Genomic DNA, 55,296 nt, shown 5'->3' with positions numbered 1-55,296 from the left:
GGGTGGGCTTCCTGCCGAGCGGTGTGACCGTGCCGCTGGCTGGTGGCTCGGCGGAGTCGGAGCTGGAGTACGTGCTCGAGCGTCCCTGAGCTGTGTCCCGAAGCTCTCCGCCGTGGTGGCGGGTCACCCGGTTCAAACGGGAAGTTCGTCGTGCGGCCAGCGGCTGCGGGCCTGTTCGCGGGAGCGGAGCAGAGCCAGAGTCGGCAGGCCCCGGTCCGCTCCCGAGGCCAGCAGCTCGGGCAGCCGGGGGAGGGGAGCCACGGCCGCCACGTCGTCCAGGACCAGGGTGAGTGGTGGGTCGAGCCGACCGGAGGATGACCGTTCGGCCATGCGCCGGCCGCGCTCGACCACGCTTGAGGCGAGTGCCGTCAGGAAGGGCATCGCACCCGGGTGGGTCCGGGGATCCTCGAGGGATTCCCCCACCGCATAAAGCGTGCCCCCTTCGCTCACGAAGGAATCCAAGGCGAGCGCATCAGTTCGGTTTGGAGTGCAGGCTTCCCGGATGTTGACCGTGAGGAGCGCGGACAGCGCACGACTCGTCAACTCCTGGGCGATGTCGCGGCGCTGGGGGTGCGAGGTGAGCGCGGACTCGAGCTCGCCCGCCGACCCGGGCGCCGCCTTGGGATTCGTACGGAGGGCGCGGACCGCTTCCTGCACCTGGGTGCCCTGGGACCAGCGGTGGACGTGGCGGACGGTGCGGCCGTCGACCGCGGCGGCGTGCAGATAGCTGCGCAGCAGGAGTTCCGCCGTGTCCGCCAGGATCTGGTCGATCTTGGCGGTGGGACGGACCGGCGCCAGGAGGGCGGCGGCCCGGGCGGCCGCCGTCGTCTGGTCCTCGCATCCCGAGGTGGGGGACCAGTGCAGACGGGCCGGGGTGTCGCAGAGATGGGCGGGGTCGTAGAGGAGGACCGGGCCCAGTTTCGCGCGGGAGTCCTTGGTGTCCTGCCACAGGGCGGGGTTCGAGGTGACCACCAGAGCGGGGCCCTCGGCGTCGCGGATCGCCTGGGCCGCCGCGGCCTGACGGCTCTCTCTCGGGGCCACGACGATGCGCTCCCGGCCGCCCACCCGTTCTGCGGCGACCGGGGCGGCGGAGGGCTCGGGACCCGGTGCCGGCGCCGGGGCGGGCGCGGGGTCCAGGGCCGGTGCCGTCACCTGTGCCGCCTGTGCGGGCTGCGGCACGTCCGGGAGCCGCTGGGCCTTGCCCTCGGTCTCCGGCTGGGGGAGCGGCTGGTGGGGCTGGAGGGACGGTTGGCCGGGCGCTGAGGTCGTTCTCTGGATCGGGACCTCGTGGTGGGCCGGAGCCGGACCCGAGACGGTCTCCGCGGGCGCCGGCTGGTGCCGTGCCGCAGCCCGGTCCGCGCGTCTGCGCCACCGGCCCGCTCTCCACCGGGCCACCGTGCCCATCACGAACACGGTCAGCACCAGCAGCACCATCAACTGGCCGATGAACAGCCCCCAGAACAGGCCGTACCCTGACAGCCCGCCGGGCGGGGAGTCCGGCCAGGCCCCGGGCATGTCGTGCGGCGCGCCGATGAGGTGGCGCATGGCCAGGGGTGTACGGGCGAAGGTGACGCCGGCCGGCCAGGCGCCCCGAGCGAACAGGCCCGCGAGGCCGGTGGCCGTCCACACCAGCACGGTCATGCCGAGGAGGAAGGCGAGGAGGCCGAGCAGCAGTCCGTCGGGGATGCCTCCCTGGCCGCCTGGGCGGCCCTGTCCCCGCTCGCGGTCGTCCGGTCGCACGCGCCTCCTCCTAGGCGACCGTCGACTCGGAGGAGCCGTCCAGGTCGGTGATGTGCTGTTCCATGAAGGCGGCCGCCCGTTCCTCCGCCTCCCGTTCGGCGGCGCGCAGGGCGTCGTCGTCGGCCAGGTCGCTGGACGACTCGGTCATGGCGCGGTCGGTGAAGACCAGCGGGCGTTCGGTCTCGGTGACCAGGTGTTTGACCACCTGGACGTTGCCGTTGACGTCCCACACCGCGATGCCGGGGGTCAGGGTGGGGATGATCTCCACCGCCCAGCGGGGCAGGCCGAGGACCCGTCCGGTCGCTCTGGCCTCGTCGGCCTTCTGGGCGTAGATCGTCCGGGTCGAGGCCATCTTGAGGATCGCGGCCGCCTCCTTGGCCGCCGCCCCGTCCACCACGTCGGACAGGTGGTGGACGACCGCGACGAAGGACAGGCCGAGCCGACGGCCGAACTTCAGCAGCCGCTGGAACAGCTGGGCCACGAAGGGGCTGTTGATGATGTGCCAGGCCTCCTCGACCAGGAAGATGCGCTTCTTCCGGTCGGGGCGGATCCAGGTGTGCTCCAGCCACACGCCGACGATCGCCATCAGGATCGGCATGGCGATGGAGTTGCGGTCGATGTGGGAGAGGTCGAAGACGATCAGTGGGGCGTCCAGGTCGATGCCGACCGTCGTGGGACCGTCGAACATGCCCCGGAGGTCACCGTCGACCAGCCGGTCCAGGACGAGCGCCACGTCCAGACCCCAGGCCCGTACGTCGTCTATGGCGACGTTCATCGCCTCCGCCGACTCCGGTTCGGGGTGGCGCAGCCGCTCGACGATGTCGGTGAGCACCGGCTGGCGTTCGACGATCGTCTCGTTGACGTAGGCGTGCGCGACCTTGAGCGCGAAGCCGGAGCGCTCGTCGAGGCCGTGGCCCATCGCCACCTCGATGATGGTCCGCAGCAGGGCGAGCTGCCCGGTGGTGGTGATCGACGGGTCCAGCGGGTTGAGCCGGATGCCGTGGTTCAGGGCGGCCGTCGGGTCCAGCCGGATCGGCGTTATCCCCAGCTCCTCGGCGATGAGGTTCCACTCGCCGACTCCGTCCTCGCCCTGGGCGTCGAGGACGACGACCTGGCGGTCGCGGAAGCGCAACTGGCGCAGCACGTACGTCTTCTCCAGCGCCGACTTTCCGTTGCCGGACTCGCCGAGGACGAGCCAGTGCGGTGCGGGGAGCTGCTGGCCGTAGAGCTGGAAGGGGTCGTAGATGTATCCCTTTCCGGAGTAGACCTCACGGCCGATGATGACGCCGGAGTCGCCGAGGCCGGGCGCGGCGGTCGGCAGGTAGACCGCCTGGGCCTGTCCCGTCGACGTGCGCACCGGCAGCCGGGTCGTCTCGACCTTCCCGAACAGGAAGGACGTGAAGGCGTCCGTGAGGGCGGTCAGCGGGTCCCGCATCAGAGCATCAGCCCCTACCGTCGGATTCCGGTGGCGAACGGAAGCGTGTTCACGAAGGCGCGGTGGTGCTCGCGGTCGCACCACTCCAGCTTCAGGTACGACTTTCCGGCCGAGGCCCGGATGGTCCGCTTGTCGCGGGCGAGGGACTCGGGGGAGCGCGCGGAGACGGTGATGTAGCCGACGAGGTTGACGCCGGCCGCGCCGCTGGCGAGGTCGTCGCCGCGCTGGTCGAGGCGCTGGTGGGCGGCCACGTCGCGCGGGTCCACGGTGCGGTTCATCTTGGCGGCGCGGCTGGCGTCGGCGACGTCGTTGGTCTTCTCCGTCAGCATCCGTTCGATGGCGACCTCGGTGGGTTCGAGGTCCATCGTCACGGCGACGGTGCGGATGACGTCCGGGGTGTGGACGAGCAGCGGGGCGAGGAAGTTGACGCCCACCGGGGTCAGCGGCCACTCCTTGATCCAGGCGGTGGCGTGGCACCAGGGCTCGCGGGTGGACGACTCGCGGGTCTTGGCCTGGAGGTAGGTCGGTTCCATGGCGTCCAGTTCGGCCGGCCAGGCGTTGCGCTGGGTCATCGCCTGGATGTGGTCGATCGGGTGGTCCGGGTCGTACATGGAGTGGATCAGCGAGGCCAGCCGCCCCTGACCGAGCGGCTGCCGTACGCGGATGTCGGCCTCCTGGAGCCGGGAGCAGATGTCGGTGAGCTCGCGGGCCATGACGACCGCGAGGCCGGCGTCCCGGTCGAGTTTGCGGCCGCCCTGGGGCCGGACGGCGCGGGCCATGGCCTGGGCCTCGGCGGCGAGGTCGCGCGTGTAGTGCATGCAGGCGACGAGATAGGCGCGGTGCTGCTCGCTGCTGGTGGACACCATCGACTGCAACTGGTCGTAGGAGCGCGCGAGCCAGCGCGGTGCCCGCTCGTCGCCGCGGACCGCGACGTCCTTGGCGTGGGCGTCGGGGTCGGCGGGCAGGGTGCGGGCGAGCATCTGCAGGCGGGTGACGAAGCCGTCGCCGTTGGCCACGTGCTTGAGCAGGGTGCCGAAGCGGTCGACGAGGGCCTCCTGGTCCTCGGAGTCACGCAGGCCGACGCCGGGTCCCTCGATCTCGATGCAGGCCGTGACCGTCTTGCGGTCGGCGTGCAGCAGGACGGCGATCTCGTCGGGGCCGAAGGGGGCGGCGAGCCAGCTGATGCGTCCGATGCCGGGCGGCGGGCCGATCTCGATCTCCCGCCCCTCCAGGCGCGTGCCGGCCTCGACGGCGCCGGAGCGGTAGGCGGCGCCCCGCTTGACCGTGCGCTTGTAGGTGCGGTTGATCTCGAACCACTTGTAGAACGTGCGGTGCCGGTAGGGCACGTAGACCGCGGCCAGTGCGAGCAGCGGGAAGCCGGTCAGCAGCACGATGCGCGCGGACAGCACGGGGACGAGGAGTCCGCACATCATGCCGAGGAACGCACCGGCGATGATCAGGGCGATCTCGCCCGACTCGCGGTTGCGGCCGACGATGGCGTTCGGCCGGGCGCGGCCGATGAGATATGTACGGCGGGGCGTGACCGTATGGGACACGTGGGACTCGGCCGTCAACGCCCTTCACCTCCCGGGCTCTTGCTGGTGCTGTTGCGGGTGCTGCTGGCGTGCGGGGTGTTCACCCGGCTGGGGGCACGGGGAGCGGGTGCGGCGGAGGGGACGGATCCGCCGCCACCGTCGGGGACGCGCGAGCTGTGCGCGGCGACGCCGCCGGAGGCGGGGTTGGCCTGGCGGGGGGTGGACGACTGGCCGCCGCCCGCACCGCCGTTGCTGTCGGCCCGGGTGCTGTGGGTCTTGATGCCCTGGGCGACCAGGCTGGCGGGGGAGCTGATGACCGCGGCGGCCTTGCCCTCGGCGCCCTGCATGATGCGGTTGTTGCGGCCGGCCGCGATCTCGTCGCCGAAGCCGGGGACGAAGCGGTAGATCATCGCGCTGGCGAAGATGGCGAGCAGGATGATGGCGAGGCCGGAGACGACCGCGGAGAAGGCGCCGGGGCCGTCGTCACCCGAGGACAGGGCGCCGGCCAGGCCCAGGACGATCACGATGACCGGCTTCACCAGGATGACGGCGATCATGATGCCGGCCCAGCGCCGGACGTGGCCCCAGAGGTTCTTGTCGACCAGGCCGGAGTAGACGACGGTGCCGAGGAGGGCGCCCACGTAGAGCAGGGCGGCGCGCAGGACGAGCTCCAGCCAGAGGACGCCGGCGGCGAGGATGGAGACGAGGGAGACGACGATCAGCATGATCGGGCCGCCGCCGATGCTGTCGCCCTTGTCGAGAGCGGCGGAGAAGGTGCCGAAGAAGGTGTCGGCCTGGTCGCCTGTGGCCCTGGCGAGGACGTCCGAGACGCCGTCGGCGGCCGAGACGACGGTGTAGAGGATCAGCGGGGTGAAGGCGGAGGCGAGCACGGTCAGCCAGAGGAAGCCGACGGCCTCGGAGATCGCGGTGGACAGGGGGACTCCGCGGACGGCCCGCTTGGCCACGGCCAGCAGCCACAGAAGGAGGGTCAGGATCGTCGACGCGGCGAACACCACGGCGTACTGCTGAAGGAACTTGGGGTTGGTGAAGTCGACGTTCGCGGTCTCCTTCACGGCCTTGCTGAGCTTGCCGATGGTCCAGGAGGCGGCGTCGGCACAGCCCTTGGCGAGGGAGGAGAGGGGGTCGAGGGCGGAGGTGGGGGCGGAGGGGTCGGTGGTCAGGCCCTTGGAGCCCGACCCGCTGCCCTTCTCGCAGTAGTCCTTGGCGGGTCCGCGGATCAGGCCGCAGGGGTCCTTGCCCCCCGTGGGAGAGGGGGTCGGGCTGGGCGCGGCGAAGGCCTGGGTGGCCAGGACGACCGCGTTGGCCTGGACGGCGGCCAGGGCGGCCGTGACGTTGAGGAAGCGGTGGTTAGCGCGCATACGTGAACCCTCCGTACTCCTCGACGGCCTTCGTCATGTCGTCGGCGGTGGAGGCCTTTTGGTCGCGGCCGACCGGAACGGGGCCGTCCTTCTGCTGGAAGTCGGTGATCTTCCAGTCGTTGCCGACCCACGTCAGCTGGTAGGTGGTGGTGTACCAGCTTTCCGACACGGGGTTGGTCGACGCTTCTCCGGAGAGACCGAAGAGCGACGTGTACCAGACCTCGACGCTCGCGGTGTTCCCGCTCAGTGAGGTGATCTTGGTCCCGACCGGGATGATCCGGGAGACGAACGTCTGGCCGGACGGCGCGGTGCCGTGCTTGTCCAGGCCGATGTTGCTGAGGAACTTCTCGTTCGAGTACGCGTTGTCCAACTCGCTGCGGCGGCGGGCCGCGACGCCGGGGGCGTACACCGTGTCGACGATCGCGTGCCGTTGGTCTGTGCTGAACATCTCGGCGGATCCCAGCGCCACCGAGTAGTTCGCCGCCGCGCTCTGGGCTCCCTGCGCGTCGTGCGCGTAACCGGTCGGGACCCCGCCCGTCTTGGTCCGCACCGGGCGCTCCCCCGAAGCCGCCGTCGGGGACGTTCTCGGTTGGTCGCGGGTGGCGTCCTGGGAGGCGGAACCGTCGCCTCCACGGTTCGCGAAGGCGATCGCGGCGATGAGGAGCACGACCACGCCGACCACCGTGACCAGGCTGCGCGAGGACGAGCGGCCCCCGCGCCGAGCGCCTCCGTACGGGTCGCCGGCCCGTTCGGGGAGCCGTGTGCGGGTCTGCCCGCTGCCTCCGTACCCGTCGTCGGTGCGCGCGGAATCGCCGAATCCGTGCTCGTCTCCGAGACTCATGCCCCGTACGCCCCCTCGACCTCGTACCGGAACGCGTGGAAGTACGACGGTAGCCGTGCTGGTTCCCGCGCGGGCGCGGTGTAATGACTCGACATCAGGGAAACGCAACCTCGGCCGGTGGGCACGGTGGGTGGGTGGGGGCGGCGGGGGCACCGGGCGCGCCCGGGGGCACCGGCCGACGACGCCGGTGGGGTGGCATGCGCACGCGCGCGCGGGTCATGCGCCGGTTACACGGCCATGCCGTACACGATGGTGAAGAGCGTGCCGAGCGAGCCGATGATGAACACCCCTGTCAGCCCCGCGATGATGAGGCCCTTGCCCTGTTCGGCACTGAACGTGTCGCGCAGGGCCGTGGCGCCGATGCGCTGCTTGGCGGCGCCCCAGACGGCGATGCCGAGGCAGAGCAGGATGGCCACCGCCATCACCACCTCGATCATCACCTTCGCCTCGTTGCCCAGGCTGCCGAAGGGCCCCCAGTCCGGAGCGATCCCGCCGATGATGGTGTTGATGTCTCCCTTGTCGGCCGCAAAGAGCATGTAAGTCACCGCCCCTGTTGGGTAGTTCCGCGTCCCCCTGCGGGCGTGCAGAGGTCAGGCCTCATTCTCGCCGACAATCACGCCCAGGCATGTCGACTTGGCGTCATTGGTTGGCGGGTTTCGTACGAATACCTTGCCACCGCCGCGTGCCGAGCGGCCGGACGGAGGTGGGGAGGTGAACGAACGCGAGTGTGGTCACTCTGTGTATCACGGCAGGTCACGCCGGGCAATGAAGGAGAACCGAAACCTGTCGTGTGGTTGAGTCGTTGACCCTTCTCCGGCTGGGCGCGGTTTCTGACGGCCGGTCGAGTGAGGGGTCGACCCGATGTTCTCACGCTTCGGAGTCAGGGGTGCGGCCCGGCCGGACGGCTGAGGAGGCGTCAGCGGGGCCGGAGGCCGTGCAGCAGGAGGTGGACGTGCTCGTCGAGGCCGGCGAGGGCCTCGTCGGGCGGCAGGCTCCCGTTGGCGACGAAGGCGGCGAGGCCGTGGATGCCGGCGGCCGCGGCGAGGGTGATGCGCTCGGGATCGCCCGCCACGATCTCGCCCCGCCGCTGGGCGTCCGCGATGAGCCGGGTGAAGGACCCCACGGACCGGTCGACGGCGGCGGCGAGCTGCTCGGAGACCTCGGGGTCGTGCTTGCGGGCGAACATCAGCTCCAGCAGTGCCGCGTTGTCGACGGCGAACCCGAGGTAGGCGCGCGCCAGCGCGGCGAGTCGCCGCTCCAGTGGCCGCGCGGGCTCGTCGGCGCTCTCCAGGGTCTGCGCCAGCCGTTCGAAACCGGTCAGCGCCAGGGCGTCGAGGAGGGCCTGCTTGTCCTTGAAGTGCCGACCCGGGGCGGCGTGGCTGACGCCGGTGTCTCGGGCCAGTTCGCGCAGGGAGAGGGCGGCGGCTCCCCGGTCACGCAGCGTGCGCTCGGCGCCCGTCAGCAGGGCGGCACGCAGGTCTCCGTGGTGGTAGGGGCGCTGGGATGGCATGGGTGTCATGGTAACCCGATGTAGTCGATGCCAGCATAGTTGTTGCCGTCATCATTGTTGTCATTGACAGCATTGTTGGCGTCGCCTACATTGCGGGTATGGCTGACACCACCTCCGCCGCGGGCGGCGCGCGCAGTCCGCGCAAGCACGACTGGAACACGACCGACCTTCCCGGCCTCTCCGGCCGTACCGCCGTGGTCACCGGCGCCAACAGCGGCATCGGCTTCGCGGCCGCCGACGCGCTGGCGCGGGCGGGCGCACACGTGGTCCTCGCCGTACGGGACCCGGAGCGGGGCCGGGCGGCCGCGAGCCGGATGCCCGGCAGCACCGAGGTCCGGCGCCTGGACCTGGCCGACCTGGCCTCCGTGCGGGACTTCGCCGCCTCCTGGACGGCCCCGCTGGACCTGCTGATCAACAACGCCGGCGTCATGATGCTCCCCAAGCAGCGGACGAAGGACGGCTTCGAGACGCAGTTCGGCACCAACCACCTGGGCCACTTCGCGCTGACGAACCTGCTTCTGCCCCGCGTCACCGGCCGCGTGGTCACGGTGTCCTCGAGCGCCCACCGCTGGGGCCGGGTCCGGATCGACTTCGACGACCTGAACCAGGACGTCGGCTACACCCCGCAACGCGCCTACGCCCAGTCGAAGCTGGCGAACCTGCTCTTCACCCTGGAGCTCCAGCGCCGGCTGACCGAGTCCGGCTCGCCCGTCCGCGCCGTGGCGGCCCACCCCGGCTGGGCGGCCACCAACCTGCAGAGCCACACCGCCAACCCGGTCGTGCGCGCGGTCATGCAGTTCGGCAACCGGTTCCTGGCCCAGGACGACCGGGCGGGCGCCCTGCCGACGCTCTACGCCGCGACCCAGGACCTGCCCGGGGCGAGCTATGTGGGCCCCAGCGGCCCGGCGGAGATGCGGGGCGCCCCCACGCTGGTGGGCCGCACGCCCGCCGCGAGCGACCCCGACACGGCCCGCCGGCTGTGGACGGTCTCGGAGGAGTTGACGGGGGTGGGCTTCCCCCTGACGGCCGGGGTGTGACGGAGGCGCGGACGGGGAATTCGGGGCTCAGCGGGTCGGTCGGGCCGCGACGGTCGCGGCCACGGCAGGCCCGGCCGTGACGTTTCCGATCGGGCGGCCTCACGCCGGTCGGGCTGGGTCCGGCCAGGGCGGGCTCCGGCGGGCCCGGCTGGTTCGGCCCCGACGAGACGGGCGGTTCCGGCTCGGACGGGGACCGGCGGGCTCGGCTCCGACGGGACCGGTGGGGTCAGGCTGCTGTGATCGGGCGTTCCGGGAAAAATCTCGGTGAAGTCGGGACGGGTTTCTCACCTTCCTGGGACAGAGTGGGGCCTGATGAAGCGCACCTCAGGTACCAAGAGCCCCGCCCATCACGCCCGCTCCCGTACCGGTCCCCGGCAGTACGCGCTGTTCGGCGCCCTGGTGCTGCTGGCCGCCACCTCGGCGTCCGTCGCCGCCGCCGACGACGGGCCCGGCCCGCTCGGGGTGACCGCCGTGGCCGAGACGACCACGCAGAGCGCGCGGGTCGGGGCGCTGTTCGCCGCCGGCAAGGCCGGCGACCTCGCCGGACACCACTACTGCACCGCGTCCGTCGTGCACAGTCCGCACCACAACCTGATCGTCACCGCGGCCCACTGCCTGGGCGGCGACAAGGACCTGGTGTTCGCGCCCGGCTACCGGGACGGTGGGGCGCCCTTCGGGGTCTGGCGGGTCAAGAGGCGCTTCCTGCCCGGCGGGTGGACCAGGGACCAGGACGAGGACAGCGACGTCGCCTTCGCCGTCCTCGGCGAGCAGGGCGGCAGGGGCGTCGAGGACACGGTCGGCGGCAACCGCTTCGTCACCGGCATGGCCACAGGCGCCACCGCGGTGACGCTCACCGGCTACCCCAACTCCCGTGAGACGCCGATCAGCTGCACCAACAAGCCGCGCGCCCACAGCAGCACCCAGCAGCGCATCGACTGCCCCGGGTTCACCGGCGGCACCAGCGGCAGCCCGTGGATCAACGGCGACCGCGAGGTCGTCGGCGTGCTCGGCGGACACGACCACGGCGGGACGACCGCGAACACCTCCTACAGCGTCGCCTTCGGTGCGGAGGCCGCGCACCTCTACGCGGACGCGGCGGGCGACCCGTGACGGGCGGGCGCCGGGGATCGTGACGTTCCCGGTCGGCGCGACCCCGTGGATCCGGCACCTCGGCCCGGCCAGGTTTGGCGTGTAAGCGTCTTGCACCGCACCCGGGTTGCCCGGGGCCGGCCGAAGGGCCGGCTGTGGCGCCGCCACGTGCCGTTTTCTCCGTGTGTGTGATCATCCCCGAAGCACGGGAGCCGCCTCTAGACTGACGTGGGCGGACTCCCGGGCCACGGAGGGCGGTTGACGGTGCGTAGGGCATGGATCGTGACGATCGCCGCCGTCGGCTCCACGTTCGCCTTCGTGACGCTGCTCGTCGTCGGGGTGTACGTCGTCGCCGGGAACATCGTCAACGGCGTGGCCGGCGGCACCGTGGGACTCGCGAAGGGATCCGTGCCCGCCGCCTACCAGCCCCTGGTGCAGAAATGGGGCAACCTCTGCCCTGCCATCAACCCCGCCCTGCTGGCCGCCCAGTTGTACCAGGAGAGCGGGTTCAACCCGAACGCCCGGAGCGCGGCCGCGGCCCAGGGCATAGCGCAGTTCATCCCCGGCACCTGGGCCACCCACGGCATCGACGGCGACGGCGACGGCGAGCGCAACGTGTGGAACCCGGCCGACGCGATCCCGTCGGCCGCCTCCTACGACTGCGAACTCGCCAGGTACGTGCGGACCGTGCCCGGGAACGCGACGCACAACATGCTCGCCGCGTACAACGCGGGTGCGGACGCGGTCATCAGGTACGGGGGAGTGCCGCCGTACTCGGAGACCCAGAACTACGTGAAGACCATCACGACGCTGGAGAAGAGCTTCGCCGCGCCCGTCACCCGGGTGGATCCGTCCGAGCAGGCCGCCGGGGCCATCTCCTACGCGCAGGGCAAGCTCGGCACGCCCTATCTGTGGGGCGGCAACGGCACCGCCGACCAGGGCGGGCGGTTCGACTGCTCGGGGCTGACCAAGGCCGCGTACGAGAATGTGGGGATCACGCTGCCTCGGGTCGCCAACGACCAGTACAACGCCGGGCCGCATCCCGAGCGGGACGAACTGCTCCCCGGCGACCTGGTGTTCTTCTCGGACGACCTGACCAATTCACGGGCCATCCGGCACGTGGGCATCTACGTCGGCGGCGGCTACATGATCGACGCGCCGCGGCCGGGGGCCGTGATCCGGTTCGACCCCATCGACACGCCGGACTACTTCGGGGCCACCCGGGTAACCGAGGATGGCGCGAAAGCGCTCCCCACCAAGGTGTGAAACCGAGCGTGAACCCACCCCCTGAGCTGCGATGACGAGTCTCTCTTCGATAACGTCTGCGTGATCATTCGGTGGAGTGTGGAACGTATCAATCGGGGTCGTGCGTTCCTGTTGACGTAGCCGAGCGGACGTCGTACGGAGCGCGTGTCCCACGCGCGGGCAGCGGAAGCGGATCTACGACCACGGGGGTGGGCAGGAGAGGCGCACACAGGGTGCGCCCGTCAGAACGCGACGAAGGGGCCGCAGCACCATGGCTGGACTCGCCGAATCCGGGTCGAACCCCGACGTCAACCTGCTCTACGACATCAATGGCCTGGCCAAGGACGCACCGCACTGGTTCGACCGGGTCATGGAGTACGTCGGCGAGTTCGGGCTGCTGTTCGCCATGGTGCTGCTGGTGCTGTGGTGCTGGTGGTCCGTGCGCCGCCGGGGCGGCGAGGACGCGGCGACGCAGATCGCCGCACTGGTGTGGGCGCCGCTCGCGGCCGGCCTCGCGGTCCTGGTGAACGTGCCCATCCGGGGCTTCGTGGAGCGCCCCCGGCCCTTCCTCGCCCATCGAGGCCTGGACGTGCTGGTCTCCGGCAAGACCGACTACTCGTTCGTGAGCGACCACGCCACGATCACCATGGCGATGGGCGTCGCGCTGTTCGTGGCCGACCGGCGCTTCGGGCTGGCCGGGATCGGGCTCGCGCTGCTCGAAGGGTTCTGCCGGGTCTACATGGGGGTGCACTACCCGACGGACGTCGTCGGAGGCTTCGCCCTCGGCACGGCGGTCGCGCTGCTGCTGTCGCCGCTCGCCATGGCCCTGCTGACGCCGGTGCTCAAGGCGGTCGAGGGGTCGGCGTGGGGCGGCCGGCTGGTGCGCGCGCGGCGGCGGTCCGACGGCGGCAGGGACCCCTTGGTCCAGGAGACCCGGGCCGACGAGCGCACCGGAGCCACCGGAGAGCGGGACCTGGCCGCCTAGCCTTCACGGCGGCCGCCTCCACGGCGGCCGCTCCCACCGGCGGCCACTTCCACCGAGCCCCCGTACGGGAGCCCGCCCCCTACAGCGCCTGCGGGAACGAGAAGAAGCGTTCCGGGTCGTACTGCCGCTTCACCTTCGTCAGGCGGGCCGCCGCGTCCCCGTAGTACGCCTTGCGCCAGTCGCGGAGCGTGGGGTCGGTGTAGTTCTGATAGGCCGCGCCGGACGCGTACGGCCGCATGGCGTCGTGGGCCGAGGTCAGCCAGGACTGGGCCGGGCCGCCGCTCGTGCCCGCCCGCCAGGAGGCGATGTACTGGGCCAGCATCCGGGAGCGGCGGTGCACGAAGGCCGTCGCCGTGGGGGAGACGCGGTTGACCGCCCCGCCGAGCGCGGTGAGCGCGACGCTGCCCGCCCCGCCCCGCACCGACCGCAGCTGCGCCAGCAGCGTGCCGATGCCGGCCGCCGACAGGGAGCGGTCGAAGAAGTCCGAGCGGGCCGCGTACGTCTCCCGGCCGAGCGCGCCCCGCGGGGAGCGGCCCGGGGTGGAGCCCGGCAGGTGGCACTGGGCCTCCGTCGGGAAGGACGAGCAGCCGGCGTAGGCCTCCATGGCCTCCTCGTACGAGTGACGCCTGAGCGAGACGCGGCTCGCGCGGGCGCCGATCGCGGCGGCCAGCCGGTCCACCGCGTTCTGCAGTTCGCCGTAGGTGCCCAGCGAGAACGCGGCCACGGACACCGTCGGAGTGCCGCCCGGCGTGTTCGCCAGGTGCAGCGAGGACCAGATCTCGTCCGGCTGGCCGGGACCCCATTCCTGCCACGCCCGCACCACCGCGGCCGCCCGTGCCCACGGCCAGGTCAGGTACGCCGACACGGCCTGCGGCGCCGGGTGGGTGCGGAACTCCAGTTCGGTCACCACGCCGAAGTTGCCGTTGCCGGCGCCGCGCAGCGCCCAGAAGAGGTCCTTGTTCTCGGTCGCGCTCGCGGTCAGCTGCCTGCCGTCGGCCGTGACCAGGGTCGCCCGGGTGAGGCTGTCGCAGGTCAGGCCGTAGGCCCGGGACACCACGCCGTGGCCGCCGCCGAGCACGAGGCCCGAGACGCCCACGGTGGGGCAGGAGCCGGCCGGTATGGTCACGCCCTTCGCGGCGAGCGCCCGGTAGACGTCGATCAGCTTGGCGCCGGCGCCGACCACCGCCGAGCCGCCGCTCGCGCGGATCCGGTTCAGCCGGGAGACGTCGAGGATCAGCCGGCCGTCGCCGGACGACCAGCCCGCGTAGGAGTGGCCGCCGTTGCGGATGGACACGGGGACGTGGTGGGCGCGGGCGTACGACAGGGCCGTGCGGATGTCGTCGGCGTGCGCCACGTACGCGACCGCCGCGGGGCGGAGGGTGTCGAAGCGGGTGTTGTAGAGCGAGCGGGCCGTCGTCCAGGAGGCGTCGCCGGGCCGGAGCAGGGTGCCGTCCAGCTCGCGGCCGAGGGCGACCCAGTCGGCGGCCGCGGCCGCGCCGGCCGTCCTCAGCGGTGTGCGCGAGGAGGCGGACCTCCCCGTGATGGTGCTCCGGCCCGTCCCGGCCGGCGCGCCCTGCGCGCCGCCGCTGCACGCGGCCGTGGCGATCGCCGCGGCCGCCGCGGCCCCGCCCCCGATGAACACACGCCGTTCCATGTCCCCGCGCCTCCCCCGGTCGACTTCCGTGGATCGAGACGGAAACGGGTACCCGGGGGTTCCACGGCCGCCGGAGACGGGTGGGAACAGGAGGCGTCGGGACCGGGACGTGCCCTCCCCGTAAGCATTCCGTGACCTCACCGCACCGACGGCAGGGGTTCACCCCGCGTTCACTTCCGGCCATCGGCGGCTTCACCTCTTCTGCCTAATTTCGGCCGTACGCGGTGCTGATGCGCATGTCTGCGCGTCGGCGTCACTCACACTTCGCACGCCGCCGATCAGGACGGCGGCTTCAGGAAGGAAATCCCTCAAGTGATGCTTCAGCGCAAGAACCGGCGGGCCCTCGCTCTCGGCGTCCTCGCCGTCTCCGGCGCCCTGGCCCTCACGGCGTGCGGCTCCGACAACAACAGCGGCGGCGGCAGCGGCAGCAAGTCCTCCGCCGCGGCGGCTCCGGGCAACATCAAGTGCGGCGACGCCCAGGGTCAGCTCCAGGCCTCCGGTTCCTCGGCGCAGAAGAACGCCATCGACGCCTGGAACACGCAGTACGGCCAGGCCTGCAAGGGCGTGCAGCTCAACTACAACCCGACCGGTTCGGGTGCGGGTATCACCGCCTTCCTGCAGGGCCAGACCGCGTTCGCCGGTTCGGACTCCCCGCTGAAGCCGGAGGAGATCGCCCAGTCGAAGAAGGTGTGCTCCGGCGGCCAGGCCATCGACCTGCCCATGGTCGGCGGCCCGATCGCGATCGGCTTCAACGTGCCGGGCGTGGACAGCCTGGTCCTGGACCCGTCCACCCTCGCCAAGATCTTCAACGGCAAGATCACCAACTGGAACGACGCGGCGATCAAGAAGCTGAACCCGAGCGCCAAGCTTCCCAACCTGAAGATCCAGGCGTTCCACCGCTCGGACGAGTCCGGCACCACGGACAACTTCACCAAGTACCTGATCGCCACCGCCAAGAGCGACTGGCCGTACTCGGGCGGCAAGGCCTGGCAGGCCAAGGGCGGCCAGTCCGCGCAGGGCTCCTCCGGCCTGGCGCAGCAGGTGAAGCAGACCGCGGGCGCGATCTCCTACTTCGAGCTCTCCTACGCCGCCGACGGCGTCAAGACCGTCGACCTGAAGACCGGCGCCGCCACCCCGGCCAAGGCCACCGTGGAGAACGCCACCAAGGCGATCGCCTCCGCCCAGGTCACCGGCACCGGCAAGGACCTCGCCCTGAAGCTCAACTACGAGCCCAAGGAGGACGGCGCCTACCCGCTGACCCTGGTCACCTACGAGATCGCCTGCGACAAGGGCAACAAGGCCGCGACCCTGCCGGCCGTCAAGTCCTTCCTCGCCTACACCGCGTCCGAGGACGGCCAGAAGATGCTGACCGACGCCTCCTACGCCCCGATCCCCGCCGAGATCATCTCCAAGGTCCGCACCACCATCGAGGGCCTGAGCTGATCCAGGAGTGCGGCCCGGTCCCCCGACCCTGAGTCGGGGCCGGGCCGCACCGTCCGGTGCACCGCCGCCAGGAGCCGAACGCCGAGAACGGCTCCGCAGACCGGAGAACCCGATGGACATATCCACACAGCAAACCGACGCAGCTCCCCCGACGCCCCGGCCGACCCCGGGCGCCCAGAAGCGCGCCGCCCGCGGCGCCACCCGACCCGGCGACCGGATCTTCCTCGGTCTCTCCCGCGGCTCGGGCATTCTGCTGCTGGTGATCATGGCCGCGATCGCGGTCTTCCTCACCTACCGTGCCTCCCTCGCCATCAGCAAGGACCACGGGAACTTCCTCACCACCTTCGAGTGGAACACCAACGTGCTGCCGCCCGAGTTCGGCATCGCGGTGCTCGCCTTCGGCACGGTCGTCTCCTCGATCGTCGCCATGGCCATCGCGGTCCCGATCGCCGTCGGTATCGCGCTCTTCCTCACGCACTACGCCCCGCGCCGGCTCAGCGGTCCGATCGCCTACGTGATCGACCTGCTGGCCGCCGTGCCGTCCATCGTCTACGGCCTGTGGGGCGCCCTCGTGCTGGTGCCGCACCTGAGCGGCCTGTACACCTGGCTCGACGACTACTTCGGCTGGACCGGCGTCCTGTCCTGGCAGGGCGGTGCCGCCCGCTCGCTGCTCACCGTCGGCATCCTGCTGGCGATCATGATCCTGCCGATCATCACCAACGTGAGCCGTGAGGTCTTCCGCCAGGTCCCGCGGATGCACGAGGAGGCCGCCCTGGCTCTCGGCGCCACGCGCTGGGAGGTCATCCGCATGTCGGTGCTGCCCTTCGGCCGCTCCGGCGTGATCTCCGCCTCGATGCTCGGCCTCGGCCGCGCCCTCGGCGAGACGATGGCCGTCGCGACCGTCCTCTCCCCGACCTTCGACATCAAGGCCAGCCTGCTCGACCCGGGCGGCGGCACGTTCGCCCAGAACATCGCGAGCAAGTTCAACGAGGCCACCGAGTTCGGCCAGGACGCGCTGATCGCCTCCGGCCTCGTCCTGTTCGTCATCACCCTGCTCGTCAACGGCGCGGCCCGCATGATCATCAACCGCCGCAAGGAGTACTCGGGGGCCAACGCATGACCACGCCAGCCGTCACCGACAAGCGCACCGGTTCCCTGCGCGGCGCGAGCCTGCCCAAGTGGTTCCCGGTGGCCGTCCTCGCGGGCTCCGTCGCCGTCGCCGTGGGCATCGGCCTGGGCACCGGCCTGCGGAGCAAGGCGCAGTGGGGCCTGATCGCGGCCGTGCTCGCGGTCCTCGCCACCTACGTCGTCGCGGCCCGCGTCGAGGGCCGCAGGCAGGCCCGGGACCGCATCGCGACCAGCCTCGTCTGGGGCTGCTTCCTCGTCGCCGTCGTCCCGCTGGCCTCCCTGGTCTGGGAGACCGCCAAGCGCGGCGTGAAGGTCCTCGACGGGTACTTCCTGAGCCACTCGATGGCCGGCGTCGCCGACACCCAGCCGGGCGGCGGCATCTACCACGCCCTGCTCGGCACCCTGGAGCAGGTCGCCCTGGCCACCCTGATCGCCGTGCCGATCGGTGTCCTCACCGCGATCTACCTGGTCGAGTACGGCCGCGGCAGGCTCGCGCGGGCCATCACCTTCTTCGTCGACGTCATGACCGGCATCCCGTCGATCGTCGCCGGCCTGTTCGTCCTCAGCTTCTGGATCCTGATCCTCAAGATGGGCTACTCCGGCTTCGCCGGTTCACTCGCCCTGTCGATCCTGATGATGCCCGTGGTGGTCCGCTCCACCGAGGAGATGCTCAAGCTCGTACCGAACGAGCTGCGCGAGGCCTCCCTCGCGCTGGGCGTCCCCAAGTGGCGCACCATCTTCAAGGTGGTGCTGCCGACCTCCATCGGCGGCATCGTCACGGGCGTGATGCTCGCGATCGCGCGCATCACCGGTGAGACCGCACCCGTTCTGCTGCTGGTCTGGGGAACGCAGTTCATCAACACCAACCCCTTCAAGGACCCGCAGGCCTCGCTGCCGCTGTACATCTACCAGCAGTACGCGAACAGCTCGGGATCCGGCGCGGCCTACGACCGTGCCTGGGCCGCGGCCCTCACCCTCATCGCCTTCGTGATGATCCTCAACCTGGTGGCCCGCGGCATCGCCCGCTGGAAGGCCCCGAAGACCGGTCGCTGACGCGGCCACTCAGCGACCGACGACTGGAAGTGAAGAAGTAGTCATGGCCAAGCGAATCGACGTCAGCGGACTCACCGCGTACTACGGCTCCCACAAGGCGATCGAGGACATCTCGATGACCGTCGAGCCGCGCTCGGTGACGGCGTTCATCGGCCCGTCCGGATGCGGCAAGTCGACGTTCCTGCGCACGCTCAACCGGATGCACGAGGTCACCCCCGGCGGCCGGGTCGAGGGCAAGGTGCTCCTCGACGACGAGGACCTGTACGGCACCGGGGTCGACCCGGTCTCCGTCCGCCGCGAGGTCGGCATGGTCTTCCAGCGCCCGAACCCCTTCCCCACCATGTCGATCTTCGACAACGTGGCGGCGGGCCTGCGGCTGAACGGCAACCACAGGAAGAGCGAGCTCAGCGACATCGTGGAGAAGTCGCTCAGGGGCGCGAACCTCTGGAACGAGGTGAAGGACCGCCTCAACAAGCCCGGCTCGGGCCTCTCCGGCGGTCAGCAGCAGCGGCTGTGCATCGCCCGCGCGATCGCGGTCGAGCCCAAGGTGCTGCTCATGGACGAGCCCTGCTCGGCCCTGGACCCGATCTCGACGCTCGCCATCGAGGACCTGATCGGTGAGCTGAAGGAACGGTTCACGATCGTCATCGTGACGCACAACATGCAGCAGGCGGCGCGCGTGTCTGACCGTACGGCCTTCTTCAACCTGGCCGCGGTCGGCCAGCCGGGCCGGCTGATCGAGATCGACGACACCGAGCGGATCTTCTCCAACCCGTCCGTGCAGGCCACGGAGGACTACATCTCGGGCCGCTTCGGCTGATCGGCGGCCCGCCCGAGACCCTCGCGGTGCTGCATGGCGGTGCCACCGCGAGGACGCAGAAGGGCCCGCCCCCGGCTCCCGGGGGCGGGCCCGCTGTCTTGCCCGGCGGTCCGGCCGCACGATCCCCGGGGGATCGTGCGGCCGGCCGGTGCCGTCCTACAGGATCGCCAGGTCGATCAGCCAGAAGGTGCAGGCGGCCACGATCGCCGCCGCCGGCATGGTGATGAACCAGCCCAGGACGATGTTCTTGGCGACGCCCCAGCGCACCGCGTTCACCCGCTTCGTCGCGCCGACACCCATGATCGCCGAGGTGATCACGTGCGTGGTCGAGATCGGCGCCTTGAACAGGAACGCCGTGGTGAACATGATCGACGCGCCCGTCGTCTCCGCCGCGAAGCCCTGCGGCGGGTCCAGCTCGATGATCTTGCGGCCGAGCGTCCGCATGATGCGCCAGCCGCCCGCGTAGGTGCCCAGCGACAGCATCATCGCGGAGACCAGCTTCACCCACACCGGGATCGGGTCGCCGTAGTCCTCGACGTCGGCGATGACCAGGGCCATCACCACGACGCCCATGGTCTTCTGGGCGTCCTGCAGGCCGTGGCCGAGCGCCATGCCGGCCGCCGACACCGTCTGCGCTATGCGGAAGCCGCGCTTGGCCTTGTGCGGGTTGGCCCGGCGGAAGATCCACATGATCGCGGTCATCACCAGGTAGCCGACGATCAGGCCGACGACCGGAGACAGGAACATGGGGGTGACGATCTTGTCCAGCACCCCGGACCAGTGGACCTGCGTACCGCCCGCGAGCGCCGCGCCCACCATGCCGCCGAACAGCGCGTGCGAGGAGGACGAGGGCAGCCCGAAGTACCAGGTGACCAGGTTCCAGACGATGGCGCCGAGCAGGGCCGCGAAGAGGATGCCCATGCCCTTGCCGCCGGTGGGCGTCGCGATCAGGCCTTCGCTGACCGTCTTGGCGACCCCGCTGCCGAGGAAGGCGCCGGCGAGGTTCATCACCGCCGCCATCGCCAGCGCCGCGCGCGGCGTGAGCGCACGCGTCGACACCGAGGTGGCGATGGCGTTCGCCGAGTCGTGGAAGCCGTTGGTATAGGCGAAGAAGAGCGCGACCAGGATGGTCAGAATGAGAGCGAAGGTGTCCATGGACGCCTCAGGACTCCTTGACCGCGATGGTCTCCACCGTGTTGGCCACGTGCTCGAAGGCGTCCGCCGCCTCCTCCAGCACGTCCACGATCTGCTTGAGCTTGAGCACCTCGATCGCGTCGTACTTGCCGTTGAACAGGTGCGCCAGCAGCTTGCGGTGGATCTGGTCCGCCTGGTTCTCCAGGCGGTTCACCTCGATCCAGTACTCGGTGAGGTTGTCCATGGTCCGCAGGTGCGGCATCGCCTCGGCGGTCAGCTCCGCCGCCCGCGCCAGGACCTCGATCTGCTGCTCGACGCCCTTGGGCAGTTCCTCGACGTTGTAGAGGACGACCAGGTCGACGGCCTCCTCCATGAAGTCCATGATGTCGTCGAGGGACGACGCGAGGGAGTAGATGTCCTCGCGGTCGAAGGGCGTGATGAAGGAGGAGTTCAGCTGGTGGAAGATCGCGTGCGTGGCGTCGTCACCGGCGTGTTCCGCTGCCCGCATACGCTCTGCGATCTCGGCCCGGGCGGAAGAATCCGCCCCGAGCAGTTCCATCAGGAGCTTCGAGCCCGTGACGATGTTGTCCGCGGAGGCGGCGAACATGTCGTAGAAGCTCGTCTCCCTGGGGGTCAGACGAAAGCGCACGTGGGGTCCTCAGGATGCTTCGGTTTCGGTCAGGATGATGCTAAGCGCATCATCCGGCCACGGCTAAGGGGCCGTCCTCCAGTGTCGCCCATCGGGCACGGTGCTCCGCACGGGGGCGGTACCGGGGGCCGGTCCGGCCTCCGCGCTCGGCTTCGGCCACAGGGCGTATACCCAGCAAAGTCCGCTAGGATATACCCTGTGGGGGTATATGTCGGGGATCGCGTGTCGGGATCGTTCTGAGAGGGAGGCCGCTATGACGACCACCGAGGCCGGGGCGGCGGTGCCCTCCGAGGGCGCGGGCGACGTGGTGACGGACCACGACCGCGGCGTGCACGGCTACCACCAGCAGAAGGACGAGCACCTCAAGCGGCTGCGCCGGATCGAGGGCCAGATCCGCGGCCTGCAGCGGATGGTCGACGAGGACGTCTACTGCATCGACATACTCACCCAGGTGTCCGCCTCCACCAAGGCCCTGCAGTCCTTCGCCCTGCAACTGCTGGAGGAGCACCTGCGCCACTGCGTCGCGGACGCGGCCCTCAAGGGCGGTACCGAGATCGACGCGAAGGTCGAGGAGGCGACGAAGGCGATCGGGCGGCTGCTGCGCACCTGAGCGCCGTACCGGCGTGTCCGCCCGGCGTGCGGGTGGCCGGTTCTCGTCGCTCGGGGCGGCGTGCGTGCCGAGCCGGGCGCGCGGGGCGTCCGCGCCGGGTCAGCCGCGCGGGGCGTCCGCGCGTTCCTCGGCCACCCTCAGCACCTCGTCGATGCTCTCCAGGCTGAGCCGTTCCTCGGCCGCCGAGGCGGCGATGATCAGCTCCCCGCACAGTTCGATCTCGGCGAGGGCCACGTGGTCCTGAACTGCCGTACCGCCGACCGGAGCCACGTGCGTCACCTCTTCTCTGCCGTCACCGACTTCCTAGGGTAGGGAGCGGCCTGCACGGCGCGCATGGCACGGACGGGCTAGTTCGCCGGTCATTTCTCGGCGATCCGCCCGGCGTAGATGTCTTCCGCCTTCGGCAGCCGTACGGTCACGGGGGTCCCGAAGGCGTAGAGCAGGGTCGTGGAGAAGACGGCGACCGTGCCCTCGTGCTGCCCGTTGACGAAGCTGAACCGGTGCCTGACCTTGCGGATGCGCCCCTGGTCGTCGAGGTAGACGTCGAACGGGACGGTGGCCGTGGCGAACCCTTTCGCCGCCGCCCGCAGGGCCGCCCCGCCGGACGCGCCGGCGCTCTTCGCGGCCAGGGCGAGATCGGCGGTGCCCCGGTAGTGCCGCACCTCGACGCCCGCCAGCTCGGTCCTCCCCACGTACGTCGCCGTGCGCGTCCCGCGCAGCACCTCGGCCGCGGCCAACGGGTCGGTGGCGCCACCGGTGACGAGATTGCCGTCGGACAGCGTGGCGGTCTCCACCCGCACCCACTTGTCGGCCGGTACGCCCGCGCCACGGTTCTTCATGAACAGCGCGCCCGGCGCGAGGAGTTCGGTGATCGGCCGGTGCGGGACGGTGCCGGCCGGGTCCTGCGGCAGCATCACCGTCAGCCGGCCGAGCTGCCCGCGGAAGTCGTAGGCACCCTCGCCGCGGATGGTCACCCGGGTCCCGCCGGTTGCCATCTCCATCGACGTACGGGCCTGGGAGCTGCCCGCCGCCAGCAGGGTGTCGGCGGCCTTGCGCAGGGTCCGCACCGGGTCGGCCGCGGCGCGCCCGTCCTGAGCGGCCGCGCCGCCGCCGGCGCAGCCCGTGGCGCACGCACAGACCATCAGTCCCGCCGCGAGCACCGCCCCGCTCGCCTGCCGCTGCTGTCGCTCCGCCATCGTCTGCCTACCCCCAGCCGGTACGTCCGTCACGGGACCCCCTGTCGTTCCGGTTAACGACGGGTAGGGAGCCCCGTCACGCGGCGGCGCCGTCCGTCGCACGGGGATAGGAGCCGTTCACCCGGTGTGGGTACGGTGGGGGCGTGGCGCAGCAGGAGGGGCTCGACCCTGACCGTGAGGATCAGGTTCACCGCACGACGACCGTCGAACAGGGCCGCTTCTGCGTGGCCCACTGCGTCTGCGGCTGGCGCGGTCCGGCCCGCCGGGCGCGCAGCCTGGCCCGCACGGACGCCCGGGGCCACGCGACGGAGCCCTGATCGGATCCCGGCCGCTTGAGCGGCGGACGGAGCCTGATCGGTCCGGGCCCCCCCGGGGGGCTGAGCCCCGATCCGGTCCGGCCCGTGGGTGGCGGTCGGAGGCCTGATCCGTTCACGTCCCCGCGGGGCCGCCGGTCAGGCGTGGCGGAGGGTGGCCAGCAGGTCGTCCACGAGGTCGCGGTCGCGGTACTGGGTCAGGCGGCTGCGGGCGGCGGCGGGGGAGAGCCAGAGCACGCGGTCCACCTCGTCGCTGGGGACGAAGCGGCCGCCCGTGGCCTCGGCCGCCCAGTAGCGGACCCGCTTGGGACGCCCGCCCGCCATGTACCGCACGGTGCGCAGCTCGGCGCCGGGCACGGCGGTGTGGCCCGTCTCCTCCTCGACCTCGCGCAGGGCCCCGGCGAGCGGGTCCTCGCCCCGTTTGAGCTTGCCCTTGGGCCACGACCAGTCGTCGTACTTGGGCCGGTGCACCAGGCACACCTCGAGCGCGCGGTCCACCGGGGAACGGCGCCACAGGACGCACCCGGACGCCAGGACGACGGTGTCCTTCGCGGGACTCACCGGTTGCTCACCGCCTCCTCAGGGAGCGCTGACCGTCTGCTTCTGCCAGGACTGCTGGAAGGCGAACCGCGCCGCCTCCACCTCGTGCCGCTGGTCGGCGTGGAGCACGCCGAGCGCGTACGCGGTGGTCGGCGCGATCCGGGGCGTGCGGGCCGCGGCGGCCGCGGCGGCCGCGGCCTCCGAGGCGTCACGGTGCCGGTCGAGCGCCTGGCCGGCCTCCGGCAGCCGTACGTCGACGGGCGCGCTGTCGCCGTGCAGCACCTCGCGGGCGTACCGGTGCAGGCGCAGCAGCAGGCGGACCTGGTGCCAGGGCGCGTCCTGCGGGTGGGGGGACGGGTCCGGGGACAGGCCGTGGATCAGCGCCTCCGCGTTGTACGGGCTGCCCGCGGTGAGCAGCGGCAGCGCGGCGACCGCGTCCGCCAGCCGCTCCCGCGCGGCGGCGGCGAGCGGGCGCAGGTCGGCGGTCGCCGCGCCGGGAACCAGCGGGACGTCGCTGGCGAGTACGGCCACCTTGTCGGCGACCGCGTGGAAGCGGGAGGAGCCGAGGGCCTGGAGGGCGGTGGAGTGTGCCCGGGTCCGGGCCAGGGTCAGCTGGCGGTCGAGCAGGGCGCCCGCCTTCGCCGCGCCGACGGTCAGGCTGCCGCGGTCCGGCACCGGGGCCGCGCCGCGGTGGCCGCCGGGCGCCTCCGCCGGGGTCGTAGAGCCGGGGACGGCACCGGCGCCCGCCCGGTCCTCCGCGCCGGACCGGGCCACGGCCGCGCCGAGCGCGCCCACCGGCTGGGCGGGCAGGGCCGCCGACCCCGACAGCCGGTGCAGGGCCAGCAACAGCCGCTCCAGACGGGCCTGGTAGGCGTGCTCACGGGCCAGGGTGCCAGACAGCCAGGCGAGTTCGGGCCGCATCTCCTCCGCCCAGCCCTCCTCCAGCAGGGGGCGGAAGGTGTGCAGGCTGCCGCTGATGCGGCGGGCCGAGCGGCGCAGGGCGCGCGCGGCGTCGACGGCCTCCGCGGAGCCGTTGCCCGCCGGGCCGTCGTCCGCCGTCCGCGCCTCCGCGCGGGACGGGGAGCCGCCGCCGGGGCCCGCCTGGCGGTGCAGGCGCAGCGCGCGGAGGAACTCCGTGGCCTGCGCCCGCAGATAGGCCGCGAGAGCGTCGGTGGGGACCGGCCCGGCGGTGGGGTCCGTCGGGTCAGGGTGTTGCATTGCCACGCCGGCGCCTCCGGGCGTCTATGAGCATCTCCTGGATATTCCGCAGGGGTTGTCCCTCGGCGTCGGTCGCGTGCCGGGTCCAGTCGCCGTCCGGGCCGAGGTGCCAGGAGGCGGTGGTGTCGGACATGCCGGTCTCGAGGAGCCGGTTGAGCGACGCCCGGTGTGCCGGGTCGACGACGCGGACCAGGGCCTCTATCCGGCGGTCGAGGTTGCGGTGCATCATGTCGGCGCTGCCGATCCACACCTCGGGCTCGCCGCCGTTGCCGAAGGCGAACACCCGGGAGTGCTCCAGGAAGCGGCCGAGGATGGAGCGGACGCGGATGTTCTCCGACAGTCCGGTGACCCCGGGGCGCACGGCGCAGATGCCGCGCACCCAGATGTCGACGGGCACCCCTGCCTGGGACGCGCCGTACAGCGCGTCGATGACGGCCTCGTCGACCATCGAGTTGACCTTGATGCGGATGAAGGCGGGACGCCCGGCACGGTGGTGCTGGATTTCCTTGTTGATCCGCGCGACCAGGCCGTCCCGCAGGGACTTGGGGGCGACCAGCAGCCGGCGGTAGGTCTCGCGGCGCGAGTAGCCCGAGAGCCGGTTGAACAGGTCGGACAGGTCGGCGCCCACCTGCGGGTCGGCGGTCAGCAGGCCGAGGTCCTCGTAGAGGCGGGCCGTCTTCGGGTGGTAGTTGCCGGTGCCGACATGGCTGTATCGGCGGAGGGTGTCGCCCTCCTGACGGACCACCAGGGACAGCTTGCAGTGCGTCTTCAGGCCGACCAGGCCGTACACGACGTGGCAGCCGGCCTCCTCCAGCTTGCGCGCCCACTTGATGTTGGCGTGCTCGTCGAAGCGGGCCTTGATCTCGACCAGGACGAGGACCTGCTTGCCGGACTCGGCCGCGTCGATGAGCGCGTCGACTATGGGGGAGTCGCCCGAGGTCCGGTACAGGGTCTGCTTGATCGCCAGCACGTCCGGGTCGCCGGCGGCCTGTTCCAGGAACGCCTGGACGGAGGTCGAGAAGGAGTCGTACGGGTGGTGCAGCAGTACGTCCCGGCTGCGCAGCGCGGCGAAGATGTCCGGCGCGGAGGCCGACTCGACCTCGGCGAGGTCGCGGTGGGTGCCGGCGACGAACTTCGGGTACTTCAGCTCGGGCCGGTCGAGGCTGTGGATGCGGAAGAGGCCGGTGAGGTCCAGGGGACCCGGCAGCGGGTACACCTCGGCCTCGCTGATCTTCAGCTCGCGCACCAGCAGGTCCAGGACCTCGCGGTGGATGGACTCCTCGACCTCCAGGCGCACCGGCGGCCCGAAGCGGCGCCGCATGAGCTCCTTCTCCAGCGCCTGGAGCAGGTTCTCCGCGTCGTCCTCCTCGACCTCCAGGTCCTCGTTGCGGGTGAGCCGGAAGGCGTGGTGCTCCAGCACCTCCATGCCCGGGAACAGCTCCTCCAGGTGCGCGGCGATGACGTCCTCGACGGGGACGTAGCGGCCCGGGGAGCTCTCCAGGAAGCGGGACAGCAGCGGCGGCACCTTGACGCGGGCGAAGTGGCGGTGGCCGGTGACCGGGTTCCGTACGACCACGGCCAGGTTCAGGGACAGGCCGGAGATGTACGGGAAGGGGTGCGCGGGGTCGACCGCCAGCGGGGTGAGCACCGGGAAGATCTGGTGCCGGAAGAGCGTGAAGAGGCGGGCCTGCTCCTTCTCGGTCAGCTCGCTCCAGCGGACCAGGTGGATGCCCTCCTCCGCGAGGGCGGGGGCGACGTCCTCGTGGTAGCAGGCGGCGTGCCGGGCCATGAGCTCGCGGGAGCGGGCCCAGATCATCTCCAGCACCTCGCGGGGCTGGAGGCCGGAGGCGGAGCGGGTGGCGACCCCGGTGGCGATCCGGCGCTTCAGGCCGGCCACCCGGACCATGAAGAACTCGTCCAGGTTGCTGGCGAAGATCGCGAGGAAGTTGGCCCGCTCCAGGAGGGGCGTGTTCGGGTCCTCGGCGAGTTCGAGGACGCGCTCGTTGAAGGCGAGCCAGCTGCGCTCCCGGTCGAGGAATCGCCCCTGTGGCAGCTGTACCCCGTCTACCTGCGACTCCTCGTAACCGTCGAGGTCGGCATCGATGTCGGGTTCCAGGTCGGAGACCGCCGCCGCCACGGTGTGCGGGCGGTGGGCGGCTATGGAGCCCACGGAGGGCTGCGGGTGCTGGACCTGTGCCTGGGTGTCTGGCTGGCTCATGAACCCATTCTTCCGCGCCGGGCGGAATACAGGCGCGTCGGAGGCCGCGGGCGGGAGCACGGCGGCGACGGGAGTCCCCTCGGCCTGCCGGGGCCGCGAGGGGGCGGGAGCGTTCCCGTCCCCCGTGGCGCCCTCGGGGGGCGGCGAAGGCTCTGGCGCGGCGGGTTTCATTGCCCGAGCGTCGCAAGCCCGTCTGAATCGATGGTTACGGAGACATGACGTGCGGGATAGCGGGGAGCGGCCCCGGGGCGTCCCCGCCGCCCCGCACGGCCGCGTCCGGCCCGCACCGCCCTCCTCGAAGGGCGGTGCGGGCACAGGGCGTTCAGGTCGTACGGCGGTGGGGCGGGGCGGTGTGGCCGCCTCGGGGACCGTGCGGGGTACCGCCTGGCCGTTCGGGTCACCGGCCAGATCCCCCGCCAGGTCTCCGGGCAGAGGGCCGGGCCGAGGTTTCCGGGCCGGGTCCGGTCAGGTCTCCGGGCAGAAGGGCGGTCCGGGGTCCCAGGGCTCCGGTCAGGTTTCCGTCCGGTACATCAGATCGGTCTCGTAGGTGCTGAATCCCAGCCGCTCGTACACGGAGACCGCGGCCTTGTTGTCGGCGTCGACGTACAGCATCGCCGTCGGCAGGCCCTGCGCGGCCAGGTGCCGCAGCCCGATCACGGTCAGGGCCCGGCCGAGACCGCCGCCCTGGGCGCCGGGGCGCACGCCGAGCACGTACACCTCGCCGAGGCGCTCCTGCGCGTGCACCTTCGTCCAGTGGAAGCCGATCACCCTGCCCTCCCGCTCGGCCAGGAAGAACCCGCGCGGATCGAACCAGGCCTCCGCCTCGCGGGCGTCGAGGTCCCGCTGGGTGAGCGAGCCCTGCTCGGGGTGGTGGGCGAAGGCCTCGGCGTTGACGGCGAGCCACGCGGCGTCGTCCTCGCCGGGGACGAACGTCCGTACCGTCACGCCCGCGGGGAGCGGCGGCTCGGGCAGGTCGAAGTCGGTGAGCGACCGCCGCATCTGGCGCAGCTCACGGAAGAGGGTGAGCCCGAGGACCTGCGCGAGGTGCCGGGCGGCGGAGTGCCCGCCGTGCGCCCACACCCGCAGCCGCTTGCCCGAGGCGGCGAGGAGGGCGGAGCCGAGCACCCGCCCGTGGCCGTGCCCGCGGTGCGCCGGGTGGACGACCAGCTCGGCGGCGGGCGCCTCCACGGGATCGGTGTCCTCCAGCTGCGCGTACCCCACGAGCTCGCCGTCGACGGTGAGCAGCATGTGGGACACGCCCTCACGGGCGCCGCCGCGCAGCTGGAGCCGGCCCTGCTCGGACACCGCCTGCTGGCCGTCGTTGCGGGCGGCCACCGCCAGCAGGCCGAGCACGGCGTCGGCCTGGTCCGGGGAGAGCACGGAGCAGGTGTCCAGTGAGCGGGCGATCGGTGCGGTGTCGTCGCTGGTCATGCGTATGAGAGTAAGGGTGCGCCGCCCCGCCTGAGGAGATGCGGCTCGTCGGTCGCCCAGGGCCACCGGCCGCAGGGCCCGTCCCGCGTCGCACCGCGCTCCGCACCGACTCGCCGACGACGTCGCGCGCACCCCCGGGAACCGGCCGCACGTTCCCGCACGTCGAGCACCGACCCCAGCCGCCCAGGCGTCCGCGGAACTCAGGCGCCCGAGTGCTGCCCCGACCTCAGGCGGCCGTGCCGTACGGCCCCTCCGGGGGCGGGGTCGGGGCGCCCGGCAGGCGTACCGTCGCCACCGTGCCGCCGCCCGGCGCCGGTGTCAGCGCGACCTCGCCGCCGGCCTGCTGGACGGTGCGGGCGACGATGGACAGGCCCAGGCCCGAGCCCGGCAGGGCCCGCGCGCTCGGTGAGCGCCAGAAGCGGTCGAAGACGTGGGGGAGTTCGTCGGCGGCGATGCCCGGCCCGTGGTCGCGGACGGTGAGCACGCCCTCCTCCAGGACCACCTCGACCGCGCCGCCCTCCGGGCTGAACTTCACCGCGTTGTCGAGGATGTTGACCATCGCCCGTTCCATCGCGGACGGCTCAGCCCGGACGAACCAGGGGCTCAGGTCCGCCGTGATCGTCAGCTCCGGCCCGCGCAGCCGGGCCCGGCGCAGCGCGTCCTCCACGGTGTCCTGGAAGGCGATCAGCTGGACCCGCTCGCCCCGCTGCCCCTCCGCACGGGACAGCTCCTGCAGATCGCCGATCAACGAGGCGAGCTCCGTCATCTGCGCCTTCACCGATGCGAGCAGCGCCTTGCGGTCGGCCTCCGGGATCGGGCGGCCGGTCTCCTCGCTGCGGGTGAGGAGTTCGATGTTGGTACGGAGCGAGGTGAGCGGGGTGCGCAGCTCGTGGCCCGCGTCCGCGATGAGCTGCTGCTGCAGCTCGCGGGAGCTGGCCAGCGCCGACGTCATCGAGTTGAAGGAGCGGGACAGCCGGGCGATCTCGTCCTCGCTGTCGTCCTCCACGGGGATCCGGATGGTCAGGTCCTCGGTCCGGGCGACGTGCTCCACCGCCTCGGTCAGCTTGTCGACCGGCCGCAGCCCGGCGCGCGCCACCGCGAGACCGGCGGCCCCGGCGCCGAGGACGCCCACGCCGGAGACGACGAGGAGCAGCAGGGCGAGGTCGTCGAGGGTCTTCTCGGTGTCCTTGAGGGACAGCCCGATGGTGAACACGGCATTGGGATACGGCCGCAGGTCGGGGCCGCCCTCCAGGGGGATGGCGAGGACCGCAACCCGCACGTCGTTGCCCTCGCTGTCGATGCTGTTGTGGAAGGTGCGCACGCTGAGGTCGGGGTTGGCGGCCGTCTCCCGGTCCGTGCGCGTGACCTTGAGGACGCCCTCGGACTGGGGCAGGACGCAGGCCTTGCCGTCCGCCCGCACCAGCTGCATGTAGAAGTACGACGGCCTGCCGCCGGAGTCGCCCGCCGCCGTCGGGGGGCAGCTGGTCAGCAGCGCCGTCACATAGGGGGTGTCGTCCAGCAGCTGCCGGGTGTTGGCGCTCGCGAGCCGGTTCTCGACCTCGTCGTACAGCCGGCTCCGCACGATGAACCAGCAGGTGACCGAGACCGCGGCCACCGCGAACGCCACCGCAGCCGCGACCAGCAGCGCCAGCCGGGACCGGAGGGGCAGCGAACGCAGCCGCCGTACCGCGTGCCTCACTCCGCGCCGCCCTGCCGCAGGACGTACCCCACGCCCCGCACGGTGTGCACGAGGCGTGGCTCGCCGCCGGACTCGGTCTTGCGGCGCAGGTACATCACGTACACGTCGAGCGAGTTCGACGAGGGCTCGAAGTCGAAGCCCCAGACCGCCTTCAGGATCTGCTCCCGGGTGAGCACCTGGCGCGGGTGCGCCAGGAACATCTCCAGCAGGGTGAACTCCGTGCGGGTCAGTTCCACCGGCCGCCCGTCGCGGGTGACCTCGCGGGTGGCGAGGTCCATGCGCAGGTCGGCGAAGGACAGCACGTCCGTGTCGTCGGCCGCGCCCGCCACGGCCGCCGCGTAGGAGCTGCGCCGCAGCAGCGCGCGGATCCGGGCGAACAGCTCGTCCAGCTCGAACGGCTTGACCAGGTAGTCGTCGGCGCCGGCGTCGAGCCCGGTGACCCGGTCGCCGACCGTGTCGCGGGCCGTCAGCATCAGGATGGGGGTCATGTCCCCGGTGCCGCGGATGCGGCGGGCGGCGGTCAGGCCGTCCATGCGGGGCATCTGGATGTCGAGGACCACCAGGTCCGGCCGGTACGCGGCCGCCTTCTCCAGCGCGTCCGCGCCGTCCACGGCCACCTCGGTGCCGTACCCCTCGAAGGCGAGGCTGCGCTCGAGCGCTTCGCGTACGGCGGGCTCGTCGTCGACGATCAGGATGCGCTGGGGGTCACGGTCGCCATCGGCGGGGCTCATCGCTCGCGTTTCCTCGGGTGCGGTGGGGGCGTGGGCGGGACGTTCTCAGCCTCGCACGTTTCCGGGCCGTGGGGCCGGTGGGCGGGGCGGTCAGCAGTGCACCGCCGTCAGCCGGCGCAGCGGCACCTTGTGGCGGTGGGGGCGGGCGGCCGGGAGACGCAGGCCCATCAGTTGCGGTACGGCGACCTCGGGGACCCGGTTCACCGGGCTGTGCAGCTCCTTCGCGACGGCCAGGCCCAGGTCGACGCCGACGGGGGTGGCGGCCTCGACGGTCTCGGTGGTCTCGTGCACAACCTGCTCGATCATGACGTTCTCCTTCTCGCTCAGGTGCTTCAGGTGCTGTGGTGCTCCGGGGTTGGGGTGCTTCAGTTCTGGGAGCCGGACCGCAGCTCGGCCAGGTCGGCCTTGACGGTGTCGGCCGGGATGGCGAAACCGAGGCCCACGCTGCCCGCGCCGGACGAGTCCGTGCTCGAAGCGGCGGTGTACATGGCGGAGTTGATCCCGATGACGTCGCCGTTCGCGTCGATCAGCGCGCCGCCGGAGTTGCCCGGGTTGAGGGAGGCGTCGGTCTGGATGGCCTTGTAGGTCGTGGTGGAGGACCCGGTGTCGCCGTTGAACTCCCGGCCGCCGAACTCGAACGGCCACTGCTCGCCGCCACCGTCCTGCTGTCCCTGGCTCTCACCGGTCGAGACGGTCACGTCACGGTCGAGGGCGGAGACGATTCCGCTGGTGACGGTGCCGGTCAGGCCCTCGGGGGAGCCGATGGCGACGACCTGGTCGCCGACCGAGACACCGGCGGAGTCACCGAGGGAGGCCGCCTTCAGACCGGAGGCACCCTCCAGTTCGACCAGGGCGAGGTCCTTGGAGCTGTCGGTACCGACGACCCGCGCGCTGTACTGCTTTCCGTCGCTGGTGCGCACCTTGACCGACGAGGCGCCCGCCACCACGTGGTTGTTGGTGACGACCTCGCCGCCGCTGGTGGTGATCACACCGGACCCGGTGGACGAGCCGTTGCCGAGGGTCGCGTTGATCTCGACCACGCTCGGGCTGACCGCCTCGGCGATCGCCGCGATGCTGCCGCGCCGGGCGGCGGGCACCGCCTTGGTGCCGGTGCTGCTCGCGGCGGCGACCGTGTCCTGACCGGTCAGTTCCTGGAAGGCGTAGGCGGTGCCGCCGCCCACCGCCGCGGCGGCGATCGCCACGGCGGCGAGCAGCGCCGTCGGTCCCTTGGCGCGCTCGCGAGGCGCGGGCGCGGGACCTGACGGAACGGGGGGCGGGAGAGCCGTGCCGCCCCCCTGACCGTCCGCGAGCGGACCGCCGTACGTCCCCTGCGCGCCGTGTCCGCCGTGCCCGCCGCCACCGTCGGCGAAGGCGGCCGGGGTCGGCGCGTACGCCGGCCGGGGCGGCCACTCCGGGTGCACGGGAGAGGAGGCGTGCTGCTGGGGATACGCGGACGGCTGGTGCGCGTCACCCTGGGAGGGCTCGTGTGCGCCGCCGCGGCGGATGCTCTCGGTCATGACTACAAAAATGACCCGCGATCATGAGAGGCTCCTGAGTCCCCGCTGAGAAGCCCGACAAAACCTCGTATGCCCGATATGAAGGCGTGTGCGGAAGCCCCCAGGGATCAGGCCCGGGGCCGGGCTCGGCTACGCGCAGCCGCAGGAGCTGCGGACGACCAGCCGCGACGGGAACACCTTCAGCCGCTCCCGGCGGGACCCGGCGACCCGGAGGCCGTCGTCCAGGACGAGGTCCACCGCGGCCCGCGCCATCGCCGACCGGTCCGAGGCGACCGTCGTCAGCGGCGGGTCCGCGAGCGCCGCCTCCTTGATGTCGTCGAAGCCGGCCACGGCCAGCTCGCCCGGGACGTCGATGCGCAGCTCGCGCGCGGCCCGCAGCAGGCCGATCGCCTGGTCGTCGGTGGAGCAGAAGACCGCGGGCGGGCGGTCCGGACCGGAGAGGAACTCCAGGGCCACCCGGTAGGCGTCGTAGCGGTTGTACGGCGCCTCGAAGAGCCGCCCCTCGGTCGGGATGCCGGCCTCGGTCATCGCGCGCCGCCAGCCCTCGACGTGGTCGGAGACGGGGTCGCCGACGGAGGGCGTCTCGGCCGTGCCGCCCATACAGGCGACGTACTCGTAGCCGTGCTCCAGCAGGTGCCGCACGGCGAGCTGCGCGCCGCCCAGGTCGTCGGTGACGACGGCGACGTCGTCCATGGCCTCGGGCCGCTCGTGCAGCAGCACCACCCGGGCGTCCCAGGCGTCGATCTCGGCGGCGGCGAGGTCGTTGAGCGCGTGGCTGACCAGGATGAGGCCGGAGACCCGCATACCGAGGAAGGCCCGCAGATAGTGGACCTCGCGCTCGGCGACGTAGTCGGAGTTGCCGACGAGGACCATCTTTCCGCGCTCGGCGGCGGCCCACTCGACGGCGTGCGCCATCTCCCCGAAGAAGGGCTGGCGGGCGTCCGGGACGATCAGGCCTATCAGGTCGGTGCGCCGCGAGGCCATGGCCTGGGCGACCCGGTCGGGCCGGTACCCCAGTTCCTTGATCGCGGCGAGCACACGCTCCCGCGTGGCCGGGGCGACCGGCCGGGGTCCGTTGTTGATGACATAGCTGACCACGGCGGTCGAAGTCCCCGCCAGCCGCGCCACGTCGTCCCGAGTCACCTTGGCCACGCGCGGAGTCTACGCGGATGGACCCGCTCTGGGCAGGGCGTATCGCCCCTTGGATGTGCGGTCGCAATGCCCTGCCCGCGCGCCCGCTAGGCCTCGGCCCGCGCCTCCGCGGCGACCGGGGCGGTCGCCTTGTCCGCATCATCCGCTTTTGGACGGGCTGCCTTGGCCTTCGCCTCGTCGGCGGCGCGGTCCACCTTTTCAGGAGTAACGAATCGATAACCGACGTTCCGGACGGTTCCGATCAGCGACTCGTGCTCGGGGCCGAGCTTGGCGCGCAGCCGTCGCACGTGGACGTCCACGGTCCGGGTGCCGCCGAAGTAGTCGTAGCCCCAGACCTCCTGCAGCAGCTGGGCACGGGTGAAGACCCGGCCCGGGTGCTGCGCGAGGTACTTCAGGAGCTCGAACTCCTTGAAGGTGAGGTCCAGCACCCGGCCCTTGAGCTTGGCGCTGTAGGTCGCCTCGTCCACCGACAGGTCGCCGTTGCGGATCTCCATCGGGGAGTCGTCGTTGACGATCTGCTGGCGGCCCATGGCGAGCCGCAGCCGGGCCTCGACCTCGGCCGGGCCGGCGGTGTCGAGCAGCACGTCGTCGATGCCCCAGTCGGCGGTGACGGCCGCGAGGCCGCCCTCCGTCACCACGAGGACGAGCGGGCAGCCGGGGCCCGTCGAGCGCAGCAGCTGGCACAGGCTGCGCACCTGCGGCAGGTCCCGCCGCCCGTCGACCAGGATGACGTCGGCGCCCGGGGTGTCGACCAGCGCGGGCCCCTCCGCCGGGGCCACACGCACGTTGTGCAGCAGCAGGCCGAGGGCGGGAAGCACCTCCGTCGACGGCTGGAGGGCATTGGTCAGGAGCAGCAGAGAACTCATCGCACCCCACCTGCCTGGGTCGTCATACGTCCGTGCACGGTTGGCTCGCCCATGTCGTCTGGTTCCTCCTCGGTCCCGGCGAGGACATCGCGGCACTGCTTCGTACGGTGGTGCGAATCCCGCGCCCCTGGGACCCGCCGCGGCCCCAGGAGGGGGCCACTGTGCGCCCGGCGGGCCGTACACCTGCGGTTTCCCGCGTCGTATACAACGCCTCCCCGAAAGCACAAAAGGACCCGGGGGCTTCACTGCCCGAGTCCTCTTCCCAGCAGAATAGCCGACATGAGCTCGGGTTCGGCAGGTCATGTGGCGCGTTCGTCGAACGTCCCGGAGTCTGAGACGCCTCCACGCGCACGTGTCAGGACGCTTCTGCGCACGGCGGACGGGGTGCCGATCGACGCCGTGTACGAGCCGGGGCCTGTCGTATACGGCCCGGACCCCGTCGTATACGCCCCGGCGCCGGACGTGCCGTCGGCGTCGCCGTCCGCTCCGTCCGTGCCGTCCTCCGGCGCTCCGGTGTTCGTGATCGCACACGGTTTCACCGGTGACCTGGACAGGCCGCACGTGCGGCGGGCGGCGCGGGCCCTCGTCCGGCACGGGGCCGTGGTCACCTTCTCCTTCCGCGGCCACGGGCGCTCCGGCGGGCGGTCCACGGTCGGCGACCGGGAGGTGCTCGACCTGGCGGCGGCGGTGGCGTGGGCGCGGCGGCTCGGGCACACGCGGGTGGTGACCGTCGGCTTCTCCATGGGCGGCTCGGTGGTGCTGCGGCACGCGGCCCTGTGGGGTCCGCGCGGCGGCGCCGGACCCGAGGGGCGCACGGAGGCGCGGACGGACGTGGTGGTCTCGGTGAGCGCTCCGGCGCGCTGGTACTACCGGGGCACGGCGCCCATGCGCCGGCTGCACTGGCTGGTGACGCGCCCCGAGGGCCGGCTGCTGGGCCGCTACGGACTGCGCACCCGGATCCACCACCGCGACTGGGACCCGGTCCCGCTGTCCCCCGTCGAGGCGGTCTCCCGGATCGTCCCGACGCCCCTGCTGATCGTGCACGGCGACCGGGACGGCTACTTCCCCCTGGACCACCCCCGGATGCTGGCCGCGGCCGCCGGTGACCACGGCGAACTCTGGCTGGAGCCCGGCATGGGCCACGCCGAGAACGCGGCCGGCGACGAGCTGCTGCACCGCATCGGGGACTGGTCGGTCGCACAGGCGGGCTAGCCTGAGCCTGTTCATTGCCGAATGACACGAGGGACGGGATGGCCAAGGTCACGGTGCGCTACTGGGCGGCGGCGAAGGCTGCGGCCGGGGTCGCCGAGGAGCCGTACGAGGCGCAGACGCTCGCCGAGGCGCTCGACGCGGTGCGCGAACGCCACCCCGGCGAGCTCGACCGCGTCCTGCGGCGGTGCTCGTTCCTCGTCGACGGAGACCCGGTGGGGACGCGCGGGCATGAGACGGTTCGGCTGATCGAGGGCGGCACGGTCGAGGTGCTCCCCCCGTTCGCAGGAGGATGAGCGATGACCGATCGGCCGTATGAGGGGTCCCCCGGGGCTTCCCACGAGGGGTACGAGGGATACGACCCGTACGCCCAGCAGTACCAGCAGCCGTACGGCGGGGGGCAGCCGCAGCGGCAGTACCAGCAGCCGTACGGCGGGGCGCAGCCGCAGCAGGCGTGGCCCGGGCAGCAGCAGGGGTACGACGACCCCCGGGCCGCCCAGCAGTACACGCAGCAGTGGCAGGGGCAGACCTGGGACACCCAGACGCACCCCACCCAGCAGCCCGCCCAGCAGCCGGCCCCCGCGGCGGAGACGGCCCATCTGCCGCCGGTGCGCCATCAGGGGCCGACGGCGGCCCACGGCGTCCCGGCCCGGTCCGCCGCCCCGGCTCCGTCCGCCGCCGCGCGCGGCGCGGCGCCAGGGGAGTCCCCGGAGGCGGAGCCCACGTTCGGCCCCGCCACCCTCGCCGGCAACACCCGCGTCACGGACGCGCAGCGGGCCCGCGCCGAGGGCCGCTCGCCGATCATCGAACCCGGGATGCAGCCTGCCGCGCTCACCGCGCTGCTCGGCCTGCTGCTGGCCGGGGCGGCGGAGCTCGGCTCCTACGCCCTGCTCGTCCCGCTGGTCGTGCTCCAGGCCGTGACGGCGGCGGGCTGGTTCCGGCTGAACGGCATGTGGCCCGCGCGGCAGGGCATCGCCCTGGGCTTCGCGGGGGCGCTCGCCGCGGACGCGGCGCTGCTGGTCGCGGGCCGGGCGCACGCCCCCGCCGCGATCCTGGGCACGCTCGGGGTGTGGGTCCTGCTCGCCCTCGCCCTGCAACTGCGCTCCCACGCCGACCCGGACGAGCGGATGTACGGCCTGATGGCGACGGTCGCCGCGGCGGCGCTGGCGATCATCGCGACGGGGTACCTCGCCGCCGGGGCCGACGCGGTCGCGATCGGCGGGGCGGCGGTCGCCGTCGCCGTCCTGGCCCGCGCGCTGCCGCTGCGGACGCCGGTCTCCGTGGTCGTCTCGCTGCTGGCGGCGGCGGGCGCGGGCATCGCGGTCGGCGGGATGACCGGGCTGGGCGCCAAGGGCGCGCTGCTCGGCGCGGGCGCCGCGGTGTGCGCGCTGGCCGGCCACCGGGCCGCGAGCTACGACTACCCCTCGCGCTTCGTGCACTTCACGGCCGGCGTGGCGCTGCCCCTGGCAGCAGCGGCCCCGGCGGTGTGGGTGCTGGGGCGCGCGCTCGGGTAGCGGCCGGGGCGGCCGTCCCGGCCGGTGGTGCGGGCCGGCCGCCTGTCACAAGTGATCGACAGATCCCCGGCCGGTCCCGTCCCGGGTTTACGCTCGCGCATGACGGCCATCCGGTCGTCGAGGACCGTCCGGGTTGGGGGAACATGCGCGCGCTGCGAATACTTCTGGTCGTCGTCGTCATCCTGGGCGGACTGTTCGTGGCGGCCGACCGGCTCGCGGTGCACTTCGCCGAGGGGGAGGCGGCCGACAAGCTGAAGGCCGCGGAGCACCTGGACCGCACCCCGGACGTGTCCATCAAGGGCTTCCCCTTCCTCACCCAGGTGGCGGGCGGCGAGCTGGACGACGTCCGGGTCGGCATCAAGGACTACGAGGCCGCCACCGGCAAGGGTGAGCAGACGATCCGTATCGACGACCTCAAGGCCGACATGAGGGGCGTGACCTTCTCCGGCGACTACAGCTCCGCCACGGCCGCCACCGCCACCGGCACCGCGACCATCGGCTACGACGAGCTGCTGAGGACCGCCAAGTCCGAGCCCACCCGGGTCGCCCCCGGCATCACCGCCCGCGTGGTCGGCCTGTCCGACGGGGGAAACGGCAAGATCAAGGTCGCCGTGGAGGCCACCGTGCTCGGCACCCGGCTGCCCAAGCCGGTCTCCGTGCTCAGCTCCGTCACGGTCCACGGCAACGAGGTGGGTGTGAAGGCCGACGCCCTGCCTGCGTTCGGCGGCGTGCGGCTCGCCGAGGGCCGGATCCGTGCGATCACCGACTTCCAGCAGGCGATCGACCAGCTGCCCGGCGGCATCCGGCTGGACTCGGTGCAGGCCGCGCCGGACGGCGTGGAGATCACGGTGAAGGGTGCGCACGTCAGGCTCGCCGGGTAGGACCCGCGCGGTGGACGGTGCCGGGACGGGCGTCCGGCAGGTGAGACGGGCTCGTCCGCACCGTAGATGCGCGAACGGGCCCGGAGGTCCGGCGGCCGTGCGGTGACGGCTCGGGCGCCGCTCCCGTTTCACATCGCGGACGATCGCATCTCATCATGCGACACGCCGGTGACATGTCCGCCCGTACCTCCCTACGATCGAGCCTATGAAGCGACAGGCGGATCTCACGAAGCGGCGGGCAGTAGACCTGTGCCGCGTCGCCGCCATGCTCTGTCGCCCCTTCTGAGCGGGAGCTCCGCCTCCCGTATCCCCGGCCCCGCCGACCGTACCGGGGCCCTCCGCGCGCCGCGTACGCAGGCGCCCACCCGCGTACCCGCGCCCTTCGCACTCGCACGCCCCGCCGTAACTGCCCCGGAGGAGATTGAGCATGAGCCGCAGCGACGTCCTGGTCGACGCCGACTGGGTCCAGGACCACCTGGACGACCCGAGCATCGCCATCGTCGAGGTGGACGAGGACACGTCCGCGTACGACAAGAACCACATCAAGAACGCCATCCGGATCGACTGGACCGACGACCTCCAGGACCCGGTCCGCCGTGACTTCGTCGACCAGGAGGGCTTCGAGAAGCTCCTGTCGGAGAAGGGCATCGCCAACGACCACACGGTGATCCTCTACGGCGGCAACAACAACTGGTTCGCCTCGTACGCCTACTGGTACTTCAAGCTCTACGGCCACGAGAACGTCAAGCTCCTCGACGGCGGCCGCAAGAAGTGGGAGCTGGACGCCCGCGAGCTGGTCGACGGCACCGACGTGCCCGAGCGCGCCAAGACCTCGTACCAGGCCAAGCCGCAGGACGCGTCCATCCGCGCCTACCGCGACGACGTCGTGGCGGCCATCGGCAACCAGAACCTGGTCGACGTCCGCTCCCCCGACGAGTTCTCCGGCAAGCTGCTCGCCCCGGCGCACCTGCCGCAGGAGCAGTCGCAGCGCCCGGGCCACGTCCCGACCGCCCGGAACATCCCGTGGTCGAAGAACGCCAACGACGACGGCACCTTCAAGTCGGACGAGGAGCTCAAGGAGCTCTACGCCGGCGAGGACGTCGACCTGGCCAAGGACACCATCGCCTACTGCCGCATCGGTGAGCGCTCCGCGCTGACCTGGTTCGTGCTGCACGAGCTGCTCGAGGTCCCGAACGTCAAGAACTACGACGGATCCTGGACCGAGTACGGCTCCCTGGTGGGCGTGCCGATCGAGCTCGGCGCCGGCAAGTAAGCCCTCTCGACCTATCTGACCTCTGGAGAAACACATGTGTGGAGCGAAGGCCGGCGGCCCCGACGCCTCGACGATCAAGCCCGGTGAGACGACGATCCAGGGCCAGGTGACCCGCGACGGAGAGCCGGTGACGGGCTACGTGCGGCTGCTGGACTCGACCGGCGAGTTCACCGCGGAGGTGCCCACCTCCGCCACCGGCCAGTTCCGGTTCTACGCGGCCGAGGGCACCTGGACCCTGCGCGCCCTGGTCCCCGGCGGCAGCGCCGACCGCACGGTCGTCGCCCAGAAGGGCGGTCTCGCGGAGGTCGCGATCGCGGTCTGATCCGGACTCCGGACGACCGGTACGACGGAGGGCCGCACCCCCCGGGTTGGACGCCTGGGGTGCGGCCCTCCGGCGTGCCCCGGCCCGCCGGGGCGCCCTACGCTGGACCCATGTACGCACGACGGCGTCACGTGTACTTCGCCATGATGGGCATCTGCATCACGCTGTTCGTCCTGGCGTGGGGCGTGGTACGCCTGTGGTCGGTCCCCGCCGCGGTCGCCATGTGCGTGGTGGCCATGGTGATCCCGCCCGTGGCCGCGGTGATCGCCAACCGGCGCGGCCCCGAGGACCGCTGGTGGGACGACCCGTCGGGCGACCCGCAGTCGGACGAGTGGTGGGACGAGCTCGACGGCAAGAAACGCCACTAGGCCCTCTCTTCCGGATCTTGCCGGGGTCGAGGCGTCCGGCACGCACATCTGCCGCGTTGCCGTCACTCGCCGACTCCCCCGAGCTCTCGGCTGCCCTCGGGCAGGGGGACCCCCATCGCGTCGACTCCTTCCTCCGCCCTGCGTCTGCACGTACCGGACGCCGCTCGGGCACCTCGGAAGGCACCGTCGCCCGGAGCCGGCCCGATCCGAAAGAAAGGCCCCAGCCGCGTCGGCGCGCTCGGGTGCCCGCCGTCTCTCTCAGTAGACGAGCGCCTGCGTCCCGTCCCCCAGTGCCTCCTGCACGAAGACCTGCGCGCCCGCGATCCGCACGCCCTCCAGGACGTCCTTCTCCGTGATCTCGCGGCGGGCCGCGCACTGCGTGCACAGGGTGATGCGCCCGGCCGCCAGGATCGAGTCGATCAGGTCGGGCAGCGGGGCCGCGTGCGGCAGCTCGAACTCCGCGGCCCGGCCCGGCAGCGCGAACCACGACGATTCACCGGTCAGCCACAGCGAGACGTCGACCCCGCTGGCCGCCGCCACCGCCGCGACCGTGAACGCCTGCGAGCAGCGCTCGGGGGCGTCCGCCCCGGCCGTCACCTTGATCACGAGCTTCTTCGCCATGCCTGAATCGTAATCAACGCTTCCAGACCACGGACTTCGGCCACGGGTCTCCGTGGAGCGGGCACAGGGGAAGGGCGGCGCACCGGCCGTGCCGTTCCAGCAGACGGTGACCGTGCAGAGCGAGCTGCTCGGCTGAGCTCCCGCAGGCGCACCTCGCCGAGAGGCCCGGGCCCCAGCCGCGTAAGCTGGGGCCCGGCCCCCGTACGTACCGCACCACGCTCACCGCAAGGAGCACACCCCCGTGGAACTCTTCTACGAAATCCTGCTGGTCCTGGTCTGCGTCGGCGTCCTCGCCTTCGCCGGGCTGACCGTGAAGAAGCTGTACCAGGGCCAGCGCTGACCCCGACCTCCCAGACGGCCACGACGAAGAGCTGCTCATGATCGAGATCCCGTCCGACCTCCACAAGGACCTGGTCCCCCTCGCCTTCCTGCTCGGCAACTGGGCCGGCGCGGGCGTGCACGACTTCCCCGGCGCCGAGAAGTGCAACTTCGGCCAGGAGGTCACGTTCACCCACGACGGGCGGGACTTCCTCGAGTACCACTCGCACACCTGGGTGCTGGACAAGGACGGCAACAAGGTCCGTCCGTTGGAGTCCGAGTCCGGCTTCTGGCGGATCGACGGCGACCGCAGGGTCGAGGTCACGATGACCCGCGACAGCGGCGTGGTCGAGGTCTGGTACGGCGAGATGGCCGACAAGAAGCCGCAGATCGACCTCGCCACCGACACCGTGGCGCGCACTGCCGCCGCCGGCCCCTACAGCGGCGGCAAGCGGCTGTACGGCTACGTCAAGAGCGACCTGATGTGGGTCGGCGAGAAGCAGACCCCCGAGGTCGAGCTGCGCCCCTACATGTCCGCCCACCTGAAGAAGGTCGTCACCCCCGAGGAGGTCGAGCGCTGGGCCAAGGCCCTCCCGGACGACCTGCCGGACGACGGGATCGCCTTCTTCAAGTAAGCCCCCGGCCCGGGTCGTCCTAGACTTTCAGTGTGGTGAGCACCGACTGGAAGACGGACCTGCGGCAGCGCGGCTACCGGCTGACCCCGCAGCGGCAACTCGTGCTCGAAGCCGTGGACACCCTGGAGCACGCGACCCCCGACGACATCCTCGGCGAGGTGAGGAAGACGGCGTCGGGGGTCAACATCTCCACCGTGTACCGCACCCTGGAGCTCCTGGAGGAGCTCGGTCTGGTCAGCCACGCCCACCTCGGGCACGGCGCGCCGACCTACCACCTGGCGGACCGGCACCACCACCTCCACCTGGTCTGCCGCGACTGCACCAACGTCATCGAGGCCGACCTGGATGTGGCCGCCGAGTTCACCGCCAAGCTGCGCGGGGAGTTCGGCTTCGAGACCGACATGAAGCACTTCGCGATCTTCGGCCGCTGCCGGGACTGCTCGCTCAAGAGTTCAACTGCCAAGTCTTAGGCTTGTGTCCATGAAGAGCCCCCTGCTGTCCCTGCCCGGCGCCGTCGCCGCCGAGGGCGCCGACGAAGGGGTCGCCGCCCACTACGGCGACCTGTTCCGCGAACAGCGCGCCCTCGCCGACGGCACCGGATTCGTCGACCTCTCCCACCGCGGAGTCGTCACCGTCAGCGGCGCCGACCGGCTGAGCTGGCTGCACCTGCTGCTGACCCAGCACGTCAGCGAACTGCCCGTGGGTCAGGCCACCGAGGCGCTGATCCTCTCCGCGCACGGCCACATCGAGCACGCCCTGTACCTGGTGGACGACGGCGAGACGGTCTGGGCCCATGTGGAGCCCGGCACCCAGGAGGCGCTGCTCGCGTACCTGGAGTCGATGAAGTTCTTCTACCGGGTCGAGGTGGCCGACCGGACCGCCGACTTCGCGGTGGTGCACCTTCCCGCCGGCTCGATCGCCGAGGTCCCCGAGGGCGTCGTCGTCCGCGAGACGGCGTACGGGCGTGACCTCTTCCTGCCCCGCGCGGACCTGGAGTCGTACGCGGAGAAGGCCGGGCCGCCCGCCGGGCTGCTCGCCTTCGAGGCCCTGCGCGTGGAGCAGCACCGCCCGCGCCTCGGCTTCGAGACCGACCACCGCACCATCCCGCACGAGCTGGGCTGGATCGGCACGGCCGTGCACCTGCAGAAGGGCTGCTACCGCGGCCAGGAGACCGTGGCCCGGGTGCAGAACCTCGGCAAGCCGCCGCGCCGCCTGGTCTTCCTGCACCTCGACGGCAGCGAGGTGCACCTGCCGGCGCACGGCACCGACGTGCGCCTCGCCGCCGACGGCCCGGACGGCCGCAAGATCGGCTTCGTCACCACCTCCGTGCGCCACCACGAGCTCGGCCCGATCGCGCTCGCCCTGGTCAAGCGGAACGTCCCGGTGGACGCGCCGCTGCTGGCGGGGGACACCGCGGCGGCGCAGGAAGTCGTCGTGGAGCCGTAGCGGCCCGGGCCCCCAAAGCCCGGGGCCCGCTCACATCTCCAGCAGGACGGTGAACGGGCCGTCGTTCGTCAGCGCCACCCGCATCCGCGCGCCGAACCGGCCCGTCGCCACCGTCGCGCCCAGGGACCGCAGCTGGGCGACCACCTCGTCGACGAGCGGCTCGGCGACCTCGCCGGGGGCGGCCGCGTTCCAGGTGGGGCGGCGGCCCTTGCGGGCGTCGCCGTAGAGGGTGAACTGGCTGATCACCAGAAGCGGGGCGTTCGTGTCGCTGCACGACTTCTCGTCGCGCAGCATGCGGATCGACCAGAGCTTGCGGGCGAGCTGCGCCGCCTTCTCCTTCGTGTCCTCGTGGGTGACCCCGACGAGGACGCACAGCCCCTCGCCCTCGATGGCCCCCACCGTCTCGCCGTCCACGACGACGCTCGCGCCGTCCACCCTCTGCACCACTGCACGCATGGGGACCATCATGCCGGGCGGTCGGTCATGACCCGCGGCCGGACCGGTCCGGCCATATCGTGCTTCTTTCTGCTCCGTAACCCCCCATCTGGGGCCGATCGGGGGCACTCGGTCACATACTGGCCACTCGGGGTGGCACCATGCTCCCGTACGCGCCGGTCGAGGGGACGGTAGGGGCGCATGAGCACATCGAGTACAGGGCAGCCGCCCGTGGCAGTCTCGCTGGTCCGGGCGGCTGGTGCGGAGACCCGCCGGCCGCCCGTGCAGCGCACGGACAGCCCCTGGCTGCCGACGGACCTGCCGGAGCGTGACCTGACCGTGCCCAGCCTGCCGGAGTTGCGCACCCTGCGCCGACAGGCCCAGCGCGACGAGGCCGACCTGAGCTACGTACGGCGGCTGCTGCAGGGCCGCATCGACATCCTGCGCGCGGAACTGGCCCGGCGCGGACCCGCGCGGCCCGCGCCCGCCGGGACGGCCCGCGCGTGCGGGGCCGGGCAGGCCCCGGAGGCGGGCGGGAGGACCGGGGAGAGCGGGGCGCTCGGGCGGCGGTCCGGGACCGGGTCCGAGTCGGGGCCGGGGTCGGTCGTGGAGCGGCTCGCGGAGATCCTGCGGGACGCGCCCGCCCGGCAGCGTTCCTCCGCCCGGCATGTGACGCTCGGCCCTCCGCACAGCGAGGAGTACCGGCGGCTGGCCGCGGAGATGCTCGGCGAGGTCGAGCTGTCGGACCTCGGCGCCCGCACCGACCTGGAGCTGAACGCGGCGATGGGGCGGCTGGTGCGCTACGAGCAGCAGGTGTCCCGGCGCCGCCAGCGCCTCCAGCGCACGGCCGACGACTGCAGCGCCGAGATCGCCCGCCGGTACCGGGAGGGGGAGGCCCAGGTGGACGACCTGCTCGTGTGACGACCTGGTCGTGCGACTCGGGTGACGTGGCGGCCGTGGCGGTCCCGGGGCCGCCCGCCACCGGTCGGTGCGCGGTGTCTGGCGTGCGGTGCGCGGTGTCTGGCGTGCGGTGCGCCGGAAAATCCCGCGACACCTCCCCCCGCCGCCGCCTACCGTCGACCCATGACCGGCCGCCCCGACATCGACATCCGTCCGATCCGCGAGGATGAGACACCCGACTGGATCCGGGCAGTGCACACCGGCTTTCTGCGCGCCCCCGAGGTCTCCGACCGCGAGGTCGCCGAGCGCAGTACGTACATCGTTCCCTCCCGCACCCTCGGCGCCTTCGACGACCGGCGGTGCGTCGCCACGTTCCGCTCCTTCCCGCAGGAGCTCACGGCCGTCGGTGGCGCCCCGGTCCCCGCGGACGCCATCACCAACGTCACCGTCACCGCCACCCACCGCCGCCGCGGTCTGCTGACCCGCATGATGGCCCAGGACCTGGCGGCCGCGAAGGAGCGCGGTGACGTCGTCGCCACCCTGATCGCCGCCGAGTACCCGATCTACGGCCGCTACGGCTTCGGTCCCGCCACCTGGGCGACCGAGTGGACCGTCGACGTGCCCCGCACCGGTCTCGACCCCCGCCTGTCCGGCCCGCCGGACGGCGGCCGCATCGACCTCGTGACGGGCGAGGAGGTGCGCAAGCTGGGTCCCGAACTGCACGAGCGGCTGCGCGGCAGCCGGCCCGGCGTGATCGACCGCGACGAGCGCTGGTGGCAGCTCAGCACCGGCGCGCTGCGCCAGGACCACGTCCCGTGGACCGAGCCCTTCCACGCCGTGTACCGCTCCGCGGACGGCACGGTCGAGGGACTGGTCACCTACGTGTGCGACGACACCTGGGCGGACGCCAAGCAGCCCCTGAACACCGCCACGGTGAAGGGCCTGATCGCCGTGAGCCCGGCCGCGGAGCGCGCCCTGTGGCGCTATCTGTGCTCGATCGACTGGATCACCACGGTCAAGAGCGGCTGGCGGTCCCCCGACGACCTGCTCCCCCTCTTCCTGCCGGACCCGCGGGCGGCCAGGATCACCACGCAGGCGGACTGGCTGTGGGTGCGGATCCTGGACGTCGTACGGGCGCTGGAGGCGCGGACGTACGAGGGGGAGGGGACGCTGGTGCTCGAGGTGGTCGACCGGGACGGGCTGACCGGCGGGCGGCTGCGGCTGGAGGCGTCGGCCGCTGGGGCGTCCTGCACGCCGACGAGGCAGAACCCGGACCTGACGCTGGGCGTGGGGGAGCTGTCGGCGCTGTGGCTCGGCGACGAGTCGGCGGTGCGGCTGGCGGCGCTCGGCAGGGTCCGGGAAGACCGAGCGGGCGCCGGCCGAGTGGCCGACGCCCTGCTGCGTACGTCCAGGCGCCCCTGGTGCCCGGACGTCTTCTGAGCGCTCCTTCCCGTCGCCGACAGGGCTGAGGCATCCGTAGCCTGGCTGTTCAGTTGTGGCTGTGCCCGTATGCGGTTGTGGCTGTGCACGATGTTCTGTTGTGGCTGTGCCGGTGTGCGGTTGTGGCTGCGACGGCTGTTCATTTGTGGCGGTGCGCGTGGGCCGAGCTCCCGGCTCCCCTCCGGAAGGGAGCCCGAACCGACGTCCCCCGACTGTCACCCTGGTGGCCAACACTCGGGAAGTTTGACCATGTCGTAGAAGTTGGCTACCAACTTCACTCCTCTTATCTCCACTTGGAAGCGACTCATAACTACCTTTCCGCGAACTGCCTGAAGATGGCGGGAAGTTGTACCGTTTGGCCGTGGACCCGGAACACGCCTCCGCCAGTGGGCGGAAGAGGCCACAACGGCCACAACCGTCACACCGTGAGGTGGCCGACGAACTGCGGCACCGGATCAGGACCGGTGTGCTGCGGCCGGGGCAGCGCATGCCCACGCAGGCCGAGCTGTCCCACGAGTTCGGCGTGGAACGCGGGGCCGTACGGCAGGCCCTGCGCATCCTGCAGGCCGAGCACCTGCTGACGAACGTCTCCAAAGGAAGCCCGGCCACCGTCGTGCCCGACCCGGCCCTGGCCCTGACCGGCCCGGCCGGCCTGCCCCAGCCCACCTCGGCCGCTCTCGCGCGCCACATCGCCGCCGCCTTCGCGGCCCCGCACGTGGAGATAGACGCCCTGTGCCTGACCGCGATCTCGCTCACGCTCGCCATCGGCGAACCGTTGCGCCAGATCCACGCCGGGCGACTGAAACCGGCCAAGGTCGACGTCCGGGTCCTGCTGCCCAGCCGTGACATCGAGCTGGCCTTCCCGGCGCCGGTGGACGCCGCCTCGGCCGCCGGCCGGCTGCGCGGGCGCTGGCTGGCCCAGCGCAACGCGCAGGGACAGGTTCTCCGGCACAACCTGCTGGCCCTGCGCTCCACCCACGGCATCGACGTGCGGGTCACCTTCCGCGCCCTGCCCTTCACCCCGCCCGTCAAGCTGTACCTGCTCAACGGGACGGAGGCGCTCTTCGCGTACTACACCCTGCGGCGGCGCGCGGAGGAGATCGACCAGGAACACCTGGAGCTGTACGACGCCGAGGGCACGCAGTCGATGCTGTTCGCCTTCGAGCAGGGGGCCGGGTCGCGCGACACGACGTTCGTCGAGCAGTCGCACCTGTGGTTCAACGCATTGTGGGAGACGATCAGTTCGGAGCTGCTGCTCACGACCTGAGGTGGCGCGCCGCCCAGGAGGCGCACCTCGCAGAAGGGGCGCCTCGCGGGACGGCACGCCTCACAGCAGGGGGCCGGCGACCAGCATCGCCAGCACCACGGCCCCGATGGAGCCGATGGTCGGGTTCTTGGCCTTGACGCCGATGGTGAGCAGCAGCAGGCCGATGATGCCCATCGCCCCGAACTTCCACTGGACGAGCTGTTCGAAGCCGAGGACGAGGACGGCGGAGACAAGGGCGAGAGCAGGCACGGCGATTCCCCCTTCGGGCTGCCTGGGCGGTGCGGACGGGAGAGCGGAGAGCGCGGAGCCGGGTGCGGAGTGAGGAGATCGGGAGGCAAAACTTCCGCCAACTCAACCAAGTTGGCAACCAACTCTGCTTAAGTTGTGCCCACTTGGTACCTACTCATAAACAAGTTCCAAACAACTCCCCTTAGATGGATCAAAGTTGTAGCGTTTGGTCGTGACCCAGGAGAGCGTGGCCGTGAACGGAAGCAGAAGGAGTTCCCCCCAGGAGATCGCCGACAGCCTGCGGGAACGGATCCGCGCGGGCGAGCTCAAGCCGGGCGACCGGTTGCCCACCCAGGCCGAACTCGCCCAGGAGTTCGGCGTGGAGCGCGGCGCCGTCCGTCAGGCCCTGCGGTCGCTCCAGGAGGGCGGCCTGCTCAGCAACGTGAGCAAGGGCAGCCCACCGAGGGTCGCGGCCCCGACCCCGGCCCGCGCGGAGCCCCAGCCCACGATGGTGGGGCTCGCCCCCCGGCTCGCGGCGGCCTTCGCGGCCCGGCAGGTCCGCATCGACGCGGCATGCCTGACCGCCGAGACGCTGATGCTGGCGCTCGGCGAGCCGGTCCGGCTGATCCACGAGGGCCGCATACGGCCCGAGTCGATCGACGTCCGCATCCTGCTGCCGTCCCGGGACATCAACCTGGCCTTCCCGATCTCGGTGGACCGTGACAGCGACGACGACCCCGTCCACCAGCGCTGGCTGGCCCAGCGCAACGCCCAGGGGCACGTCCTGCGGCACAACCTCAACGCCCTGCGCGCCACCCACGGGGTCGACGTGCGCGTGAGGTTCCGCGCCCTGCCCTTCACGCCGCCGGTGAAGCTGTACCTGCTCAACGGCGAGGAGGCGCTCATCGCGTACTACATGATCACCCGCCGGGAGGAGCCGTCCGACGGGGGAACGCTGGACATGTACGACGTCATGGGCACGGAGTCCCTGCTGTTCTCCTTCGAGCGGGCGGCGGGCCGGCGGGACGCGGCGTTCGTGGAGGAATCCCAGAAGTGGTTCGACGCCCTCTGGGAAACCATCACCACGGACCTGACACTCTCCTAGTGACTTCTGATACGACACAGACCGAACCGGTGACAGCGGAGACCGAGAACCTGCGGGACCTGATCACGCGCGCACGTGTCGTGCTCTGGGACTTCGACGGCCCGATCTGCCGCCTCTTCGCCGGGCACTCGGCGGACCGGGTGGCGACCGACCTGGTCGACTGGCTGGAGGGGCGGGGACTGCGCGGGCTGCTGACCGGGACCGAACGGGAGTCGCTGGACCCGCACGTCGTCCTGCGCGCCGTCGACCGCCGGCACCCCGGCAGCGATCTCGTGGCCGAACTGGAGGAGCGCCTCACCCAGGAGGAGCTGCGGGCCGCCGCCTCCGCCTGGCCCACCCCGTACGCCGACCCGCTGATCCGCACCTGGACGGCGCTCGGCTCCCGACTGGCCATCGCCACGAACAACTCGCCGGTCGTGGTCCGCAGGTATCTGGACAGCCGTGGCGTGCTCTCCTGTTTCGCCCCCCACATCTACGGCCGCACCCAGGACCTGCACCACCTCAAGCCGGACCCGCACTGCCTGAACCGGGCCCTCACGGCGACCGGCGTGGCCCCGTGCGACGCCCTGATGATCGGTGACACCCCCTCGGACCACGAGGCCTCCCTCCGCGCCGGCGTCCCCTTCCTCGGCTTCGCCCGCAACCCCCGCAAGGCCAAACTCCTCCGCGAATCCGGCGCCGAGACCGTCGTGGACTCCCTGGAACCCCTCCTGCGCACCTTGCGGGAGCCACGGGGCCGGCGGGGTCAGGCCTGAGTCATCAGCAGCGTGAACACCACGGCGGCGCCGACGGCGAGGCCGGCCCGACGGGCCCGTATGCCGACGGTGACCACACTCAGCAGGGCGAGCCCCAGCAGGCCCAGTCTCGCCTGTGCCTGCCGTGTCAGAAGGAACTCCCCTAGGATCCGGAGAAGTTGCATCAGGACCACGTCCCCCACCCGTCCTTTCCGTTCCCGTGACACACCGCTGGGGCGACCGATGGGCAGTCCAACGTCCCGTCCAATTGGCCTGGTTGCCTTGAAGTGGATTTCCCCTGGCCTGCTGATCCCTTAACCCGGCAGTCCGATGTGACTGCCGCAGTGCGGCCAAAAGCCGGTTTGACGGTGGGCTGTTGGCGGTACGGACATCGTGTGGGCGAAGAGCGTGATGGCGGGGGCAGGGAGTTCCGCCGCGTTTCCGAAGAACTGCGGGCCCGGATGGCGGACAGCACCTACCCGCAGAGTTCCTTCCTGCCCTCCCAGCGTGACCTCGCCAAGGAGTTCGGGGTTTCCCGTGACACCGTGCAGCGCGTACTGCGGGAGTTGAGCAACGAGGGCTGGATCCAGTCGCGGCGGGGCAGCGGCTCCCGTGTCCTCAAGAACCAGCGCATACAGTCCTCGGCGGCCAAGGCCACCCGATCGCGCCGGGGCCTGACGCTGGGACCGCTCATCAGTGAGGCCTTCGAGCAGGAAGAAGTGACGCTGGACGTCTACACGTTGACGTCCGAGTCGCTCGACGCGCACATGAGGCTCCAGGCGGAACGGATCAGGGCCGGCATCATCCAGCCCAGGCGCATCTCCCTGCGCATGCTCCTGCCGTCCACGTCACTGCCCCTGCCCTATCCACGGGCGACGGAGGACCAGCACGCCCCGCTCCTGCGTGATCGGCTGCACGCCATCACGGAGCGCCACACGGACTCCCTGCGCGGAGTGCTCCGCGACCTGCAGACCGAGAAGCTGGTGCCCTCCGTCGACGTGCGGATCCGGCACACACCGCTGACGCCGGCGTTCAAGCTGTACGTGATCAATGGGGTGGAGGTCCTCTTCGGCCCTTATGAGGTGATCGAGCGCCCGGTGGTGCTCGACAGCGGTGAGGAGATCAGGGCACTGGACGTGCTGGGGCTCGGCGCCACCCTGACGCACCACGTGCGTGACGCCGACCCGAACTCACCGGGGTCGGTCTTCGTGACGTCGATGCAGGCTTGGTTCGCGTCGGTCTGGACGCTGCTGTCCGAGTAGCGGCCGAGGTCGTGTGTCCTGAGTGGCTCAAAAGCACCGGAGGTCTCCGGTAGCATCTCCGGCACCGCGTGAGCAACCGCTCCGTCCCACCGCACTGGCCTGACCCGCCGGACGCTCAGCTGAGGGTGCACCACCTCTTCCACTCACCCCGGCCGCGCTCACAGTGCGCAGTATGTCCTTATGTCGTACCTTTTGCCATACCTTCGTTCGTGCTTGCGTGAGTCAGGGAGCGGCCGTGGGCGCACCTCCTCCCCCCCGTCCCTCCCTCGGGGAGCTTGCCGCGCGCGACGTCCGGACGTTCGTGCGGCTCGCCGCCGAACGCGGTGAGGCGAGCAGCGGGCACCACAACCAGAACTATGTGCTGCACCTGACGGACCGTGTGGCGAACCTGCTGGGCAAGCCGACGGGCACCAAGGTGACCGTGCGGATCCGTCGCGCCGAGGTGCTGCCCGTGGTGATCAGGACGTGGGACGACGAGGCCCGGATCCTGGACGCCGCCAATGGCGTCCTGCCGCACGCACCCCAGTGCCTCCTGGACGGGGACGACTTCACCATCCACAGCTATGTGGAAGGCGTACCGCTCTCCAGCGTCTGCGCCAACGGCAAACCCCTCGACACGCTCCTGATCAGGGCGCTGGCCGGGCTGCTGGCCCAGATGGCCCAGGTGCGCAGGGGAGCGCTGCCTCCCCTGCCGGCCGGCTGGCCCGGCAACCACTCGGACAGCCAAGGGTTCCTGCAGACGCTGGCCAGGCTTGCGGACCGGCAGATCCGTCAGCCCAATTGGCCCGCTTTCGGGGGACTGTTCGCGCAGCTGGGCATCCCGGAGGACGCCATGATCCGGCTGGCCGAGCGCGTCCCCGCGATGGCGAGACGGCCGTACAGCCTGCTCCACGCGGACCTGCACCGCGACAACCTGATCATGTCGTACGGAGGCGTGCCGCCCCTGATCTGCGTCGACTGGGAACTGGCGACCTACGGCGACCCGCTGCACGACCTCGCCACGCATCTTGTGCGGATGCAGTACCCCGCCCACCAGTGGGACGAGGTGATCGGCGCATGGGCGGAGGCGATGCAGCGGATCCGCCCCGCGGCGGTGAACGGCCTGGACAAGGATCTGCGCCACTACGTGGCCTTCGAGCGGGCGCAGTCCGTCTACCCGGACGTGATGCGTGCCGCCGAGGCCCTGGCGAACGCGCCCGACCAGAAGAGCCTGGACGATGCGACCGCCTCCGTACACCGGGCACTGCAAGCGGCCGCACAACCGCTCGGGCTGCGAAACATCCCGGACGCGGCGGAGGTGGAGCGGATCCTCTACCGGTGGCGCGCCCCCCGCACGGTGTTCCGGGGCAGCGGCTCCGGCAGCGCAACCGAGACGATCTCGTGGGACTGGGACGCGCGTCTCCCGACGCGTGACGATTTTCCCGCGACCGCCGTGGGTGACGCCCTGCTCGCCGAAGGCATGGCGTCGGCCAGCAGGGTGTTCAAGGGCACGGCCCACCTCAATTCGGTGGTCCGCGTGCCCGGGTTCGGCCACCCGGTCGTGGTGCGGCGGAAGGTGGCCAACAGCTGCCGTCGCGAGCCCAGTTTCCTCAGCGAGCACGCCGTGCTGCGGGCCATCGAGCAGTCCGGGGTCGCGGTGGCGGCCCCCAGGGCCCTCGCGTTGGGACACAGCCATGGGGGGCAGCCCTTCGCCATCCACACGTACGTCGGCCCCGAGGACACCGACCGCCCGCCCAGCCATCCCGTGCACGGGCTCCTGCCGCACGAGGCGGACGGGCTCGTCGATCAGCTGTGCGCGCTGGCCGGTGTGGACTACACGGAACTCGATCCCGCCGCAGGCGAAGGGGCCTTCTTCGCCTGGCTGTGCGATCAACTCGTGATCCTGGTGGCCGGCCTGCCGAAGGAGTCCCAGCAGCTGGCCCGCCTCCTCGGGCTGCCCGACGCGCCCCGGCTCCGGCAGATCCTGTCCCGCCATCGGGTGAGCGACCGCCGGCCGGCCCTGCTGCACGGCGACCTGAACCCGTGGAACCTCGTGCGCCCCAGGGACTTTCAGGCCCTGACCATCATCGATTGGGAGATGGCCCTGGTCGGAGACCCGCTGTACGACCTCGTCCGGCACATGCACCTCACCCCCACCCGCCCCGAGATCCGCGAGCGGATGTTCCGGCGCTGGGAGCGCCTCCTGCCCGCCGAGTACACGGCTGACTGGCGGGAGGACTGGCGGGTGTACCGGTGGCTGGAGACCGTCCGGTCCGCCTACGTGGACCTGGACCGTCTGGTGACCGGGGCGAGCCTGGACGCCCCCAACGTCCGCCGCGCCGTCGACTCGTACGCGATGACCCTCGCGGTGGCCACGGGCTCCCTGGGCCTGCCCATCCGCCCGACGGCGAACCCTTATCTAGCGCGCGCTTTGGCCTAGGGATGACGGGACCGGAAGGCCGGTCGGCTGGGGATGTGACGGACCACCGGCGTCATCGGGGGCGGGGGAGGTCGTGCATGCTGAGCGGTCCACGGCGTCGGGCGAGGGCGGTGACGCTGGCCGCGGTCCCTTCCCGGTGGCAGCGCACCGCACCCTGACCGGCCTCGTGCTCGCGCGAGTCCGTATGCCCCGGTGCATGCCGCCCGCTCCTACTGCTGGGGCTCCATGACCTCGGCGACCACGCAGCTGACGTTGTCGGGGCCGCCCGAGTCGTTGGCGAGGGTGACGAGTTCGCGGACCGCCTGTTCGGGCTCCGTCGTCCGGGCGAGCACTCGATGGATCTCCTCGGTCGGCACGACTGTCGACAGACCGTCGGAGCAGAGCAGGTACCGGTCTCCCCGCCGGGCGTCGTGGAGGCGCATGTCGGGGGTGGCGTCGGCTCCCTGGCCCAGGGCCCGTACCAGCAGTGACCGCTGGGGGTGGGAGGCGGCCTCTTCCGGGGTGAGGCGTCCTTCGTCGACCATCGACTACACCACGGTGTGGTCGTGGGTGATCTGGAACAGCTCTCCGTCGCGCAGGAGGTAGAGGCGGGAGTCACCGACGTGGACGAGGGCCAGTTGCGATCCGGTCCAGAGCATCGCGGTGAGCGTCGTGCCGGCCGCTTCGGGTGAAGAGCCGGCTCCGGCGACGCCGTGCACTGCGTGTTCGGCCTGCTCGATGGCGTCTTCGAGGACATTGAGGAGATCGCCTGCCGGGATGCTGCCGGCTTCGAGGTGCTTGAGTGCGTCGACGGCGGCCGCGCTCGCGGGGGCTCCCTGGCGGCCGTAGCCGTCTGCGACGGCGAGCAGGCGGGACCCGGCGTAGACGGTGTCCTGGTTGCTCTCGCGGACAAGGCCCGTGTCGGACAGGGCAGCGCAGCGGATTCCGAGGGGCTTGGCGGTCGGGGACATGGCAGGGTCCTTCCGGGACAGGTGGTTGATGAGGAAGGTGGCCAGGTCCCGCCTGGCGGCGGTGTCGGCTTCGACCTGGGCCCAGAACGCGCGGATCTCCTGGGACGCGGGACCCGCCTCCAGCGTGCAGACCTTCTGGATGCGGGCCAGAGGCATTCCCAGGCGTCTGAGCCAGGCGACCAGTCGGGCCTGGTTCAGTTGCTCCGGTGCGTAGAGGCGGTAGCCGGTCACCGGGTCGACGCGAGCGGGGGTCAGCAGGCCGAGTTCGTCGTAGAGCCGCAGCGCCTTCGGCGACAGCCGGGACGCCTTGGCGAACGCCCCGATGGTCAGCAACCCCATGCCTCGCTCCTCCTCATGTCGGGCACATCGCCCGGCCTCACCGATGCTGTGGGCTCCCCCAAGGTGAAGGTCAACCACGAGTTCTGCTCGGCTGCGTCCGGTGGTCCCGACCGATACCGAACCGGCCGTCACATCTCAGTCGGCGCTGAGTGTGGCCACGCATTCGGGGGCGAAGCGGGATCGCCCGCACTCGCCGAGGCAGGACGTGGGCCGCTCAGTGCCCTGACCGCCGGGTGGCGTGGCGCACTCTTGCAAGCGGGGTGCTTGCAATTGTTAGCGAGGGTGGTGCACAGTGGAGGCATGGCATCGCTCAACGTCGGCAATCTCGGTGAGTACCTGCGCGAGCAGCGGCGCAACGCGCAGCTGTCGCTGCGGCAGCTCGCCGACGCCGCCGGGGTGTCCAATCCGTATTTGAGCCAGATCGAGCGCGGGCTGCGCAAGCCGAGCGCGGAGGTGCTCCAACAGGTCGCCAAGGCGCTGCGCATCTCCGCCGAGACGCTGTACGTGCGGGCCGGCATCCTCGACGCCGAGCGCGAACGGGACGAGGTGGAGACGCGCGCCGTCATCCTCGCCGACCCCTCGCTGAACGAGCGGCAGAAGCAGGTGCTGCTCCAGATCTACGAGTCCTTCCGCAAGGAGAACGGGTTCGGGAGCACCAGGGCGGACGGCCCGGCCGACGGACGGACGGACGACGGGGTCCGCGCGCCGGACGTTCCGGACGTGCCCGGCGCCCCGCGTGCCCGGGGCGGCGGCGCCGAGGACACCAGTGACGCCACCGGCACCCGCACGTCCCACGGCAGTGACGCCGATCCGCGGAAGGAGGCCGGCTGAACCCGCGCCCCCAGGGGCCGCGCGGCCGGCCGACCGCGGAACACCACAACCCTCAGCCGAAAGTGACCGGGAGGTCCATCACCATGGCCATCACCGACGACCTGCGCAAGACCCTCAGCGACCCGACGCCGCTCTACTTCGCCGCGGGCACCGCGGACCTGGCCCTGCAGCAGGCCAAGAAGGTGCCCGCCCTGGTGGAGCAGCTGCGCGCCGAGGCCCCGGCCCGTATCGACGCGGTGCGCAACACCGACCCCAAGGTCGTCCAGGAGCGGGCCGCCGCCCGTGCCAAGGAGGCCGGCAACCGCGTCCGGGAGACGCAGTCGACCATCCAGACCCGGGTCGGCGAGTTCATCAACTCCCTGGACTCCGACCTGAAGAAGCTCTCCACCAACCTCGACGCCGACCTGAAGAAGCTCGGCGAGACCGCCCAGGACCTCGCCCTGCGTGGCGTCGGCGTCGCCGCCGAGTACGCCGTGAAGGCCCGTGAGGCCTACGAGAAGGTCGCCGAGCACGGCGAGCAGACCGTGCGGACCTGGCGCGGCCAGGCCGCCGAGGGCATCGAGGACATCGCCGAGGAGGTCGAGGAGCTCGCCATCGCGGTCGAGCCGAGGACCGAGCCGGTCGAGGTCA

The 55,296-nt window shown here is 71.7% G+C and carries 57 protein-coding genes and 1 pseudogene (2 of these 58 only partly in view); 31 read left to right on the top strand and 27 right to left on the bottom strand.

Translation table 11 applies throughout. The features are described from left to right. Positions 1-89: the 3' end of a GNAT family N-acetyltransferase gene (locus tag ACF1A5_RS20610; RefSeq protein WP_392194295.1), read on the top strand. The gene continues 478 nt to the left of window position 1, outside the view; the window shows 89 of its 567 coding nt (coding positions 479-567); its start codon lies beyond the left edge, outside the window; its stop codon occupies positions 87-89. Positions 90-132: 43 nt separating this feature from the next. Here ACF1A5_RS20610 and ACF1A5_RS20605 read toward each other — a convergent pair whose 3' ends face one another. From ACF1A5_RS20605 to ACF1A5_RS20575, 7 genes are all read right to left on the bottom strand, one after another. Continuing rightward, positions 133-1,740 carry a type VI secretion protein gene (locus ACF1A5_RS20605; RefSeq protein ID WP_392194294.1) on the bottom strand — a complete coding sequence of 536 codons (1,608 nt, stop codon included), beginning with the start codon at positions 1,738-1,740 and terminating at the stop codon, positions 133-135. A 10-nt stretch (positions 1,741-1,750) separates the two neighbouring features. After that, positions 1,751-3,175 carry an ATP-binding protein gene (locus ACF1A5_RS20600; protein WP_392194293.1) on the bottom strand — a complete coding sequence of 475 codons (1,425 nt, stop codon included), beginning with the start codon at positions 3,173-3,175 and terminating at the stop codon, positions 1,751-1,753. A 14-nt stretch (positions 3,176-3,189) separates the two neighbouring features. Then, a complete protein-coding gene (locus ACF1A5_RS20595) occupies positions 3,190-4,749 on the bottom strand; it encodes an SCO6880 family protein (protein ID WP_392194292.1) in 1,560 nt (519 codons plus the stop codon). After that, the gene (locus tag ACF1A5_RS20590) at positions 4,746-6,089 is read right to left on the bottom strand and encodes a hypothetical protein (protein WP_392194291.1); all 1,344 of its coding nucleotides are present in this window, start codon (positions 6,087-6,089) and stop codon (positions 4,746-4,748) included. The genes ACF1A5_RS20595 and ACF1A5_RS20590 overlap by 4 nt, the downstream gene beginning before the upstream one ends. Further along, complete coding sequence (locus ACF1A5_RS20585; RefSeq protein WP_392194290.1) at positions 6,079-6,930, bottom strand: hypothetical protein; 852 nt, start codon at positions 6,928-6,930, stop codon at positions 6,079-6,081. The genes ACF1A5_RS20590 and ACF1A5_RS20585 overlap by 11 nt, the downstream gene beginning before the upstream one ends. Before the next feature lie 227 nt (positions 6,931-7,157). Further along, complete coding sequence (locus ACF1A5_RS20580) at positions 7,158-7,466, bottom strand: hypothetical protein (protein WP_014673544.1); 309 nt, start codon at positions 7,464-7,466, stop codon at positions 7,158-7,160. 380 nt (positions 7,467-7,846) lie between these two features. Then, positions 7,847-8,449: a TetR/AcrR family transcriptional regulator gene (locus ACF1A5_RS20575; protein ID WP_392194289.1), complete on the bottom strand. Its 603-nt coding sequence runs from the start codon at positions 8,447-8,449 to the stop codon at positions 7,847-7,849. A gap of 89 nt (positions 8,450-8,538) precedes the next feature. Between ACF1A5_RS20575 and ACF1A5_RS20570 the strand changes: the two genes are divergently transcribed. The 4 genes from ACF1A5_RS20570 (at position 8,539) to ACF1A5_RS20555 (ending at position 12,796) form a co-directional block, all read left to right on the top strand. After that, positions 8,539-9,477 carry an oxidoreductase gene (locus tag ACF1A5_RS20570; protein WP_392194288.1) on the top strand — a complete coding sequence of 313 codons (939 nt, stop codon included), beginning with the start codon at positions 8,539-8,541 and terminating at the stop codon, positions 9,475-9,477. Between the two features lie 312 nt (positions 9,478-9,789). Beyond that, complete coding sequence (locus tag ACF1A5_RS20565; protein ID WP_392194287.1) at positions 9,790-10,587, top strand: trypsin-like serine peptidase; 798 nt, start codon at positions 9,790-9,792, stop codon at positions 10,585-10,587. 243 nt (positions 10,588-10,830) lie between these two features. After that, positions 10,831-11,832, top strand: coding sequence for an NlpC/P60 family protein (locus tag ACF1A5_RS20560; RefSeq protein ID WP_392194309.1), 1,002 nt, complete (start codon positions 10,831-10,833; stop codon positions 11,830-11,832). Between the two features lie 250 nt (positions 11,833-12,082). After that, positions 12,083-12,796, top strand: a complete 714-nt coding sequence (locus tag ACF1A5_RS20555; protein WP_392194286.1) for a phosphatase PAP2 family protein — start codon at positions 12,083-12,085, stop codon at positions 12,794-12,796. Positions 12,797-12,875: 79 nt separating this feature from the next. Here the strand turns inward: ACF1A5_RS20555 and ACF1A5_RS20550 are convergent, their stop codons facing one another. Beyond that, complete coding sequence (locus tag ACF1A5_RS20550) at positions 12,876-14,450, bottom strand: FAD-binding oxidoreductase (protein WP_392194285.1); 1,575 nt, start codon at positions 14,448-14,450, stop codon at positions 12,876-12,878. A 312-nt stretch (positions 14,451-14,762) separates the two neighbouring features. Between ACF1A5_RS20550 and pstS the strand changes: the two genes are divergently transcribed. The 4 genes from pstS (at position 14,763) to pstB (ending at position 18,894) form a co-directional block, all read left to right on the top strand. Then, the gene (pstS, locus tag ACF1A5_RS20545) at positions 14,763-15,893 is read left to right on the top strand and encodes a phosphate ABC transporter substrate-binding protein PstS (RefSeq protein ID WP_392194284.1); all 1,131 of its coding nucleotides are present in this window, start codon (positions 14,763-14,765) and stop codon (positions 15,891-15,893) included. Between the two features lie 112 nt (positions 15,894-16,005). Beyond that, complete coding sequence (pstC, locus tag ACF1A5_RS20540) at positions 16,006-17,013, top strand: phosphate ABC transporter permease subunit PstC (protein ID WP_392194283.1); 1,008 nt, start codon at positions 16,006-16,008, stop codon at positions 17,011-17,013. Beyond that, positions 17,010-18,074 (top strand): phosphate ABC transporter permease PstA, encoded by a 1,065-nt coding sequence (pstA, locus tag ACF1A5_RS20535; RefSeq protein ID WP_392194282.1) that lies wholly within the window; start codon positions 17,010-17,012, stop codon positions 18,072-18,074. Before pstC ends, pstA begins: the two co-directional genes overlap by 4 nt. A 43-nt stretch (positions 18,075-18,117) precedes the next feature. Continuing rightward, a complete protein-coding gene (gene pstB, locus ACF1A5_RS20530; RefSeq protein ID WP_392194281.1) occupies positions 18,118-18,894 on the top strand; it encodes a phosphate ABC transporter ATP-binding protein PstB in 777 nt (258 codons plus the stop codon). Between the two features lie 156 nt (positions 18,895-19,050). On the opposite strand, the gene ACF1A5_RS20525 is transcribed toward pstB, so the two are convergent. Further along, positions 19,051-20,049, bottom strand: a complete 999-nt coding sequence (locus ACF1A5_RS20525; protein ID WP_392194280.1) for an anion permease — start codon at positions 20,047-20,049, stop codon at positions 19,051-19,053. A 7-nt stretch (positions 20,050-20,056) separates the two neighbouring features. Beyond that, complete coding sequence (locus ACF1A5_RS20520; protein WP_028797706.1) at positions 20,057-20,677, bottom strand: DUF47 domain-containing protein; 621 nt, start codon at positions 20,675-20,677, stop codon at positions 20,057-20,059. 253 nt (positions 20,678-20,930) lie between these two features. On the opposite strand from ACF1A5_RS20520, the gene ACF1A5_RS20515 reads away from it, so the two are divergent. Next, on the top strand, positions 20,931-21,287 hold the full coding sequence (locus tag ACF1A5_RS20515; RefSeq protein ID WP_356186475.1) for a metal-sensitive transcriptional regulator: 357 nt from the start codon (positions 20,931-20,933) through the stop codon (positions 21,285-21,287). 99 nt (positions 21,288-21,386) lie between these two features. On the opposite strand, the gene ACF1A5_RS20510 is transcribed toward ACF1A5_RS20515, so the two are convergent. Beyond that, complete coding sequence (locus tag ACF1A5_RS20510) at positions 21,387-21,566, bottom strand: hypothetical protein (RefSeq protein WP_392194279.1); 180 nt, start codon at positions 21,564-21,566, stop codon at positions 21,387-21,389. An 80-nt stretch (positions 21,567-21,646) separates the two neighbouring features. After that, positions 21,647-22,483, bottom strand: a complete 837-nt coding sequence (locus ACF1A5_RS20505; RefSeq protein WP_392194278.1) for a hypothetical protein — start codon at positions 22,481-22,483, stop codon at positions 21,647-21,649. A gap of 143 nt (positions 22,484-22,626) precedes the next feature. Here ACF1A5_RS20505 and ACF1A5_RS20500 point away from each other — a divergent pair, with 143 nt between their 5' ends. After that, positions 22,627-22,800 carry a hypothetical protein gene (locus tag ACF1A5_RS20500; protein ID WP_392194277.1) on the top strand — a complete coding sequence of 58 codons (174 nt, stop codon included), beginning with the start codon at positions 22,627-22,629 and terminating at the stop codon, positions 22,798-22,800. A gap of 135 nt (positions 22,801-22,935) precedes the next feature. Here ACF1A5_RS20500 and ACF1A5_RS20495 read toward each other — a convergent pair whose 3' ends face one another. The 10 genes from ACF1A5_RS20495 to ACF1A5_RS20450 form a co-directional block, all read right to left on the bottom strand. Beyond that, a complete protein-coding gene (locus tag ACF1A5_RS20495; protein WP_392194276.1) occupies positions 22,936-23,358 on the bottom strand; it encodes an NUDIX hydrolase in 423 nt (140 codons plus the stop codon). 18 nt (positions 23,359-23,376) lie between these two features. Further along, a complete protein-coding gene (locus ACF1A5_RS20490; protein WP_392194275.1) occupies positions 23,377-24,561 on the bottom strand; it encodes a CHAD domain-containing protein in 1,185 nt (394 codons plus the stop codon). Next, a complete protein-coding gene (locus ACF1A5_RS20485) occupies positions 24,542-26,773 on the bottom strand; it encodes an RNA degradosome polyphosphate kinase (RefSeq protein ID WP_392194274.1) in 2,232 nt (743 codons plus the stop codon). The genes ACF1A5_RS20490 and ACF1A5_RS20485 overlap by 20 nt, the downstream gene beginning before the upstream one ends. Positions 26,774-27,283: 510 nt before the next feature. After that, positions 27,284-28,204 carry a mycothiol synthase gene (gene mshD, locus ACF1A5_RS20480; RefSeq protein ID WP_392194273.1) on the bottom strand — a complete coding sequence of 307 codons (921 nt, stop codon included), beginning with the start codon at positions 28,202-28,204 and terminating at the stop codon, positions 27,284-27,286. A gap of 226 nt (positions 28,205-28,430) precedes the next feature. After that, positions 28,431-29,903 carry a sensor histidine kinase gene (locus ACF1A5_RS20475; protein WP_392194272.1) on the bottom strand — a complete coding sequence of 491 codons (1,473 nt, stop codon included), beginning with the start codon at positions 29,901-29,903 and terminating at the stop codon, positions 28,431-28,433. Then, entirely contained in the window at positions 29,900-30,634 is a 735-nt protein-coding gene (locus tag ACF1A5_RS20470; protein ID WP_392194271.1) for a response regulator transcription factor, read from the bottom strand. The genes ACF1A5_RS20475 and ACF1A5_RS20470 overlap by 4 nt, the downstream gene beginning before the upstream one ends. Positions 30,635-30,724: 90 nt before the next feature. Beyond that, positions 30,725-30,940: a hypothetical protein gene (locus tag ACF1A5_RS20465; RefSeq protein WP_392194270.1), complete on the bottom strand. Its 216-nt coding sequence runs from the start codon at positions 30,938-30,940 to the stop codon at positions 30,725-30,727. Positions 30,941-30,999: 59 nt separating this feature from the next. After that, entirely contained in the window at positions 31,000-32,151 is a 1,152-nt protein-coding gene (locus ACF1A5_RS20460; protein WP_392194269.1) for a S1C family serine protease, read from the bottom strand. A 129-nt stretch (positions 32,152-32,280) separates the two neighbouring features. Next, positions 32,281-33,303, bottom strand: coding sequence for a LacI family DNA-binding transcriptional regulator (locus ACF1A5_RS20455; RefSeq protein WP_392194268.1), 1,023 nt, complete (start codon positions 33,301-33,303; stop codon positions 32,281-32,283). Positions 33,304-33,389: 86 nt separating this feature from the next. Next, on the bottom strand, positions 33,390-34,169 hold the full coding sequence (locus ACF1A5_RS20450) for a winged-helix domain-containing protein (protein WP_392194267.1): 780 nt from the start codon (positions 34,167-34,169) through the stop codon (positions 33,390-33,392). Between the two features lie 279 nt (positions 34,170-34,448). On the opposite strand from ACF1A5_RS20450, the gene ACF1A5_RS20445 reads away from it, so the two are divergent. The 8 genes from ACF1A5_RS20445 (at position 34,449) to ACF1A5_RS20410 (ending at position 39,736) form a co-directional block, all read left to right on the top strand. After that, positions 34,449-35,381 carry an alpha/beta hydrolase gene (locus tag ACF1A5_RS20445; RefSeq protein WP_392194266.1) on the top strand — a complete coding sequence of 311 codons (933 nt, stop codon included), beginning with the start codon at positions 34,449-34,451 and terminating at the stop codon, positions 35,379-35,381. Between the two features lie 38 nt (positions 35,382-35,419). Next, positions 35,420-35,674: a MoaD/ThiS family protein gene (locus ACF1A5_RS20440; protein WP_392194265.1), complete on the top strand. Its 255-nt coding sequence runs from the start codon at positions 35,420-35,422 to the stop codon at positions 35,672-35,674. 3 nt (positions 35,675-35,677) lie between these two features. Next, positions 35,678-36,892 carry a hypothetical protein gene (locus ACF1A5_RS20435; RefSeq protein WP_392194264.1) on the top strand — a complete coding sequence of 405 codons (1,215 nt, stop codon included), beginning with the start codon at positions 35,678-35,680 and terminating at the stop codon, positions 36,890-36,892. A 143-nt stretch (positions 36,893-37,035) separates the two neighbouring features. Beyond that, the gene (locus ACF1A5_RS20430) at positions 37,036-37,773 is read left to right on the top strand and encodes a DUF2993 domain-containing protein (RefSeq protein ID WP_392194263.1); all 738 of its coding nucleotides are present in this window, start codon (positions 37,036-37,038) and stop codon (positions 37,771-37,773) included. Positions 37,774-37,978: 205 nt separating this feature from the next. Further along, entirely contained in the window at positions 37,979-38,059 is an 81-nt protein-coding gene (locus tag ACF1A5_RS20425; RefSeq protein WP_350751515.1) for an Ms5788A family Cys-rich leader peptide, read from the top strand. A 141-nt stretch (positions 38,060-38,200) separates the two neighbouring features. Continuing rightward, the gene (locus ACF1A5_RS20420) at positions 38,201-39,046 is read left to right on the top strand and encodes a sulfurtransferase (RefSeq protein WP_392194262.1); all 846 of its coding nucleotides are present in this window, start codon (positions 38,201-38,203) and stop codon (positions 39,044-39,046) included. A 34-nt stretch (positions 39,047-39,080) separates the two neighbouring features. Beyond that, positions 39,081-39,368 (top strand): DUF1416 domain-containing protein, encoded by a 288-nt coding sequence (locus ACF1A5_RS20415; protein ID WP_356186429.1) that lies wholly within the window; start codon positions 39,081-39,083, stop codon positions 39,366-39,368. Between the two features lie 110 nt (positions 39,369-39,478). After that, a complete protein-coding gene (locus ACF1A5_RS20410) occupies positions 39,479-39,736 on the top strand; it encodes a DUF3099 domain-containing protein (protein ID WP_356186425.1) in 258 nt (85 codons plus the stop codon). A 258-nt stretch (positions 39,737-39,994) separates the two neighbouring features. Here ACF1A5_RS20410 and ACF1A5_RS20405 read toward each other — a convergent pair whose 3' ends face one another. Beyond that, a complete protein-coding gene (locus ACF1A5_RS20405; protein ID WP_392194261.1) occupies positions 39,995-40,357 on the bottom strand; it encodes a DsrE family protein in 363 nt (120 codons plus the stop codon). Positions 40,358-40,734: 377 nt separating this feature from the next. Here ACF1A5_RS20405 and ACF1A5_RS20400 point away from each other — a divergent pair, with 377 nt between their 5' ends. From ACF1A5_RS20400 to ACF1A5_RS20390, 3 genes are read left to right on the top strand one after another with little or no spacing between them, the layout of a single operon-like run. Continuing rightward, the gene (locus ACF1A5_RS20400) at positions 40,735-41,310 is read left to right on the top strand and encodes an FABP family protein (RefSeq protein ID WP_392194260.1); all 576 of its coding nucleotides are present in this window, start codon (positions 40,735-40,737) and stop codon (positions 41,308-41,310) included. 32 nt (positions 41,311-41,342) lie between these two features. After that, the gene (locus tag ACF1A5_RS20395; RefSeq protein ID WP_392194259.1) at positions 41,343-41,780 is read left to right on the top strand and encodes a Fur family transcriptional regulator; all 438 of its coding nucleotides are present in this window, start codon (positions 41,343-41,345) and stop codon (positions 41,778-41,780) included. A gap of 10 nt (positions 41,781-41,790) precedes the next feature. After that, on the top strand, positions 41,791-42,756 hold the full coding sequence (locus ACF1A5_RS20390) for a YgfZ/GcvT domain-containing protein (protein WP_392194258.1): 966 nt from the start codon (positions 41,791-41,793) through the stop codon (positions 42,754-42,756). Between the two features lie 30 nt (positions 42,757-42,786). On the opposite strand, the gene dtd is transcribed toward ACF1A5_RS20390, so the two are convergent. Beyond that, a complete protein-coding gene (gene dtd, locus ACF1A5_RS20385; protein ID WP_392194257.1) occupies positions 42,787-43,212 on the bottom strand; it encodes a D-aminoacyl-tRNA deacylase in 426 nt (141 codons plus the stop codon). A gap of 180 nt (positions 43,213-43,392) precedes the next feature. Here dtd and ACF1A5_RS20380 point away from each other — a divergent pair, with 180 nt between their 5' ends. From ACF1A5_RS20380 to ACF1A5_RS20370, 3 genes are all read left to right on the top strand, one after another. Then, positions 43,393-44,112, top strand: coding sequence for an aerial mycelium formation protein (locus tag ACF1A5_RS20380; RefSeq protein WP_392194256.1), 720 nt, complete (start codon positions 43,393-43,395; stop codon positions 44,110-44,112). Positions 44,113-44,274: 162 nt separating this feature from the next. Continuing rightward, positions 44,275-45,531 (top strand): GNAT family N-acetyltransferase, encoded by a 1,257-nt coding sequence (locus ACF1A5_RS20375; protein ID WP_392194255.1) that lies wholly within the window; start codon positions 44,275-44,277, stop codon positions 45,529-45,531. Positions 45,532-45,886: 355 nt separating this feature from the next. Continuing rightward, positions 45,887-46,798 carry a winged helix-turn-helix domain-containing protein gene (locus tag ACF1A5_RS20370; RefSeq protein WP_392194254.1) on the top strand — a complete coding sequence of 304 codons (912 nt, stop codon included), beginning with the start codon at positions 45,887-45,889 and terminating at the stop codon, positions 46,796-46,798. Positions 46,799-46,858: 60 nt separating this feature from the next. Here ACF1A5_RS20370 and ACF1A5_RS20365 read toward each other — a convergent pair whose 3' ends face one another. Then, positions 46,859-47,047 carry a hypothetical protein gene (locus tag ACF1A5_RS20365; protein WP_392194253.1) on the bottom strand — a complete coding sequence of 63 codons (189 nt, stop codon included), beginning with the start codon at positions 47,045-47,047 and terminating at the stop codon, positions 46,859-46,861. Between the two features lie 205 nt (positions 47,048-47,252). On the opposite strand from ACF1A5_RS20365, the gene ACF1A5_RS20360 reads away from it, so the two are divergent. Together ACF1A5_RS20360 and ACF1A5_RS20355 are read left to right on the top strand one after the other, a co-directional pair. After that, entirely contained in the window at positions 47,253-48,131 is an 879-nt protein-coding gene (locus ACF1A5_RS20360) for a FadR/GntR family transcriptional regulator (RefSeq protein WP_392194252.1), read from the top strand. Further along, the gene (locus ACF1A5_RS20355) at positions 48,080-48,886 is read left to right on the top strand and encodes an HAD family hydrolase (RefSeq protein WP_392194251.1); all 807 of its coding nucleotides are present in this window, start codon (positions 48,080-48,082) and stop codon (positions 48,884-48,886) included. The genes ACF1A5_RS20360 and ACF1A5_RS20355 overlap by 52 nt, the downstream gene beginning before the upstream one ends. Here the strand turns inward: ACF1A5_RS20355 and ACF1A5_RS20350 are convergent. Further along, entirely contained in the window at positions 48,877-49,068 is a 192-nt protein-coding gene (locus tag ACF1A5_RS20350) for a hypothetical protein (protein WP_392194250.1), read from the bottom strand. The genes ACF1A5_RS20355 and ACF1A5_RS20350 overlap by 10 nt on opposite strands. Before the next feature lie 192 nt (positions 49,069-49,260). Here ACF1A5_RS20350 and ACF1A5_RS20345 point away from each other — a divergent pair, with 192 nt between their 5' ends. Further along, positions 49,261-50,127, top strand: coding sequence for a winged helix-turn-helix domain-containing protein (locus ACF1A5_RS20345; RefSeq protein WP_392194249.1), 867 nt, complete (start codon positions 49,261-49,263; stop codon positions 50,125-50,127). A gap of 235 nt (positions 50,128-50,362) precedes the next feature. After that, a complete protein-coding gene (locus ACF1A5_RS20340; RefSeq protein ID WP_392194248.1) occupies positions 50,363-52,546 on the top strand; it encodes a phosphotransferase in 2,184 nt (727 codons plus the stop codon). 209 nt (positions 52,547-52,755) lie between these two features. Here ACF1A5_RS20340 and ACF1A5_RS20335 read toward each other — a convergent pair. Then, positions 52,756-53,835: pseudogene (locus ACF1A5_RS20335) on the bottom strand (MerR family transcriptional regulator). 300 nt (positions 53,836-54,135) lie between these two features. Here ACF1A5_RS20335 and ACF1A5_RS20330 point away from each other — a divergent pair. Next, the gene (locus ACF1A5_RS20330) at positions 54,136-54,666 is read left to right on the top strand and encodes a helix-turn-helix domain-containing protein (RefSeq protein WP_392194247.1); all 531 of its coding nucleotides are present in this window, start codon (positions 54,136-54,138) and stop codon (positions 54,664-54,666) included. 83 nt (positions 54,667-54,749) lie between these two features. Beyond that, positions 54,750-55,296, top strand: the 5' portion of a protein-coding gene (locus ACF1A5_RS20325; RefSeq protein WP_392194246.1) for a hypothetical protein. Its footprint extends 128 nt past the window's final position; the window shows 547 of its 675 coding nt (coding positions 1-547); its start codon is at positions 54,750-54,752; its stop codon lies off the right edge, out of view.

Origin of the sequence: Streptomyces sp. NPDC014864, assembly GCF_043081525.1 — a bacterium.
GTDB lineage: Bacteria > Actinomycetota > Actinomycetes > Streptomycetales > Streptomycetaceae > Streptomyces.
The sequence above is the reverse complement of the archived record's forward strand: the minus strand, read 5'-3'. Positions and strand labels throughout refer to the sequence as shown.

Coding starts and splice junctions, on each gene's coding strand:
- ACF1A5_RS20600 (WP_392194293.1), bottom strand. CDS start 3,175: ATGCGGGACCCGCTGACCGCCCTCACGGACGCCTTCACGTCCTTCCTG.
- ACF1A5_RS20590 (WP_392194291.1), bottom strand. CDS start 6,089: ATGCGCGCTAACCACCGCTTCCTCAACGTCACGGCCGCCCTGGCCGCC.
- ACF1A5_RS20585 (WP_392194290.1), bottom strand. CDS start 6,930: ATGAGTCTCGGAGACGAGCACGGATTCGGCGATTCCGCGCGCACCGAC.
- ACF1A5_RS20580 (WP_014673544.1), bottom strand. CDS start 7,466: ATGCTCTTTGCGGCCGACAAGGGAGACATCAACACCATCATCGGCGGG.
- ACF1A5_RS20575 (WP_392194289.1), bottom strand. CDS start 8,449: ATGACACCCATGCCATCCCAGCGCCCCTACCACCACGGAGACCTGCGT.
- ACF1A5_RS20570 (WP_392194288.1), top strand. CDS start 8,539: ATGGCTGACACCACCTCCGCCGCGGGCGGCGCGCGCAGTCCGCGCAAG.
- ACF1A5_RS20565 (WP_392194287.1), top strand. CDS start 9,790: ATGAAGCGCACCTCAGGTACCAAGAGCCCCGCCCATCACGCCCGCTCC.
- ACF1A5_RS20555 (WP_392194286.1), top strand. CDS start 12,083: ATGGCTGGACTCGCCGAATCCGGGTCGAACCCCGACGTCAACCTGCTC.
- ACF1A5_RS20550 (WP_392194285.1), bottom strand. CDS start 14,450: ATGGAACGGCGTGTGTTCATCGGGGGCGGGGCCGCGGCGGCCGCGGCG.
- pstC (WP_392194283.1), top strand. CDS start 16,006: ATGGACATATCCACACAGCAAACCGACGCAGCTCCCCCGACGCCCCGG.
- pstA (WP_392194282.1), top strand. CDS start 17,010: ATGACCACGCCAGCCGTCACCGACAAGCGCACCGGTTCCCTGCGCGGC.
- pstB (WP_392194281.1), top strand. CDS start 18,118: ATGGCCAAGCGAATCGACGTCAGCGGACTCACCGCGTACTACGGCTCC.
- ACF1A5_RS20525 (WP_392194280.1), bottom strand. CDS start 20,049: ATGGACACCTTCGCTCTCATTCTGACCATCCTGGTCGCGCTCTTCTTC.
- ACF1A5_RS20515 (WP_356186475.1), top strand. CDS start 20,931: ATGACGACCACCGAGGCCGGGGCGGCGGTGCCCTCCGAGGGCGCGGGC.
- ACF1A5_RS20505 (WP_392194278.1), bottom strand. CDS start 22,483: ATGGCGGAGCGACAGCAGCGGCAGGCGAGCGGGGCGGTGCTCGCGGCG.
- ACF1A5_RS20485 (WP_392194274.1), bottom strand. CDS start 26,773: ATGAGCCAGCCAGACACCCAGGCACAGGTCCAGCACCCGCAGCCCTCC.
- mshD (WP_392194273.1), bottom strand. CDS start 28,204: ATGACCAGCGACGACACCGCACCGATCGCCCGCTCACTGGACACCTGC.
- ACF1A5_RS20470 (WP_392194271.1), bottom strand. CDS start 30,634: ATGAGCCCCGCCGATGGCGACCGTGACCCCCAGCGCATCCTGATCGTC.
- ACF1A5_RS20465 (WP_392194270.1), bottom strand. CDS start 30,940: ATGATCGAGCAGGTTGTGCACGAGACCACCGAGACCGTCGAGGCCGCC.
- ACF1A5_RS20460 (WP_392194269.1), bottom strand. CDS start 32,151: ATGACCGAGAGCATCCGCCGCGGCGGCGCACACGAGCCCTCCCAGGGT.
- ACF1A5_RS20450 (WP_392194267.1), bottom strand. CDS start 34,169: ATGAGTTCTCTGCTGCTCCTGACCAATGCCCTCCAGCCGTCGACGGAG.
- ACF1A5_RS20445 (WP_392194266.1), top strand. CDS start 34,449: ATGAGCTCGGGTTCGGCAGGTCATGTGGCGCGTTCGTCGAACGTCCCG.
- ACF1A5_RS20440 (WP_392194265.1), top strand. CDS start 35,420: ATGGCCAAGGTCACGGTGCGCTACTGGGCGGCGGCGAAGGCTGCGGCC.
- ACF1A5_RS20435 (WP_392194264.1), top strand. CDS start 35,678: ATGACCGATCGGCCGTATGAGGGGTCCCCCGGGGCTTCCCACGAGGGG.
- ACF1A5_RS20430 (WP_392194263.1), top strand. CDS start 37,036: ATGCGCGCGCTGCGAATACTTCTGGTCGTCGTCGTCATCCTGGGCGGA.
- ACF1A5_RS20425 (WP_350751515.1), top strand. CDS start 37,979: ATGAAGCGACAGGCGGATCTCACGAAGCGGCGGGCAGTAGACCTGTGC.
- ACF1A5_RS20420 (WP_392194262.1), top strand. CDS start 38,201: ATGAGCCGCAGCGACGTCCTGGTCGACGCCGACTGGGTCCAGGACCAC.
- ACF1A5_RS20415 (WP_356186429.1), top strand. CDS start 39,081: ATGTGTGGAGCGAAGGCCGGCGGCCCCGACGCCTCGACGATCAAGCCC.
- ACF1A5_RS20410 (WP_356186425.1), top strand. CDS start 39,479: ATGTACGCACGACGGCGTCACGTGTACTTCGCCATGATGGGCATCTGC.
- ACF1A5_RS20405 (WP_392194261.1), bottom strand. CDS start 40,357: ATGGCGAAGAAGCTCGTGATCAAGGTGACGGCCGGGGCGGACGCCCCC.
- ACF1A5_RS20400 (WP_392194260.1), top strand. CDS start 40,735: ATGATCGAGATCCCGTCCGACCTCCACAAGGACCTGGTCCCCCTCGCC.
- ACF1A5_RS20390 (WP_392194258.1), top strand. CDS start 41,791: ATGAAGAGCCCCCTGCTGTCCCTGCCCGGCGCCGTCGCCGCCGAGGGC.
- dtd (WP_392194257.1), bottom strand. CDS start 43,212: ATGCGTGCAGTGGTGCAGAGGGTGGACGGCGCGAGCGTCGTCGTGGAC.
- ACF1A5_RS20380 (WP_392194256.1), top strand. CDS start 43,393: ATGAGCACATCGAGTACAGGGCAGCCGCCCGTGGCAGTCTCGCTGGTC.
- ACF1A5_RS20375 (WP_392194255.1), top strand. CDS start 44,275: ATGACCGGCCGCCCCGACATCGACATCCGTCCGATCCGCGAGGATGAG.
- ACF1A5_RS20330 (WP_392194247.1), top strand. CDS start 54,136: ATGGCATCGCTCAACGTCGGCAATCTCGGTGAGTACCTGCGCGAGCAG.